The sequence below is a fragment of the Synechococcus sp. CS-205 genome, from assembly GCF_025128255.1.
GTDB lineage: Bacteria > Cyanobacteriota > Cyanobacteriia > PCC-6307 > Cyanobiaceae > Regnicoccus_A.
Map to the genome: position 1 here is coordinate 1 of NZ_JAHLZB010000031.1, position 50,050 is coordinate 50,050.

The 50,050-nt window shown below is 69.0% G+C and carries 57 protein-coding genes, 1 tRNA gene and 1 pseudogene; 42 read left to right on the forward strand and 17 right to left on the reverse strand.

Annotated elements, in window-relative coordinates; all coding sequences use genetic code 11:
• Positions 1-157 (forward strand): annotated as a pseudogene (locus KQ297_RS07815) (photosystem II D2 protein (photosystem q(a) protein)); the annotation flags it as partial.
• A 7-nt stretch (positions 158-164) separates the two neighbouring features.
• Positions 165-1,529 (forward strand): photosystem II reaction center protein CP43, encoded by a 1,365-nt coding sequence (gene psbC, locus KQ297_RS07820; protein ID WP_221629759.1) that lies wholly within the window; start codon positions 165-167, stop codon positions 1,527-1,529.
• Positions 1,530-1,636: 107 nt separating this feature from the next.
• Here the strand turns inward: psbC and KQ297_RS07825 are convergent, their stop codons facing one another.
• Positions 1,637-2,245, reverse strand: coding sequence for a nucleoside triphosphate pyrophosphatase (locus tag KQ297_RS07825; RefSeq protein WP_259738924.1), 609 nt, complete (start codon positions 2,243-2,245; stop codon positions 1,637-1,639).
• Between the two features lie 135 nt (positions 2,246-2,380).
• On the opposite strand from KQ297_RS07825, the gene KQ297_RS07830 reads away from it, so the two are divergent.
• From KQ297_RS07830 to KQ297_RS07840, 3 genes are read left to right on the forward strand one after another with little or no spacing between them, the layout of a single operon-like run.
• Positions 2,381-2,764: an Npun_F0494 family protein gene (locus tag KQ297_RS07830; RefSeq protein WP_259738925.1), complete on the forward strand. Its 384-nt coding sequence runs from the start codon at positions 2,381-2,383 to the stop codon at positions 2,762-2,764.
• 8 nt (positions 2,765-2,772) lie between these two features.
• The gene (locus KQ297_RS07835) at positions 2,773-4,257 is read left to right on the forward strand and encodes a cobyric acid synthase (protein WP_259738926.1); all 1,485 of its coding nucleotides are present in this window, start codon (positions 2,773-2,775) and stop codon (positions 4,255-4,257) included.
• Positions 4,254-4,505: a 2Fe-2S iron-sulfur cluster-binding protein gene (locus KQ297_RS07840; RefSeq protein ID WP_259738927.1), complete on the forward strand. Its 252-nt coding sequence runs from the start codon at positions 4,254-4,256 to the stop codon at positions 4,503-4,505. The genes KQ297_RS07835 and KQ297_RS07840 overlap by 4 nt, the downstream gene beginning before the upstream one ends.
• Here the strand turns inward: KQ297_RS07840 and mnmA are convergent.
• Positions 4,496-5,626 carry a tRNA 2-thiouridine(34) synthase MnmA gene (gene mnmA / locus KQ297_RS07845; RefSeq protein WP_259738970.1) on the reverse strand — a complete coding sequence of 377 codons (1,131 nt, stop codon included), beginning with the start codon at positions 5,624-5,626 and terminating at the stop codon, positions 4,496-4,498. The two genes, KQ297_RS07840 and mnmA, sit on opposite strands and share 10 nt — an antisense overlap.
• A gap of 240 nt (positions 5,627-5,866) precedes the next feature.
• Between mnmA and KQ297_RS07850 the strand changes: the two genes are divergently transcribed.
• A complete protein-coding gene (locus KQ297_RS07850; protein ID WP_259738928.1) occupies positions 5,867-7,411 on the forward strand; it encodes an NAD(P)H-hydrate dehydratase in 1,545 nt (514 codons plus the stop codon).
• A 98-nt stretch (positions 7,412-7,509) separates the two neighbouring features.
• Positions 7,510-8,436: a sigma-70 family RNA polymerase sigma factor gene (locus tag KQ297_RS07855; RefSeq protein WP_259738929.1), complete on the forward strand. Its 927-nt coding sequence runs from the start codon at positions 7,510-7,512 to the stop codon at positions 8,434-8,436.
• 18 nt (positions 8,437-8,454) lie between these two features.
• On the opposite strand, the gene pdhA is transcribed toward KQ297_RS07855, so the two are convergent.
• A complete protein-coding gene (gene pdhA / locus KQ297_RS07860) occupies positions 8,455-9,546 on the reverse strand; it encodes a pyruvate dehydrogenase (acetyl-transferring) E1 component subunit alpha (RefSeq protein ID WP_185464938.1) in 1,092 nt (363 codons plus the stop codon).
• Between the two features lie 124 nt (positions 9,547-9,670).
• Here pdhA and KQ297_RS07865 point away from each other — a divergent pair, with 124 nt between their 5' ends.
• The 5 genes from KQ297_RS07865 to KQ297_RS07885 all read left to right on the forward strand — a co-directional run bounded on the left by KQ297_RS07865 (position 9,671) and on the right by KQ297_RS07885 (position 15,434).
• Positions 9,671-11,620, forward strand: a complete 1,950-nt coding sequence (locus KQ297_RS07865) for an IMS domain-containing protein (protein ID WP_259738930.1) — start codon at positions 9,671-9,673, stop codon at positions 11,618-11,620.
• 90 nt (positions 11,621-11,710) lie between these two features.
• Positions 11,711-13,156 carry a signal recognition particle protein gene (ffh, locus tag KQ297_RS07870; protein ID WP_259738931.1) on the forward strand — a complete coding sequence of 482 codons (1,446 nt, stop codon included), beginning with the start codon at positions 11,711-11,713 and terminating at the stop codon, positions 13,154-13,156.
• Positions 13,157-13,252: 96 nt separating this feature from the next.
• Positions 13,253-13,624 carry a 30S ribosomal protein S16 gene (gene rpsP / locus KQ297_RS07875; protein WP_259738932.1) on the forward strand — a complete coding sequence of 124 codons (372 nt, stop codon included), beginning with the start codon at positions 13,253-13,255 and terminating at the stop codon, positions 13,622-13,624.
• An 11-nt stretch (positions 13,625-13,635) separates the two neighbouring features.
• Positions 13,636-14,634 (forward strand): PhoH family protein, encoded by a 999-nt coding sequence (locus KQ297_RS07880; protein WP_259738933.1) that lies wholly within the window; start codon positions 13,636-13,638, stop codon positions 14,632-14,634.
• Between the two features lie 65 nt (positions 14,635-14,699).
• Positions 14,700-15,434 carry a Bax inhibitor-1 family protein gene (locus KQ297_RS07885; protein WP_185464943.1) on the forward strand — a complete coding sequence of 245 codons (735 nt, stop codon included), beginning with the start codon at positions 14,700-14,702 and terminating at the stop codon, positions 15,432-15,434.
• 21 nt (positions 15,435-15,455) lie between these two features.
• Here KQ297_RS07885 and KQ297_RS07890 read toward each other — a convergent pair whose 3' ends face one another.
• Positions 15,456-15,983 carry a hypothetical protein gene (locus KQ297_RS07890; protein ID WP_259738934.1) on the reverse strand — a complete coding sequence of 176 codons (528 nt, stop codon included), beginning with the start codon at positions 15,981-15,983 and terminating at the stop codon, positions 15,456-15,458.
• A 31-nt stretch (positions 15,984-16,014) separates the two neighbouring features.
• Between KQ297_RS07890 and era the strand changes: the two genes are divergently transcribed.
• The 5 genes from era (at position 16,015) to larB (ending at position 19,961) form a co-directional block, all read left to right on the forward strand.
• On the forward strand, positions 16,015-17,034 hold the full coding sequence (gene era / locus KQ297_RS07895) for a GTPase Era (RefSeq protein WP_259738935.1): 1,020 nt from the start codon (positions 16,015-16,017) through the stop codon (positions 17,032-17,034).
• A gap of 78 nt (positions 17,035-17,112) precedes the next feature.
• Positions 17,113-17,601, forward strand: a complete 489-nt coding sequence (locus KQ297_RS07900; RefSeq protein ID WP_259738936.1) for a phycobiliprotein lyase — start codon at positions 17,113-17,115, stop codon at positions 17,599-17,601.
• Complete coding sequence (gene trmD / locus KQ297_RS07905; RefSeq protein WP_259738971.1) at positions 17,598-18,812, forward strand: tRNA (guanosine(37)-N1)-methyltransferase TrmD; 1,215 nt, start codon at positions 17,598-17,600, stop codon at positions 18,810-18,812. Before KQ297_RS07900 ends, trmD begins: the two co-directional genes overlap by 4 nt.
• Before the next feature lie 31 nt (positions 18,813-18,843).
• Positions 18,844-19,251 (forward strand): TIGR03792 family protein, encoded by a 408-nt coding sequence (locus KQ297_RS07910; protein WP_259738972.1) that lies wholly within the window; start codon positions 18,844-18,846, stop codon positions 19,249-19,251.
• Entirely contained in the window at positions 19,248-19,961 is a 714-nt protein-coding gene (larB, locus tag KQ297_RS07915) for a nickel pincer cofactor biosynthesis protein LarB (protein ID WP_259738937.1), read from the forward strand. The genes KQ297_RS07910 and larB overlap by 4 nt, the downstream gene beginning before the upstream one ends.
• Here larB and KQ297_RS07920 read toward each other — a convergent pair.
• The 4 genes from KQ297_RS07920 to KQ297_RS07935 form a co-directional block, all read right to left on the reverse strand.
• Complete coding sequence (locus tag KQ297_RS07920; RefSeq protein WP_259738973.1) at positions 19,930-20,856, reverse strand: DUF1517 domain-containing protein; 927 nt, start codon at positions 20,854-20,856, stop codon at positions 19,930-19,932. The two genes, larB and KQ297_RS07920, sit on opposite strands and share 32 nt — an antisense overlap.
• An 80-nt stretch (positions 20,857-20,936) precedes the next feature.
• Positions 20,937-21,170, reverse strand: a complete 234-nt coding sequence (gene thiS / locus KQ297_RS07925) for a sulfur carrier protein ThiS (protein ID WP_259738938.1) — start codon at positions 21,168-21,170, stop codon at positions 20,937-20,939.
• A complete protein-coding gene (locus KQ297_RS07930) occupies positions 21,167-22,219 on the reverse strand; it encodes a thiamine phosphate synthase (protein ID WP_259738939.1) in 1,053 nt (350 codons plus the stop codon). Before KQ297_RS07930 ends, thiS begins: the two co-directional genes overlap by 4 nt.
• A gap of 89 nt (positions 22,220-22,308) precedes the next feature.
• Positions 22,309-23,334 (reverse strand): bifunctional riboflavin kinase/FAD synthetase, encoded by a 1,026-nt coding sequence (locus KQ297_RS07935; protein ID WP_259738940.1) that lies wholly within the window; start codon positions 23,332-23,334, stop codon positions 22,309-22,311.
• Positions 23,335-23,456: 122 nt separating this feature from the next.
• On the opposite strand from KQ297_RS07935, the gene KQ297_RS07940 reads away from it, so the two are divergent.
• Positions 23,457-24,038, forward strand: a complete 582-nt coding sequence (locus KQ297_RS07940) for a DUF3611 family protein (RefSeq protein WP_259738941.1) — start codon at positions 23,457-23,459, stop codon at positions 24,036-24,038.
• On the opposite strand, the gene surE is transcribed toward KQ297_RS07940, so the two are convergent.
• Entirely contained in the window at positions 24,023-24,817 is a 795-nt protein-coding gene (gene surE / locus KQ297_RS07945) for a 5'/3'-nucleotidase SurE (protein ID WP_259738942.1), read from the reverse strand. The genes KQ297_RS07940 and surE overlap by 16 nt on opposite strands.
• A gap of 80 nt (positions 24,818-24,897) precedes the next feature.
• On the opposite strand from surE, the gene pheS reads away from it, so the two are divergent.
• The 4 genes from pheS to KQ297_RS07965 all read left to right on the forward strand — a co-directional run bounded on the left by pheS (position 24,898) and on the right by KQ297_RS07965 (position 28,091).
• Positions 24,898-25,905 carry a phenylalanine--tRNA ligase subunit alpha gene (gene pheS, locus KQ297_RS07950; RefSeq protein ID WP_259738943.1) on the forward strand — a complete coding sequence of 336 codons (1,008 nt, stop codon included), beginning with the start codon at positions 24,898-24,900 and terminating at the stop codon, positions 25,903-25,905.
• A gap of 61 nt (positions 25,906-25,966) precedes the next feature.
• Positions 25,967-26,917 carry an NAD(+) kinase gene (locus KQ297_RS07955; RefSeq protein WP_259738944.1) on the forward strand — a complete coding sequence of 317 codons (951 nt, stop codon included), beginning with the start codon at positions 25,967-25,969 and terminating at the stop codon, positions 26,915-26,917.
• Complete coding sequence (locus KQ297_RS07960) at positions 26,914-27,582, forward strand: winged-helix domain-containing protein (RefSeq protein ID WP_259738945.1); 669 nt, start codon at positions 26,914-26,916, stop codon at positions 27,580-27,582. Before KQ297_RS07955 ends, KQ297_RS07960 begins: the two co-directional genes overlap by 4 nt.
• Positions 27,579-28,091 (forward strand): DUF192 domain-containing protein, encoded by a 513-nt coding sequence (locus KQ297_RS07965; protein WP_259738946.1) that lies wholly within the window; start codon positions 27,579-27,581, stop codon positions 28,089-28,091. Before KQ297_RS07960 ends, KQ297_RS07965 begins: the two co-directional genes overlap by 4 nt.
• Here KQ297_RS07965 and cbiE read toward each other — a convergent pair.
• A complete protein-coding gene (gene cbiE / locus KQ297_RS07970) occupies positions 28,069-29,349 on the reverse strand; it encodes a precorrin-6y C5,15-methyltransferase (decarboxylating) subunit CbiE (RefSeq protein WP_259738947.1) in 1,281 nt (426 codons plus the stop codon). The two genes, KQ297_RS07965 and cbiE, sit on opposite strands and share 23 nt — an antisense overlap.
• Before the next feature lie 62 nt (positions 29,350-29,411).
• On the opposite strand from cbiE, the gene KQ297_RS07975 reads away from it, so the two are divergent.
• From KQ297_RS07975 to KQ297_RS08010, 8 genes are all read left to right on the forward strand, one after another.
• A complete protein-coding gene (locus KQ297_RS07975; protein WP_185464955.1) occupies positions 29,412-29,657 on the forward strand; it encodes a hypothetical protein in 246 nt (81 codons plus the stop codon).
• 27 nt (positions 29,658-29,684) lie between these two features.
• Positions 29,685-32,180 carry a GH116 family glycosyl hydrolase gene (locus tag KQ297_RS07980; RefSeq protein WP_259738974.1) on the forward strand — a complete coding sequence of 832 codons (2,496 nt, stop codon included), beginning with the start codon at positions 29,685-29,687 and terminating at the stop codon, positions 32,178-32,180.
• Positions 32,177-32,686 carry a DUF3122 domain-containing protein gene (locus KQ297_RS07985; protein ID WP_259738948.1) on the forward strand — a complete coding sequence of 170 codons (510 nt, stop codon included), beginning with the start codon at positions 32,177-32,179 and terminating at the stop codon, positions 32,684-32,686. The genes KQ297_RS07980 and KQ297_RS07985 overlap by 4 nt, the downstream gene beginning before the upstream one ends.
• A 26-nt stretch (positions 32,687-32,712) precedes the next feature.
• Positions 32,713-33,777: a bifunctional diaminohydroxyphosphoribosylaminopyrimidine deaminase/5-amino-6-(5-phosphoribosylamino)uracil reductase RibD gene (gene ribD, locus KQ297_RS07990; protein ID WP_259738975.1), complete on the forward strand. Its 1,065-nt coding sequence runs from the start codon at positions 32,713-32,715 to the stop codon at positions 33,775-33,777.
• Between the two features lie 124 nt (positions 33,778-33,901).
• Positions 33,902-35,422, forward strand: a complete 1,521-nt coding sequence (locus KQ297_RS07995) for a peptide ligase PGM1-related protein (RefSeq protein WP_259738949.1) — start codon at positions 33,902-33,904, stop codon at positions 35,420-35,422.
• 166 nt (positions 35,423-35,588) lie between these two features.
• Positions 35,589-35,870, forward strand: a complete 282-nt coding sequence (locus KQ297_RS08000) for a hypothetical protein (RefSeq protein WP_259738950.1) — start codon at positions 35,589-35,591, stop codon at positions 35,868-35,870.
• Positions 35,871-35,945: 75 nt separating this feature from the next.
• Complete coding sequence (locus tag KQ297_RS08005) at positions 35,946-36,224, forward strand: DUF427 domain-containing protein (protein ID WP_185464959.1); 279 nt, start codon at positions 35,946-35,948, stop codon at positions 36,222-36,224.
• A gap of 4 nt (positions 36,225-36,228) precedes the next feature.
• A complete protein-coding gene (locus tag KQ297_RS08010; RefSeq protein WP_259738951.1) occupies positions 36,229-36,717 on the forward strand; it encodes a hemagglutinin in 489 nt (162 codons plus the stop codon).
• Positions 36,718-36,738: 21 nt separating this feature from the next.
• Here KQ297_RS08010 and KQ297_RS08015 read toward each other — a convergent pair whose 3' ends face one another.
• Genes KQ297_RS08015 through KQ297_RS08025 form a run of 3 tightly spaced genes read right to left on the reverse strand, consistent with a single transcriptional unit; the run spans position 36,739 to position 38,448 of the window.
• Positions 36,739-37,362 carry a DUF3598 family protein gene (locus KQ297_RS08015; RefSeq protein ID WP_259738952.1) on the reverse strand — a complete coding sequence of 208 codons (624 nt, stop codon included), beginning with the start codon at positions 37,360-37,362 and terminating at the stop codon, positions 36,739-36,741.
• A gap of 46 nt (positions 37,363-37,408) precedes the next feature.
• Positions 37,409-38,068, reverse strand: a complete 660-nt coding sequence (locus KQ297_RS08020; RefSeq protein ID WP_259738953.1) for an AI-2E family transporter — start codon at positions 38,066-38,068, stop codon at positions 37,409-37,411.
• The gene (locus KQ297_RS08025; protein ID WP_259738954.1) at positions 38,023-38,448 is read right to left on the reverse strand and encodes an AI-2E family transporter; all 426 of its coding nucleotides are present in this window, start codon (positions 38,446-38,448) and stop codon (positions 38,023-38,025) included. The genes KQ297_RS08020 and KQ297_RS08025 overlap by 46 nt, the downstream gene beginning before the upstream one ends.
• A 214-nt stretch (positions 38,449-38,662) precedes the next feature.
• Here KQ297_RS08025 and KQ297_RS08030 point away from each other — a divergent pair, with 214 nt between their 5' ends.
• The gene (locus KQ297_RS08030; protein ID WP_259738955.1) at positions 38,663-39,700 is read left to right on the forward strand and encodes a fatty acid desaturase; all 1,038 of its coding nucleotides are present in this window, start codon (positions 38,663-38,665) and stop codon (positions 39,698-39,700) included.
• Positions 39,701-39,791: 91 nt separating this feature from the next.
• Positions 39,792-39,977 (forward strand): hypothetical protein, encoded by a 186-nt coding sequence (locus KQ297_RS08035; protein WP_259738956.1) that lies wholly within the window; start codon positions 39,792-39,794, stop codon positions 39,975-39,977.
• Between the two features lie 10 nt (positions 39,978-39,987).
• On the opposite strand, the gene KQ297_RS08040 is transcribed toward KQ297_RS08035, so the two are convergent.
• Positions 39,988-40,485, reverse strand: coding sequence for a DUF427 domain-containing protein (locus KQ297_RS08040; protein ID WP_259738957.1), 498 nt, complete (start codon positions 40,483-40,485; stop codon positions 39,988-39,990).
• A gap of 30 nt (positions 40,486-40,515) precedes the next feature.
• Here KQ297_RS08040 and KQ297_RS08045 point away from each other — a divergent pair, with 30 nt between their 5' ends.
• The gene (locus KQ297_RS08045; protein WP_259738958.1) at positions 40,516-41,121 is read left to right on the forward strand and encodes a rhomboid family intramembrane serine protease; all 606 of its coding nucleotides are present in this window, start codon (positions 40,516-40,518) and stop codon (positions 41,119-41,121) included.
• A 7-nt stretch (positions 41,122-41,128) separates the two neighbouring features.
• Positions 41,129-41,404, forward strand: coding sequence for a transcriptional regulator (locus tag KQ297_RS08050; protein ID WP_259738959.1), 276 nt, complete (start codon positions 41,129-41,131; stop codon positions 41,402-41,404).
• Positions 41,405-41,415: 11 nt separating this feature from the next.
• Here the strand turns inward: KQ297_RS08050 and KQ297_RS08055 are convergent, their stop codons facing one another.
• The 3 genes from KQ297_RS08055 to KQ297_RS08065 form a co-directional block, all read right to left on the reverse strand.
• Positions 41,416-41,661, reverse strand: a complete 246-nt coding sequence (locus KQ297_RS08055; RefSeq protein WP_259738960.1) for a Nif11-like leader peptide family RiPP precursor — start codon at positions 41,659-41,661, stop codon at positions 41,416-41,418.
• A gap of 55 nt (positions 41,662-41,716) precedes the next feature.
• On the reverse strand, positions 41,717-42,502 hold the full coding sequence (locus KQ297_RS08060; protein ID WP_259738961.1) for a potassium channel family protein: 786 nt from the start codon (positions 42,500-42,502) through the stop codon (positions 41,717-41,719).
• 86 nt (positions 42,503-42,588) lie between these two features.
• Positions 42,589-43,221, reverse strand: coding sequence for an SOS response-associated peptidase (locus tag KQ297_RS08065; RefSeq protein ID WP_259738962.1), 633 nt, complete (start codon positions 43,219-43,221; stop codon positions 42,589-42,591).
• A 123-nt stretch (positions 43,222-43,344) separates the two neighbouring features.
• Between KQ297_RS08065 and ftsH the strand changes: the two genes are divergently transcribed.
• The 8 genes from ftsH to KQ297_RS08105 all read left to right on the forward strand — a co-directional run.
• Entirely contained in the window at positions 43,345-45,225 is a 1,881-nt protein-coding gene (ftsH, locus tag KQ297_RS08070) for an ATP-dependent zinc metalloprotease FtsH (protein ID WP_259738963.1), read from the forward strand.
• A 58-nt stretch (positions 45,226-45,283) separates the two neighbouring features.
• The gene (gene argF / locus KQ297_RS08075) at positions 45,284-46,255 is read left to right on the forward strand and encodes an ornithine carbamoyltransferase (protein ID WP_259738964.1); all 972 of its coding nucleotides are present in this window, start codon (positions 45,284-45,286) and stop codon (positions 46,253-46,255) included.
• Positions 46,256-46,328: 73 nt separating this feature from the next.
• The gene (gene lexA / locus KQ297_RS08080; protein WP_259738965.1) at positions 46,329-46,967 is read left to right on the forward strand and encodes a transcriptional repressor LexA; all 639 of its coding nucleotides are present in this window, start codon (positions 46,329-46,331) and stop codon (positions 46,965-46,967) included.
• A 126-nt stretch (positions 46,968-47,093) separates the two neighbouring features.
• A tRNA-Ala gene (locus KQ297_RS08085) sits at positions 47,094-47,166 on the forward strand.
• Positions 47,167-47,358: 192 nt separating this feature from the next.
• Positions 47,359-47,847: a hypothetical protein gene (locus KQ297_RS08090; protein WP_259738966.1), complete on the forward strand. Its 489-nt coding sequence runs from the start codon at positions 47,359-47,361 to the stop codon at positions 47,845-47,847.
• 24 nt (positions 47,848-47,871) lie between these two features.
• Positions 47,872-48,582 (forward strand): hypothetical protein, encoded by a 711-nt coding sequence (locus KQ297_RS08095; protein ID WP_259738967.1) that lies wholly within the window; start codon positions 47,872-47,874, stop codon positions 48,580-48,582.
• A 144-nt stretch (positions 48,583-48,726) separates the two neighbouring features.
• The gene (locus KQ297_RS08100) at positions 48,727-49,080 is read left to right on the forward strand and encodes a hypothetical protein (RefSeq protein WP_259738968.1); all 354 of its coding nucleotides are present in this window, start codon (positions 48,727-48,729) and stop codon (positions 49,078-49,080) included.
• Positions 49,081-49,345: 265 nt separating this feature from the next.
• Positions 49,346-50,050 (forward strand): hypothetical protein (locus KQ297_RS08105; protein WP_259738969.1); only part of this gene is annotated, 705 nt, incomplete at its 3' end.

The following is a 50,050-nucleotide window of genomic DNA, read 5'->3' on the forward strand; positions in this document are numbered from 1 at the left end:
GGAGATCCGCGCCGCTGAGGACCCCGAATTCGAGACCTTCTACACGAAGAACATTCTTCTGAACGAAGGTCTGCGTGCCTGGATGGCACCGGCCGACCAGCCGCATGAAAACTTCGTCTTCCCTGAAGAGGTTCTGCCCCGTGGAAACGCCCTTTAATTCCTCCATGGTGGCCGTCGGGGGCAAAGACCTCGACTCCACCGGTTACGCCTGGTGGGCCGGTAACGCCCGCCTGATCAATCTCTCCGGTCGCCTGCTCGGCGCCCACGTGGCCCACGCGGGTCTGATGGTCTTCTGGGCCGGAGCGATGATGCTGTTCGAAGTGAGTCACTTCAGCTTCGACAAGCCGATGTACGAGCAGGGACTGATCCTGTTCCCCCACGTGGCCACCCTCGGCTACGGCGTCGGCCCCGGCGGTGAGGTCACCAGCCTCTACCCGTTCTTTGTGGTCGGTGTGCTGCACCTGATCAGCTCCGCTGTGCTCGGCCTCGGCGGTCTGTACCACGCCCTGCGGGGTCCTGAAATCCTGGAGAACTATTCCTCGTTCTTCTCCCAGGACTGGCGCGACAAGAACCAGATGACCAACATCATCGGCTATCACCTCATCCTTCTGGGTGTGGGTTGTCTGCTGCTGGTGTTCAAGGCGATGTTCTTCGGCGGTGTCTACGACACCTGGGCACCTGGCGGTGGCGACGTGCGCCTGATCACCAACCCCACCCTTGATCCGGGTGTGATCTTCGGTTATCTGTTCCGCGCCCCCTTCGGCGGCGAGGGTTGGATCATCGGTGTCAACTCGATGGAAGACATCATCGGTGGCCACATCTGGCTCGGCCTGATCTGCATCTTCGGTGGCATCTGGCACGTGATCACCAAGCCCTTCGGCTGGGTGCGCCGTGCCTTCATCTGGAATGGTGAGGCCTACCTGAGCTACAGCCTCGGTGCTCTGAGCTTCATGAGCTTCATCGCCTCGGCCTACATCTGGTTCAACAACACCGCTTACCCCTCGGAGTTCTACGGCCCCACCAACGCCGAAGCCTCCCAGGCCCAGAGCTTCACCTTCCTGGTGCGTGACCAGCGCCTCGGTGCCAACATCGGCTCTGCCATGGGCCCCACCGGCCTGGGCAAATACCTGATGCGCTCCCCCACCGGCGAGATCATCTTCGGTGGTGAGACCATGCGCTTCTGGGACTTCCGCGGTCCCTGGCTGGAGCCCCTGCGCGGCCCCAACGGCCTCAGCCTCGACAAGCTCCAGAACGACATTCAGCCCTGGCAGGTGCGTCGGGCGGCTGAATACATGACCCACGCTCCCAACGCCTCCCTCAATTCCGTGGGCGGCATCATCACCGAACCCAACTCGGTGAACTTCGTGAACGTGCGGCAGTGGCTCTCGGCCACCCAGTTCGTGCTCGCCTTCTTCTTCCTGGTGGGTCACCTCTGGCACGCGGGCCGCGCCCGCGCCGCCGCCGCCGGTTTCGAGAAGGGCATCGACCGTCAGGCCGAGCCCACCCTGGCCATGCCGGATCTCGACTGATCCTCTTCAGGCCCTTCGGCCCTGCAGCCATCGTCAACCCCCCGCCATGGCGGGGGGTTTTTTCATGGCCCGACTCCCCAGAACGCCCAGATCTTCCGCTGATCGGCTCAGGTGAGCGGCCACTCAGGGGAGTCGCTCTGGGCCAGCCAGCGGCGCAGCAGAGGCAGGCTCAGGCCGATCACGTTGCTGAAGCAGCCCTCGATGCGCTCCACCAGGGGAGCGCCCCGGCCTTCGAGGGCAAAGCCGCCGGCACAGCTCAGGGGCTCACCGGTGGCCACATAAGCGGCGATCGCCGCCTCACTGAGCTGCGCGAACTTCACGCGGGTGGTGACCGTGGCCAGCAGAGGCGTGGCTTCCGGCGCGGGTAGCAGGCAATGGCCCGTATGCAGCTCCCCCCAGGAGCCGGCCATGCGCCGCCAGCGGCTGGTGGCCTCCTCGGCATCGCGGGGCTTGCCATACACGGCCCCGGCGAGCACGAACAGGGAGTCGCAGCCCAGCACCCCGCCCACACGCTCCCCCGCAGCCAGCAGCAGCTCTCGCCCGACCGCCTCGGCCTTGGCCCGCGCCAGGGCCTGCACCAGCTGCAGGGGATCCGGATCCCGCCAGGCCTCCTCATCGACGCCGCTCACCTGCACCCGGTGGGGGATGCCCGCCTGCTCCAGCAGGCGTCGTCGAGCCGGTGAGGCGGAGGCCAGCACCAGTGGAGCTTGCGCCATCGACAGCGGCCTCCTGGCCCTTCCACGATGCTCAGGATTCTCCCCTGACGGGGCGATCGGCCGAGTGAATGCCTGCGCGAATCACCCCCTGCGAAGCAGCCACGAGCACGAGGGCTGATCCGGGAGAATCGGGCCATGGATGGCTCCCTCCCCGGCACCCTCAACGATCCCCGCTCCCTGAACCGAGCCGCCAGTGCCCTGCGCTGCCTTCCTTTCCGGCGGGCGTTCTACAGGCTGCTCAGCGGCGAGGCGATCAGCAGCGAGGAGCTCAGCCGGCGAGCCGACCAAACCGAGCTCACCGTCGCCCCCCTGAGCAGCGAGCGGGCCGAAGACCACTTCATCTGGTTGATCCGGGTGGGGGTGCTGCGCCGGGAGGTGGATGGCCAGGGGCTGACCGAGCGGGTGCGACTCACGCCGATGGGGCGGGACCTGCTGGAGGGCTGGAGTGAGGAGATCCCCCGGGCCGGCCTGCTGGAGCGCATTCGCCATGGGCTGCGCCGTCGCTGGCCGCGCCTGTGACGTCGCTGATGGTGCTGGGAACCAGCAGCGGCGCGGGCAAATCGCTGATGGCCGCTGCCCTCTGCCGGGTGCTGCTGCGCCGGGGCGAAACGCCACTGCCTTTCAAGGGCCAGAACATGAGCCTCAATGCCTGGGTGGATCCGGGGGGTGGCGAGATGGCCTACAGCCAGGCCCTGCAGGCCTGGGCGGCGGGTCTGGAGCCCACCGTGGCGATGAATCCCGTGCTGCTCAAGCCCCAGGGGGACAGCACCAGCGAAGTGATCCATCTGGGGCGCTCGGTGGGGGTGTGCCGCGCCGAGCACTACTACCGCGACTGGTTCCGCCCGGGCTGGGCGGCGATCCGCCAGGGCCTGAGCGATCTGCAGACCAGCCATCCAGGCGGTCGGCTGGTGCTGGAGGGGGCCGGCAGCCCCGTGGAGGTGAATCTGCAGGCCCGGGATCTCACCAACCTGCGCCTGGCCCAGTTCCTGCGGGCCCGCTGCCTGCTGGTGGCCGACATCGAGCGGGGGGGAGTCTTCGCGCAGATCGTGGGCACCCTGGCCCTGCTGCGACCGGTGGAGCGGCCCCTGATCAGGGGCATCCTGATCAACCGTTTCCGCGGCCGGCGGGAGCTCTTCGACGAGGGCCGCAGCTGGCTGGAGCGCCGCACCGGCCTGCCGGTGCTGGGGGTGATGCCCTGGCTCGATGAGCTCTTCCCTCCCGAGGATTCACTCGACCTGCTGGAGCGCAAGGCGGGCAAACCCGACGCGGAGCTGGAGATCGCCGTGCTCCGCCTGCCCTCGATCAGCAACTTCTCCGATCTCGATCCGCTCGAAGCGGAGCCCAGCGTGCGGCTGCGCTGGGTTCGCCCTGGAGAGGCGCTCGGCACCCCCGATGCGGTGGTGATCCCCGGCAGCAAGCAGACCCTGCGGGATCTGGAGGCCCTGCGCGCCAGCGGCCTTGGCGACGACCTGGGGCGGTATGTCTCCGGGGGCGGCCATCTCTTCGGCCTCTGCGGCGGCCTGCAGATGCTGGGCCGCAGCCTGCTGGATCCCCACGGCCTCGAAGGGGGTGGCGGCGGCGGCGAGCACGCCGGGCTGGGGCTGTTGCCCCTGATCACCCAGTACGGCAACAACAAGGCGACGCAGCAGGTCTGCGCCCCGGCCCTCTGGCCGCCGGGCAGCAGCCTGGCGCTGGAGGGATTCGAATTGCACCGGGGCCAGAGCGAGTGCCAGGAGCCTGACCAGTGCCGGCCCATCGCCGAGCGCGAAGGCCTCGGCTGGTGGAGGGCCGGAGAAAACGGTGGCGTGGTGGCTGGCACCTATCTGCATGGGGTGTTCGACTCTGGACCCTGGCGGCGGCGCTGGCTGAATCAGCTGCGCCTCCGCCGCGGGCTGAGCCTGCTGAGTGAGCGGCAGCCGCACCACGGCCAGCAGCGGGAGGCCCTGCTGGATCGACTCGCCGAGGCCTTCGAGACCCACGTGAACCTGGCCCCCCTTCTGGATCAAGCGTGAAGCCCGCCGCCACGCCGATCACCGTGCACTGGCCCGATGGCCGCAGCACCCAGGTGCTCCCCGGCACCGACTGGCTGCAGGCGGCCGCCGAAGCCGGCCAGACGATCCCCACCGGCTGCCTGGGGGGCAGTTGCGGGGCCTGTGAGATCGAGGTGAACGGCCGGGTGGTGCGGGCCTGCATCGCCACGGTGCCCGCGGCCCGCAGTGGCGAACTGCAGGTGGAGCTGGCCAGCGATCCCTACTGGTGAGCCCGATCCGGCGGTGGGCCCTGAATCAGCCCGCCGCCGAGCACCAGCTCCCCGGCATAGAAAACGGCCGCCTGGCCCGGGGTGATCGAGAACTGCTCCTCACTGAATTGCAGGCGCCCACGAGCCGGCCGTCCGGAGGCCCGGTCGGCGTCGGTGGGCGCCAGGGGGGTGAGCCGGGCGGCCACCGGTGCGCTGCGATAGCGCACCTGCACCTCCAGCTCCAGGGGGCCATCGGGCGGGGGGATGGAGACCCAGTTGATCGCGCCCACCACGCAGGCGCCGCAGGCCGCCTCGGCTCGGGGAGCCACCACCACCCGGTTCATCGCCCCATCGAGGCGCACCACATGCAGGGGCTCGCTCCAGGCCACCCCGAGGCCCTTGCGCTGGCCGATCGTGAAGTGCTCGATGCCATCGTGCTCGCCCACCACCGTGCCGTCGGCCAGCACGATCTGGCCCTGGCGAGGCGGCAGGTAGGCATCGAGAAAGGCCTTCATCGAGCCGTGGTGATCGGCCAGGCAGAGATCCTGACTCTCGGGCTTGGCGGCGGTGCGCAGGCCGAGGGCTTCGGCCTCCAGCCGGGTGTCGGGCTTGGTGAGTTCCCCGAGCGGGAACACCAGCCGGGCCAGCACCGCCTGGGGCAGGTCGTAGAGGAAATAGCTCTGGTCCTTGTGGGCATCGAGGCCGCGCAGCAGCTGGTGGCGGCCGCTGCCGGCACCGGTGTCGGCGAGGCGGACCCGGGCGTAGTGACCGGTGGCGATGCGGCTGATCCCGAGTTCGGCCTCCGCCCACTCCAGCATCGGGGTGAATTTCACCTCCCGGTTGCAACGGGAGCAGGGCAGCGGGGTGACCCCATCCCCATAGCCCTGAACGAGAAAGTCGACGATCTGCTGCTGGAAGCGCTCGCGGCTGTCGACCACGTGGTGGGGCACCCCCAGCTGCTCACAGAGGCCGGCGGCATCCACCAGCCCCTCGGCGCAGCAGGCCCCCTTGCCGCTCATCAGCCAGAGGGTGAGACCCTCCACCTGCCAGCCGGCCGCCACCAGCAGCGCGGCGGTCAGGGAGCTGTCGACCCCACCGGAGAGACCCACGGCCACCCGATGCTCCCCGGGCCAGGCGCGCAGACGCTCGAGCGCCGCCGCGCCAGCGGCGGTGACAGCGGCGGTGACAGCGGCGGTGACGGCGCCGCGAGGGGCAGGAGCATCGGCACGGCCGGGGGAGCCTTGGCCGGAGGCTGGGGCGGTGGTGGTCAAAACCGGAAGCCTCCGGAGCAGGGGAGGAACGAAACAGCAGGGCGGTGTTCCCATCATGGGACCGGGGCCCCGGCGACGGGTCCCCCGTCCATCGCCCTGCCCAGGACCCCCGTGACCAGCAGCGACCCGATCCACTGGCCCCTCAGGGACGCCGCCCACCTGCTGGTGCGCTCCGAGCAGATGGCGCAGCTGGAGCAACAGCTCTTCGACAGCGGGCTCCCGGTGGAAGCCCTGATGGAGAAGGCGGCCCTGACGATCAGCGCCCGGCTGCTGAGCGAGCCGGGGGCCCTGCGCGAGGGGGCGCTGGTGCTGGTGGGCCCCGGTCACAACGGCGGGGATGCCCTGGTGGTGGCCCGGGAACTGCACCTGGCCGGGGTGAAGGTGCGGCTCTGGAGCCCCTTCGAGCGTCAGAAACCGCTCACCGCATCCCATTGGCGCCATGCCCTCTGGCTCGGCATCGAGCGACTGAGCTCCACCCCTGATCCCGCCGGCGGCGCCCTCTGGATCGATGGGCTCTTCGGCATCGGCCAGCGGCGCCCTCCCGGGGAAGCGATCGAGACCCTGCTGGCCGAGCGGGCGCGGCTGAGGCCGGGCCGGCTGGTGGCCATCGACACCCCCACCGGTCTCTGTGCCGACAGCGGCAGGCTGCTGGGGAGCTGGGCCGCCCGGGCGCGCAGCACCTACTGCCTCGGCCTGATCAAGCAGGGACTGGTCCAGGATCGGGCTCTGGCCTGGGTGGGACAGCTGGAGCGCCTGGATCTGGGGCTGCCGGCGGCGCTGCTGGCGAAGCTGCCCGCGGATCAGCCCCTGGGCCTGGGCGGCCCGGACCAGGCCAGCGCCCCACCCCTGGAGCCGGCGCCCGAGGTCGCCAAGTACGGCCGGGGCCGCCTGCTGGTGGTGAGCGGCAGCGCCGCCTACCCCGGCGCGGCCCTGCTCAGCCTGCTGGGGGCGAGCGCCAGCGGCTGCGGCAGCCTGCGGGCGGCCGTGCCCGAGCGGGTGGCCCAGCAGCTCTGGAGCCTGCTGCCCCATGTGGTTCTGGGGCCAGCGCCGGGGGAGCCCGGCGCCCTGGAGCGGCTCGATGCGCTGCTGATCGGCCCGGGGCTTGGGCCGGCCGCCTCCTGGGAAGGGCCCGACAGCCCGCCGCTCTGGGGGGCCCTGCAGGGCTTCAGCGGGCTGGTGGTGATCGATGCCGATGGTCTCAACCAGCTGGCCGCCGGTGTGGCTGGCGAGGCGATGGCCTGGCTGCAGGCGCGGCGTGGGCCCACATGGTTGACACCCCATGGGGGTGAATTCGCCCGCCTGTTCCCTGATCTGGCCGGCGACGCGCCGCTGGAGGCCGCCGCTGCCGCTGCCGAGCGCAGTGGCGCATCACTGGTGCTCAAAGGGGCCCGCAGCGTGATTGCGGCGCCGGATGGGAGGCGCTGGCAGCTGCTGGAGGCGGCGCCGGAGGCCGCCCGGGCCGGCGCCGGTGATGTGCTGGCGGGATTCGCGGCGGGGCGAGGCGCCGTGGCGATCGCCGCTGGATCATCGCCAGGAGAAACCACCACCCTGGCTGCCGCCGCCCTGGCCCATGCCCAGGCGGGGCTGGCGGCCCGGCGACGGCTCGGTGCGGGTCAGGTGACTCCCCAGGCCCTGGCAGCGTCCCTGACCCACTGATTGTGTCGTTTTACTTGCACAACCTTGAAAGGTTGCTGAAGTCACATCGTTTTTGATGATCTTCATCAGACATTGAAGCGAACCTCCGGATTGGGCGCATGACAGCCTCCACCCTCAAGCCCCGCGAGCAGCGGCGGCGGGGGAGCGATCCGATCAGCTGGTATCTGGGCACGATCGGACGGGTGCCCCTGCTCACGCCTGCCGAGGAGATCGAACTGGGCAACCAGGTGCAGGCCATGATGCAGCTGCTGGAAGCCGGGGTGCCGGATCCACCTCTCGTGCGCCAGCGACGGTTGCTGCGCCTGGGTCGTCGCGCCAAGGAGCGCATGATGAAGGCCAATCTTCGCCTCGTGGTCAGCGTGGCCAAGAAGTACCAGGGTAAAGGTCTTGAACTTCTGGATCTGATTCAGGAAGGATCACTCGGACTGGAGCGGGCGGTCGAGAAGTTCGATCCCACCCGCGGCTACAAGTTCTCCACCTATGCCTTCTGGTGGATCCGCCAGAGCATGACCCGGGCGATCGCCTGCCAGTCGCGCACGATCCGCCTGCCGGTGCATCTGAGCGAGCGCCTCAGCGCCGTTCGCCGGGTGAGCCTGGAGCTGGCCCACAAGCTCGGGGCCATGCCCAGCCGCAGCGAGATCGCCGAGGCCATGGCGATTCCGATCGAGGAGCTCGATGGGCTGTTGCGCCAGTCGCTGACCACCTCCAGCCTGGATGCGCCGGTGAATGGCGAGGAAGGGCGCAGCTTCCTCGGTGATCTGATCGCCGATTCCAGCCACGAGGAGCCCCTTGATCAGGTGGAACGGGGCATGCACCACGAGCAGCTGGAGCGCTGGCTGAGCCACCTCAGCGACCAGGAACGCCAGGTGCTTGCCCTGCGCTTCGGGCTGGATGGCCGGGAGCGCCACACCCTGGCTGAAATCGGTCGGCAACTGAAGGTGTCCCGCGAGCTGGTTCGCCAGGTGGAGCTCAAGGCGCTGCGCAAGCTGCGCGGCCTCACCAGCCGCCTGCCCAGCCAGCTCTGACTCCCACCCCGGGCTGGGTCAGTCCTCAGCCCAGATGTAGCGGGTGAGTTCGCCAGGATCGGGCTCGGGGGCGCCGACGGCGAACTCCACGGCATCGGCCACTTCGGCGTCGATCTCCTTCTCGATCGCCTTCAGCTCCTCGGCGGTGGCCAGTCCGTGGGTGGTGAGATGGGCCGCCAGCGCCTTGAGCGGATCCCGCTTGGCCCAGAACTCCTTCTCCACTTCGCTGCGCAGCTCGTCGGGATCGGCCAGGGAATGGCCACGGAAGCGGTAGGTGAGGCATTCCAGCAGGGTGGGACCCTCACCGGCCCGGGCCCGCTCCACGGCGCGCTGGGCGGCGGCGCGCACCGCCAGCACATCCATGCCGTCGACCTCCTCACCCGCCATGCCGAAGGAGGCAGCCTTGCGCCAGATCTCCGGATCGCTGGTGGCCCGGTCGTGGGCCATGCCGATCGCCCATTTGTTGTTCTCGACGACGAACAGGATCGGCAACTTCCAGAGCGCCGCCATGTTCAGGCATTCGAAGAACTGTCCGTTGTTGCAGGTGCCGTCTCCGAAAAAGGCGGCGGTCACGGCGTCACTGTCGGCCTCGCCGAGGGCCTCACGCTTGTAGCGGCTGGTGAAGGCGGCACCGAGGGCCACCGGAATGCCCTCACCGATGAAGGCATAGCCCCCGAGCAGATGGTGCTCACGGGAGAAGAGGTGCATCGATCCGCCACGCCCTTTGCTGCAGCCCGTGGCCTTGCCGAACAGCTCACTCATCACCTCCCGGGCCGGCACCCCGGCGCTGAGGGCATGCACGTGGTCGCGGTAGGTGCTGCAGAACCAGTCGTGCTGGGCCCGCATGGCCTTGATCACCCCTGTGGAGACGGCTTCCTGCCCGTTGTAGAGGTGAACGAAGCCGAACATCTTGCCCCGGTAGTACATCTCGGCGCACTTGTCTTCGAAGCGGCGACCCAGGGTCATGTCGCGGTAGAGGGTGAGGCCCTCATCGCGGCTCACGGTGGCCGGCCCGGCCGGGTAAAGCGCCGCCAGGCGTTCGGCATGGCTGCCGGCGGCAGCAGCCCCGTCGGCTGCCGGTTGGAGAGTGGCGGCGATCTCCTGAGTCATGGCAAGGGAGTCGGGGCTTTTGTTCACGACTGTAGGGGGAGGGCCAGGCTGGAAAGGTCAAAACCGATGCCACTGCCTACACTCGCCCCAACACCCAGGATCAAGGGTCCGCGAGCTGCCGGGGTTGGAACTGCCGATCGACCACTTTCGTCTGCTCGGTGTGAGCCCGGCCAGTGATGCCCAGACCGTGCTGCGCACCCTGCAGCATCGGCTCGAGCGGGCACCGGATCAGGGCTTCACCCTGGAGACGATCCGAGCTCGCGCCGACCTGCTGGAGACCAGCGCCGACGTGCTCTCCGATTCGCAGCGCCGCCAGGCCTACGAGGCCCAGCTGATGGCGATCGAACAGGGGGGTGAGGGCGAAGGGGTGGCGGCTGGCCTCGATGTCGCCCCGTCGAAGGAGATCGGCGGGCTGCTGCTGCTGCTGGAAGCCGGGCTGCCATCGGAGGCCTTCAAGGCCGCCTTCAACTGCCTGCAACCGCCCCAGGCTCCGGCCCTGGGCAGCGGCCGAGAGGCTGATCTCTCGCTGCTGGCCGCTCTGGCCTGCCGCGCCGCCGCCTCCGAGCTGCGCGACCAGCGCCATTACGAGGCCGCGGCCCAGACCCTTCAGCAGGGCATCCAGCTGCTGCAGCGCATGGGTCAGGTCCCTGATGAGCGGGTGAAGCTGGCGGGCGACCTGCACGGGCTGCTCCCCTTCCGGGTGCTCGGCCTGGTCAGCCGACCGCTCACCGCCACTGCTGAACGAGCCGAAGGACTCGAGCTGCTCGAGAGTCTGGTGAAGCGCCGCGGAGGACTGGAGGGCCAGCAGGACCCCAGCCTGCCCCAGGAGGACTTTCAGGCCTTCATGAAGCAGATCCGGCTCTTTCTCACCGTCCAGGAGCAGGTGGATCTGTTCGGCCGCTGGGCCGAGAACGGATCGGAGGCCGCGGGGTTCCTGGCGAGCTGCGCCCTCACCGCCTCAGGTTTCGCCCAGCGCAAGCCCGAGCGCATCGCCGCCGCCCAGACCCGCCTGCAGGCCCTGGGCCAGCCTGGTGTCGAGCCCCTGCTGGCCTGCCTGCATCTCCTGCTCGGCCAGATCGAGCAGGCCCTGGACCGTTTCGGTTCCGCAGCGGCTCCGGAGCTGAAGGCCTGGGCCGCGGAGCAGTCAGACGACCCCCTGGCCCAGCTCTGCTCCTACTGCCGCGACTGGCTGAGCCGCGACGTGCTCCCCGGTTACCGCGACATCGAGGTGGATGCCGATCTCGATGCCTACTTCGCCGATCGGGATGTGCAGGCCTTCGTCGAGCAGCAGGATCGCCGCCAGGCCCGCGGCCAGGCCGGCGACTTGAAAGCCATCGATCCCCTCGCCGCGGGGGACGCCGCCTGGGCGCGACCCGAGCTCGACCTCGAAAGCAGCCTCCCGCCACCCCCCTGGATCAACCCCGGGGCCACCGAAACGGCTGAGCCTCACCGTCCTCCTGATCAGGAGCAGGCCAGCGGAGAGCAGGCCAGTCAGCCCCGGCCCCGGTCCACCAGGCCGAAGGCCGTGCTCTGGATCGTGCTGGCGGCCGGGGTCGCCCTGATCGCCGGCCTCTGGCTGCTGAGGCGTCCCCGGCCGGAGGCAGCCCCGCAGCCGCCACCACCCGTCAGCAGCCAGGCCCCCAGCCCAAGCCCACCGGCACCCCCGCAGACTGCCGCCCCGGTCCCCCTCACCAGCGCCGACCCCAGCCAGGACGATGTGCGCCGTCTGCTGGAGAGCTGGCTGGCGGCCAAGGCGGCGCTGCTGGATGGGCGTTCCACGGCCGCCGACCTCGATCAGCTGGCCCGCCCGGCCCTGGTGCGTGAGCTGCGCTCCCAGGCCCGCAGGCTGGAGGCCAGAGGCCAGCGCCAGAAGATGGAGGCCACGATCCGGCAGTTCTCGCTCACCGACCGGAGCCCGCGGCGGATCGAGGCCGATGTGCAGCTCGACTACAGCGAGGAGATCCGCTCAGGCGACAAGGTGATCGAGCCCAGGACCAGCGCCGACCTGCGCAACATCTACGTCTTCGCCCGCGACGGCGGTACCTGGAAACTGGCTGATTTCCGCCGCCGCTGAGGGCCTCCTGGCCTGATCGGCAGCCTCCCTGCCGTTGTGTCAGGGTCTGTGGGAACGATTGATCCTGCGGGTCACCCCTTCTGCGCCACCATGTTCGACGAGCTGTCCCAGCGTTTTGAGGATGCGGTCAAGAGCCTGAAGGGCCAGGACCGGATCACGGAGAGCAACGTGGAGGGGGCCCTCAAGCAGGTGCGCCGCGCCCTGCTCGAGGCCGATGTGAGCCTAGAGGTGGTCAAGGGGTTCATCGACGAGGTGCGCGCCAAGGCGGTGGGCGCCGAGGTGGTGCGCGGCGTCAGCCCCGACCAGCAGTTCATCCAGCTGGTGCATCAGGCCCTGGTGGAGGTGATGGGCGGCGAGAACGCGCCACTGAAGGCGGCGGATCAGGCGCCCACCGTGATCCTGATGGCGGGCCTGCAGGGCGCCGGCAAGACCACGGCCACCGCCAAGCTGGGCCTGCACCTCAAGGAACAGGGAAAACGGGCGCTGCTGGTGGCCGCCGATGTCTACCGCCCCGCCGCCATCGACCAGCTGCAGACGCTGGGGGCGCAGATCGGCGTGGAGGTGTTCAGCCTGGGGGCTGACGCCTCTCCGGAGGACATCGCCGCCGCCGGCATCGCCAGGGCGAAGGACGAGGGCTTCGACACCGTGCTGGTGGACACCGCCGGCCGGCTTCAGATCGACGCCGGCATGATGCAGGAGATGGTGCGGATCCGCCAGGCCGCGGCACCCGATGAGGTGCTGCTGGTGGTGGATTCGATGATCGGCCAGGAGGCGGCCGAACTCACCCGAGCCTTCCATGAGCAGGTGGGCCTCACCGGCGCTGTGCTCACCAAGCTCGACGGCGACTCCCGCGGTGGCGCCGCCCTCTCGATCCGCAAGGTGAGCGGTGCCCCGATCAAGTTCATCGGCACCGGCGAGAAGGTGGAGGCCCTGCAGCCCTTCCACCCCGAGCGGATGGCCAGCCGCATCCTGGGCATGGGCGATGTGCTCACCCTGGTGGAGAAAGCCAGCAAGGAGGTGGAGCTGGCCGACGTGGCGCGCATGCAGCAGAAGCTGCAGGAAGCCTCGTTCGACTTCTCCGATTTCCTGCAGCAGATGCGCCTGATCAAGCGCATGGGCTCCCTGGGCGGCCTGATGAAGCTGATCCCCGGCATGAACAAGATCGACGACGGCATGCTCAGGCAGGGGGAGGACCAGCTCAAGAAGATCGAGGCGATGATCGGCTCGATGACGGCAACCGAGCGGGAGCAGCCCCAGCTGCTGGCGGCCCAGCCCTCGCGCCGGCGGCGGATCGCCTCCGGCAGCGGCCACAGCCCGGCCGATGTGGACAAGGTGCTGGCCGACTTTCAGAAGATGCGCGGCTTCATGCAGCAGATGACCCGCGGCGGCATGCCCGGAATGCCAGGGATGCCCGGAATGCCAGGGATGCCCGGAATACCGGGAATGCCGGGAATGCCGGCGCCGGCGGGGCGGGGCGGCGGCTCCCGCAAGGCCAGCCGTCCCCCCAAGAAGCGCAAGGGATTCGGCCAGCTTTGATGGGCGGCAGGGTAAAGTGCTTGTTTGGCGTGTGATTCCACCGCCAGGCGGAGTTTCCGCCCAACCCAAACCCCAAGTCAGCAAGGCAAGGCCACGATGATCAAGCTCCGCCTGAAGCGGTTCGGCAAGAAGCGGGAAGCGAGCTTCCGCCTGGTGGCCACCAACAGCACCTCCCGCCGGGACGGTCTGCCGCTCGAGGAGCTTGGCTTCTACAACCCCCGCACCAAGGAAACCCGCCTCGACGCCGAGGCGATCCGCGTGCGCCTGGGCCAGGGAGCCCAACCCACCGACACCGTCCGCTCCCTGCTCGAGAAAGGCGGGCTGATCGAGAAGACCATCCGTCCGGGTGAGACCGTCGGCAAGGCCAAGCAGGCCGCCGGCCGCGAAGCCGCCGTCAAGGAAGCCGCCAAAGCCAAAGCCGCAGCCGCCGCAGCTCCTGAGAGCGAAGCCAGCAGCGCCGATGCCTGAGCGGACGCCCCATGGCCGGGGCTGAAACGCTTCCTCGCTTCTCGATCGATCTTCCCCACCAGGAGGGAGCCCTTGCACTGGCCGGCGAGGCAGAAACCAACCTGCATCGCCTCGAGGCCCTCACCGGCGCCTCCCTGGTGCTGCGGGGGTTGCAGCTGGTGATGCAGGGCAGGCCCCCCCAGCTGGAGCGGGCCTCGGCCCTGGTGGAGTTGCTCCGGCCCCTCTGGGCAGAGGGTCAGGCGATCAGCGCCGTCGATCTGCAGACAGCCCTCACCGCCCTCGACACCGGTCGCAGCAGCGAACATCGCGAGCTCTCCCAGCAGGTGCTGGCCCGCAGCCAGAGCGGCAGACTGCTGCGCCCACGCACGGTGCGCCAGAAGAGCTACGTGGAGGCCATGGAGCGCCACGACCTCACCCTGGCCCTGGGTCCGGCCGGAACCGGCAAGACCTTCCTGGCCACGATTCAGGCCGTGCGCATGCTCCAGGAGCGGCGGGTGGAGCGCCTGATCCTCACCCGCCCCGCGGTGGAAGCCGGCGAGCGGCTGGGGTTTCTGCCGGGGGATCTGCAGCAGAAGGTCGACCCCTACCTGCGGCCTCTCTACGACGCCCTGCACGGCCTGCTGGGGGCGGAGCGCACCGGCGCCCTGCTCGAGAAAGGGGTGATCGAGGTGGCGCCACTCGCCTACATGCGCGGCCGAACGCTGGCCGATGCCTTCGTGATCCTCGACGAGGCGCAGAACACCACCACCGCCCAGATGCGCATGGTGCTCACCCGGCTTGGGGAGAACTCACGCATGGTGGTCACCGGGGATCCCACCCAGTCGGATCTGCCCAGGGATCAGCTCAGTGGCCTGGTGGAGGCCGCCGGGGTGCTGGCGGGCGTGGAGGGCGTCGCGATCTGCCACCTCACCGCCGCCGACGTGGTGCGCCACCCCCTGGTGCAGCGGCTGGTGCAGGCCTACGCCCGCCGCGACGGCGGCGGGGCGCCGCGGACGTCCCAGCGGGGATAGGGAGATCCGCACACCCCCGCCCTGCCGGCACTGGCAGGATGGTGGGAACCGAAATCACTGGTCCGATGCCAGCCAGCAGCAATTTTCAGGAAGCGATCCGCGAGGCCCAGCAGGGCGCTCTGGTCGGTCCCAACGTCGTCAACAAGGCGCTGCCCTACGTGGGCGGTGGCATGGTGCTCACCGCGGCCGGCGTGATTGGCGGCCTCTCCCTGATGGCCAGCAGCCCCGGGCTGTTCATGCCCCTGTTCTGGGTGGCCCTGATCGGCAACTTCATCCTCTTCTTCGTGGCCCAGAACGCGGCCACCAAGGGCAACACCGGCACGGCCCTGCCGATCCTCACGGTCTACAGCCTGATCACCGGCTTCACCCTGAGCGGGATCGTGGCCTACGCCCTCAACGTGGCCGGAGTGGGTGCCATCGGCACCGCCACCCTGGCCACAGGCATCACCTTCCTGATCGCCTCGGTGGTGGGTCGTCGCATGAGCGACTCCATCGGTCAGGCCCTCTCCGGTGTGGTGGGCCTGGGCATCCTCGGCCTGATCATCGCCATGGTGGTGCAGCTCGTGGGAGGCCTGTTCATCCCGGGTTTCGGGGGCAGCGGTTTCGAGCTGCTGATCGCCGGTTTCGGCACCGTGCTGTTCGTGGGAGCCGCTTTCCTCGACTTCTACACGATGCCGCGCACCTACAGCGACGACCAGTACCTGGCCGGCGCTCTGGGCATGTACCTCACCTACATCAACCTGTTCATCTTCATCCTGCGCCTGATCATTGCCCTCAACGGCGGCGGTCGTCGCGACTGAACGGCTGAGCGACAGATCGCCTCAGGCGTCGGCCACCGCCAGCACAGCTGCGCGAATGGATCGGCGCTGGGCTGGGTCGTAGCCCCAGCGATCAAGGAAGGCCACGTCGTCGCCGGATCCGCCCGCACCGGCCATCAGCACCTCCAGCCGTTTCTTGACAGCCATCGGCTCGAGCAACCGCAGCAGCTCCGTGCAGCGGCGAGACACCCGCTCCGATCGGGCCTGCTGGGCCTGATCATCCGCGCGCTGGTGGTGCAGCGCCATCGCCGTGCTCATGGCCAGGTTGCGGGCGGTGAGATCCACCACCCCATCCCCGGCCTGGCGCAGGCTGAGCACCAGAGGCTCGGGCAGGCGGTCCATCAGGGGCGCGTCGTGGGTGAGGGCCACCACGAAAAAGCCTCGGGCTCCATCGAGGCTGGCCACCAGCTCCCCCACCCGATCCGCCAACACCTCATCGCTGAGTTCACCGTTCTCCCAGTGGCCCAGCCAGGCCGCCGCGATCTCCATCGCCTGGGGAAAGGTGGGGGTGGCAGGAGTGGACGCCGACATCACGAACCGCTGGGCTGGCACTGTTGAGGTTATGGACAAGCCGGGCCCCCGTGAGACCGACCTGGAGGAGCAGCCCAGCGAGGGCCTTCCCCTGCCGCTGCCCCAGCAGGCCCCTGACGGCTTCCGCTCCGGCTTCGTGGCCCTGATCGGGCGCCCCAACGTCGGCAAATCAACCCTGCTCAACCGCCTGGTGGGCGAAAAGGTGGCGATCACCTCCCCGCTGGCCCAGACCACCCGCAACCGTCTGCGCGGGATCCTCACCACCGCCGGCGCCCAGCTGGTGCTGCTTGACACCCCCGGCATCCACAAGCCACACCACCTGCTGGGGGAACGCCTGGTCAAAAGCGCCCGCGGGGCGATCGGGGAAGTGGACGTGGTGCTGCTGCTGGTGGACGGCAGCGAACCGGCCGGCCGGGGCGACGGGTTCATCGTGGAGCTGCTGCGTCACAGCCGGGCGCCGGTGCTGGTGGCGCTCAACAAAAGTGATCTCGTGGACCCCGCCAGGGCCGGCGAGCTGGAGGCCAGCTACCGGGAGCTGCTGGCCCTCTCCGACCAGCGGGCCGACCCGGCCGATCCCGGCCAGCGCCGCAGCGGCTGGCCCCTCCTGCCCTGCAGCGCCAGCACCGGTGCGGGCTGCCCGGAGCTGGTGGAGGCCCTGGCCGCGCGGCTGCCCCTCGGCCCCCACCTCTACCCGCCGGATGCGGTCAGCGATCAACCCGAGCGGTTGCTGCTGGCGGAGCTGATCCGCGAGCAGGTGCTGACCCACACCCGCGAGGAGGTGCCCCACTCCGTGGCGGTGCAGGTGGAGCGGATCGTGGAAGACGGCAAGCGCATCGCCGTGCTGGCCACGGTGCTGGTGGAGCGCTCCAGCCAGAAGGGGATCCTGATCGGCAAACGCGGCCAGATGCTCAAGGAGATCGGCAGCGGCGCCAGGGCCCAGATGCAGAAGGTGTTCAACGGGCCGGTGTACCTGGAGCTGTTCGTGAAGGTGGTGCCCAACTGGCGGCGCAACCCGGCGCGGCTGGCGGAACTCGGCTACCGAGGCGAATGAAGAGAGCGGCGACTGAAGAGAGCGGCGACTGAAGATCGCAGCGACTGAGAGGATGAACAGCCAGCCCGCTCCCCCGCCGTGACCGGCACCAGCCCTGCCTTCCCCCCCGAGGACCTGCCAGCCTTTCTCGACCTCTGCGCCGGCCAGTGGATGGTGCTGCGCAGCCAGATGGAGGCCAGTGCGGCCGCCACGGGCGACGACGACGCCTGGCACGACAGTCACCGCGGCGAGCTGGCGGTGGCCCTGCTGCCCGCTGCGCCAGGCCGTTCCCTGGGGGGGCTGGAGGTGACCGCCCCCGATGGCCTCTCCCGCCTGCTGGGCTTCGAGGCCGGCGGCAGCCTGCAGGACGCCGAGGGCAGCATCGGCCGCTGGCAGCTGTGGCCCGACGGCAGCCTGGAGCTGGTGATCGCCAGCGGCGATCAGGAGCAGCGGGAGCGGATCTGGTTCACCAAACCGAACCTGCGCCTGCGCAGCGTCATCGTCAACGGCGCCGATGGTCAGCCCGAGCAGGCCAGCTTCTGCTCGGAGATCAGGCGCGTCAGCCGCCCGGCCCCGGCGGAGTCCTGAGCGCGATGCGGCTGGATGTGTTGAGCCTGGCCCCCGAGTCGTTCGCGCCGCTGGCCAGCCTCGGGGTGATCGGGCGGGCCTTCAGCGCCGGCATCGCCGAACTGCACACCCACAACCCCCGCGATCACGCCAGCGATCGGTACCGCAAGGTCGACGATCAACCCTACGGCGGTGGGGCGGGCATGGTGCTCAAGCCGGAGCCGCTGTTTGCGGCCTTCGAGTCGATTCCCGTGCTGGAACGGCGCCGGGTGCTGCTGCTCAGTCCCCAGGGCCAGCCCCTACGCCAGGGCGACCTGCAGCGCTGGGCCCGCGAGCATGACCAGCTGGTGCTGCTCTGCGGCCACTACGAGGGCTTCGACGAGCGCATCCGCACCCTGGCCGATGAAGAGGTGTCGCTCGGAGATTTCGTGCTCACCGGCGGCGAGCTGGCGGCGATGGTGCTGATCAACGGGGTGGTGAGGCTGCTGCCGGGCACGGTGGGCAGCGCCGCGTCGCTGGTGGAGGAGAGCCACAGCGGCCTGCTGCTGGAGCATCCCCACTACACCCGCCCGGCCGAATTCCGGGGCCTGGCGGTGCCGGAGGTGTTGCGCAGCGGCGACCACGGCGCCATCGCCCGCTGGCGGGCCGAGCAGCAGCAGGAGCGCACCCGCCTGCGGCGGCCTGACCTCTACCAGCGCTGGCTGCAGGCAGCCAACCGCCAGGATGGATCCATGCAGATGCGGATCGGCAACGGCTACGACATCCACCGGCTGGTGCCCGGGCGCCCCCTGATCCTGGGGGGGCTGACCCTGGAGCATCCCGCCGGGCTCGGCCTCGATGGTCACAGCGATGCCGACGTGCTGGTCCATGCCCTGATGGATGCCCTGCTGGGGGCCCTCAGCCTGGGGGACATCGGCCAGCACTTCTCCCCCGACGATGAGCGCTGGCGGGGTGCCGACAGCCTGGTGCTGCTGGAGCAGGTGGTGGCCCTGGTGCAGGCGCGGGGCTGGCGGGTGGTGAATGTCGACACGGTGGTGATTGCCGAGCGCCCGAAGCTGCGGCCCCACATCGCCGCCATGCGCGCGGCGATCGCCCGGCGCATGGGCCTCGATCCGGAACAGGTAGGCATCAAGGCCACCACCAACGAGACCCTCGGTCCCACCGGGCGGGAGGAGGGGATCGCCTGTCACGCCGTGGCCCTGCTGGAGCCGTGCGGTGGCGGGAATGGGTAGGGTCTGCGCCCTGGCACTGCTGCTGTTGGTCATGCTCCTCGGTGTGACACCCACCACCGTCGCCGCTGCCGGGGAAACCCCGCTGGCACCGGCTCAGCCAACCCAGGGGGCCAGCAGCGAACAGGTGGTGGTGGAGGTGTTGCGCCTGAAGGTGCCGGCCGCCGATCGCGAGCCCTGGCTGGAGGCGGAGCGGCAGAGCTGGGAGCCGTGGTTGCGCCGGCAGAGCGGTTTTCTTGAGCGGCGGATCTACTGGGATGCCGCCGGCGAAGAGGGGCTTCTGCTGATCCACTGGGCCAGCCGCCGCCAGTGGCAGGGCATCGCCGACGCCGAGGTGCAACGGGTCCAGCAGCGCTTCGACGAACTGGCGCGGCAGGGGACCGGCCGCAGCGACCCCCATCCCTTTCCCCTGCTGTTCAGCGCTGAACTGATCCCCCAATGACCACGCCCGAGCCCCTGGCGCGGCTGGATCTGGGGCGGCGCCAGCGGCTGGGGATGGTGGAGGCGGTCTGGGGCGAAAGCAAAGACATCGATCAGATCGTGACGATCCTCGAGCGCCTGCACGAGGCCGGCGAACTGGCCCTGGTGACCCGGGTGGCTGAGGGGAAGGCGGCGGCCATTCAGGAGTGGCTGCAGCGCCAGAGGCCCCAGCTTGCCGGCGAGCTGCAGCACCACGGCCAGGCCCGCTGCCTCACCAGCGGCCCCATCCCCGCCGCGGATCCGGCCCTGGGCCTGGTGCAGGTGCTCTGCGGCGGCACCAGCGATCTGCCCGTGGCCCACGAGGCCCAGCTGGCCCTGCGCTGCCATGGGGTGACCACCGAGCTGGTGGTGGATGTGGGCGTGGCCGGTCTGCACAGGCTGCTGGATCAGCTGCCGCGACTGCGCAGCGCCCGGGTGCTGATCGCCTGCGCCGGCATGGAAGGCGCCCTGCCCACGGTGCTGGCCGGACTGCTGCCCCAGCCGGTGATCGGCGTTCCGGTGTCGGTGGGCTACGGCGTGAGTGCCGGTGGGGTGGCGGCCCTGAACGGGATGCTCGCCAGCTGCGCCCCTGGACTCAGTGTGGTGAACATCGACAATGGCTATGGGGCCGCCATGGCGGCCCTGCGCATCCTGCTGGCCCTCAGAGGTGCTGCAGCTGCGGATAGGCCGTGAGCAGCTCCTCGGTGCTGAGCACTTCCCCCTTGCCCTCGGGCTGCCAGATCACCTCAAGGGCGATCAGGTCGCTGACCGAGACCGCCCCGATCACGCCGAGGGCATCCCGCAGACCGTCGGCGCTGGTGAAGGGCTTGAGCGGGATGCGGCCCCGGCTGGCCACCAGCAGGGTGACCGCGATGAAGTCGCTGGCCGCATCGGTGGGTCCACTGGCGGCCGCTTCATCCTGGAAGCGCTGACCACGCACGTTGGAGGTGACCTCACTGCGCAGCTTGCTGCGCTCGGTCATCGAGAGGCGGTTGAAGGTGGATTCAGCCGTGGCGAAGGGGACCTGGCCCAGTTCGCTGTTGGCGTAGACCCAGAGCTCGGGCTGGCGCAGCAGGGAGAGGCTGGTCTCCTGGAGCAGCCGCTGCAGGCCGGCGCTGCCGGTGGTGTCTGCCGTGGCGGCCAGGCGGCGCAGATCGTCCTGGAGCTCCCGGGCGGAGGCCAGCAGGCCCACCTGCAGCTGGGCGATGGTGACCGGACCGTCGGCGCGGGGAGCCGCGGCCAGACGGCCACCCTCCCCGCCGGTCATGGAACCGCCAGCGCCGCGCAGGGCGTTGACGAGAAAACCGGCGATCGCCATCAGGATCAGGAAGCCGAACAGCCCCCCACCGCCGAATCCGAAGATGGGGATCAGGAAGGGGAAGCCGATCCCGCCGCCGTACCCACCGCGATAACCGCCACCGCCGTAGCCGCCCCGGTAGCCGCCGCCACCGCCGCTGTAGCTGCGGGGCATGGAGGGCGCTGAGCGGAAGCTGCCGCCGCCGATGCGCCCGCCGCGGGCCGCCCAGCTGGGCGACGGCGACGAGAGCAGCAGCAACCCACAGACCAGCAGGGGCATCAGAGCCACCATGGTCAGCCGGCGCAGCCTCAGGAAGGCGATCGGGAAGGGACGAGGGGACACAGGTGTCACCCGAAGCAAGTGCGCCGAATCTAGGAACCACCCCCCACGATGGTGACCACCTCGAGTACGGCGTCCTCGCCAACGGCCTGCTCAGCCCAGGCGGTGCGGGGCAGAATCACACCGTTGAACTCCACCACCACCAGCCGCGGTTCATAGCCGAAGTGCCGCAGCACCTCCAGCAGATGCAGGCCTGAGGGGCAGGGGCGCGCTTCCCCGTTGAGCTGGATCGTGACGCCGCCGCCGGCCCTGCTGGTGTCGCTCATGCCTCCTCCTGCAGGGCCTCGAGCAGCTCGCGGCTGGCCCTGTGCGGATCTTCAGCCTCAATGATCGCCCGCACCACCGCCACCCGCCGACCGCCGGCCGAGAGCACTGGCGGCAGGGTGGTGGACTCGAGTCCGCCGATGGCGAAGAACGGAATCGGGCTTTCAGCAGCCGCCTGGCTCACGTAGGCCAGACCCACGGGGTCGCGCCCCGGCTTGGTGGGGGTGGCGTTGATGGGGCCGACACCCACGTAGTCGCAGCCATCGGCCACCGCCTGGCGCAACTGCTCGATCCGCTGGGTGCTGCGGCCGATCAGGCGATCGGGGCCCAGCAGGCGCCGCGCCTCGGCGGGGGGCAGATCCCCCTGGCCCAGGTGCACCCCATCGGCCTGCACCGCCAGAGCCAGATCGACCCGGTCGTTGACGATGAACAACGCGCCATAGCGGGAGCAGAGCTGACGGAGGGCGCGGGCCTCCTGCCAGCGCTGCAGGTCGTCGGCCTCCTTGGCGCGGTACTGAACCAGGCGCACCCCCGCCTCCAGGGCCGCGGTCACGGTTGCAAGCAGGCGGGGCGACGGGCTGGTGATCAGGTACAGATGGCAGCGCAGCAGCTGGTCGCGGCGGCCGGCGGCGGCGCCGCAGGCCCGCATCAGATCCACCTCCAGGTCGTAGAGGGCGTAGCGGATCGCGGCGGCCTCAGTCGCCAGCTGAGGATCATGGCCGCGACCGAACTCCTCCAGCACCCGCAGGGCCTCCTGGGCCCGGCCGGCGTTGGCAGCCACCACCTGCACCGGTTGCTGCCGCTCGCTCTGGGCGGGATGGGCCAGGCCGGCGCCCCCGTCGCTGGCGGTGTGGCGGGCGGCCTTGTAAGCGGCGCGGTGGCAGCGACCCAGGCGCTGGCGCAGGTCCTTGAGGCGGGCCACCAGGTCCTGGCGATCGAGGCCGAAGCGGCACCAGTCTTCCAGCACCCGCAGACCTTCGCGGGCGCGATCGAGGTTGGCGTCGAGCAGGCGCAGCACGGCCGGCTCAGGCGTCGTCGGGGCGGCATTCACGGGATCGGAACCTGCGTAAGGTGGGGCCGACTCCAGGGCAGACGGCAATGGATTTCGGTGGCGGTGACAGCCCGATGCTGGTGCTGATCTCAGGAATTCTGCTGCTCGGAGGGATTGCCGCCTTCATCGGCTGGGGCCTGAGCAACGCCTACACCCCCTGAAGCTTCAGGTCCGAGCAGGCTGCGGGCCAGGGATGCGTCCACGCCGATCTGCCGGCTGAGCTCCTCGAGGCCGGCGAACCGTTGCTGGCGGCGCAGCAGCTGCACCGGCTCCACCTCCAGATCACGGCCCACCAGCTCAAGCTCCCGGTCGAGCAGGTGAACCTCCACCGCCGAGGGGGCCAGGGGATCCACTGTGGGCTGGGGGCCCAGGTTCATCACCGCCGCCATGGCTTCACCGCAGGGCAGCAGCGCCTCCCCCCCACCGGCCGGCGTGAGGCGGCGCACCCGGGCGGCATAGACCCCCTCCAGGGGCAGAAACTTGCGGCCATCCACCTGCAGATTCGCCGTGGGCCAGCTGAGCTGCCGGCCCAGCCCCCGCCCGCGCACCACCCGGCCACTGAAGCGGTAGGGACGCTCCAGCAGACGGTTGGCCTCATCGATGGCCCCCGCAGCCAGGGCCCGGCGGATCCTGCTGCTGCTGATCCGCTCGGCCCCGTCCCAGAGCATCGGGGAAACCAGCACCCGCAGGCCATGGCGGCGACCGATCTCCCGCAGGCTGGCGGTGTCACCGACCCGGTCGTGGCCAAAGCGGAAGTTCTCACCCACGGCTACCTCCCTGGCCTGGAGCTCCCCCACCAGCACCTGCTCCACGAACGCCTCAGGGCTGAGCAGGGAGAGGTCGCGGGTGAAGGGCACCAGCACCAGCTGGCGGATGCCGTAGGGCTCCAGCAGCGCCAGCTTCTCGCCGGGGAGATCGAGGCGCAGGCGGGGCTCGCCGTAGAGCAGCTCCCGGGGGTGGGGCCAGAAACTCACCACCGTGGGAATCAGTCCCGGTGCCGGGGCACTGGCGACGGCGGCGATCACCCGGCGGTGCCCCTGGTGCAGGCCATCGAAGCTGCCCAGGGCGACGGCCGTGGGCCGCATGGCGTCCTGGGGGGATCGCAGGGGAATCAAGGAATCGGACGCAGCCCGGCTTGGATTCCATCCTTCCATGTGGGTTCCGGCCATGCGGGTTCCGGCCCTGCGCGACGGGCCATGGCAAGTTTGGGACGCTCCACCAACGGTTCCGCGCTGCGATGGCTGACCGCCTTGATCTCCAGCTGGTCTCCGCGGCCCTGCGCCGGGTGGGCTGGATCCGCTTCTGGACCCAGATGTCGCTGGGGGTGGTGGTGGTGGGCGTGCTGCTGTTCAACAACATCGGCGGGCGCCTGGCCGCCAACACCGCCCGCTCCATGGGCCTGGGTCCCGGGCTGTCGCTCACCACTCTGTCGTTCTTCCTTCTGCTCTGGTGCATCTGGCAGAGCTGGCTGGTGGTGCGCTGCGGCCGGGCCCTGGCCAGCCCGGCCCGGCCCAGCCGTGGGGAAACCAGCCGCCTGATCAAGCGGGGTGTTCTGGCCGATCTGGCCGGGCTGACCCTGGCGGCCGTGGGCTATCAGGCCCTGGCCGGCAGCCTGTTCGTTCAGGCCTCGATGCAGGTGCCCGGTTTCTTCGGCGCCCAGCTGGCCGTGCCGCCCGGCACCCGGGGCGGCCTGGTGGGTCTGCCGATCACCTCGATCGAGATGCTCTCGGTGCTGAGCAACACCCAGGTGCTCTTCGCCCATCTGATCGGCCTGTGGTTCAGCCTCTGGCTGCTGCAGCGGGTTCACCGCCCCAACTGAACCGGCAGCGCCTCGAGGCCACCTCGCCAGAACAGTTCCGGCTGCAGAGGCGTCAGGGCCGCGCCGCCGGCTTGGATCTGGGCCACGTCCGTGGGCCAGTCGCGGGGGCCGGCGGTGGCGGAAGCGAGGTCATCGACCACTTCGCCGGCCAGCCAGTAGTAGGTGCGCCCGCGCGGGTCGGTGCGCTGATCGAACTGGTCGCGGTAGCGGCGCACCGCCGGGCGGCACCAGCGCAGCGATCCGATCCGCTCCAGGGGCAGGGCCGGCACGTTGAGGTTGAGCAACAGACCCTCCGGCCAGGCCCCGGCCAGGGCCGCTTCCGCCACGTCGAGGGCAAGCACGGCGGCCGGGCCGAACTGGCGCCAGTCGAAGCAGGCGCTGCTCACCGCCAGGGAAGGCAGCCCCTCGAGGGTGCCCTCCATCGCCGCCGAGACCGTGCCGGAATAGAAGACGTCACTGCCGAGGTTGGGGCCGTGGTTGATGCCCGAGAGCACCAGGTCGGGCGGCGTGCTCAGCAGCCGACCGAGGGCGAGCTTGACGCAGTCGGAGGGGGTGCCGCTGCAGGCCCAGGCGATCACGCCCTCCGCGAAGAGCCGATCGGCCCGCTCCGCCCGCAGAGGGGTCTGCATGGTGAGGCCATGGCCGGTGGCGGAGCGTTCCTGATCCGGGCAGACCACCGTGACCGCATGGCCTCGGCCCACCGCCTCGGCCGCCAGGGTCTGAATGCCCTCGGCGAACACCCCGTCGTCGTTGCTGATCAGGATCCGCAGGTTGGACATCGGGACCGGCAGGGGCAGGGACGCAGGCGGCAACTTAGGCAGGTTCCCTCCGTACAGTCGATCGCCACCGCCACCGTTCCGTGAGCGCCACGATCAGCCTGCAGCAGCTCACCGACCAGCTCGACGCCCTTGAAGCCGAAGCGGCGGCCTCGATCGCCGCGGCCGGTGACACCGCTGAGCTGGAGGGGCTGCGGGTGGGGCTGCTGGGCAAGAAGGGCCGCCTCTCAGCGGTGCTGGGTGCCATGGGCAAGCTCGACGCGAGCGAACGCCCGCTGGTGGGTCAGCGGGCCAACGGGCTCAAGGAGCAGGTGCAGGCGCTGATGAGCCGGCGGCTGGAGGGGCTGCGCTCCGCCGCCATGGCCGAGAAGCTGGCGGCGGAACGCCACGATGTGACTGCCCCGAGCCGCTATGTGCCGGTGGGGCATCGCCACCCACTGATCCGCACGATCGAGGAAATCGTCGACATCTTCGCCGGACTCGGCTACCGGGTGGAGGAGGGTCCGGAGGCGGAAACCGACCATTACAACTTCACCGCCCTGAACATCCCCCCGCACCATCCGGCCCGGGACATGCAGGACACCTTCTATCTGCCCGGCGAACGGCTGCTGCGCACCCACACCTCACCCGTGCAGATCCGCCACCTGGAGAGCAATCCGCCGCCGGTGCGGATCGTGGCGCCAGGTCGGGTGTACAGGCGGGATGCGGTGGATGCCACCCACTCGCCGGTGTTCCATCAGGTGGAGGTGCTGGCGATCGATGAAGGGCTGGATTTCAGCCACCTGCGCGGCACCGTGACCACCTTCCTGCAGCAGTTCTTCGGCGATCTGCCGGTGCGTTTCCGGGCCAGCTACTTCCCCTTCACCGAGCCTTCGGCCGAGGTGGACGTGCAATGGCGCGGGCGCTGGCTGGAGGTGATGGGCTGCGGCATGGTGGATCCGGCGGTGCTGGAGGGGCTGGGGCTCGATCCCGAGCGCTGGAGTGGTTTCGCCGCCGGGCTGGGGGTGGAGCGCTTCTGCATGGTGCGCCACGGCATCGACGACATCCGCCGGCTGTTCACCAGCGACCTGCGCTTCCTGGAACAGTTCTGATGGCAATCAGGCCGCGGCCGGAAGGCTCCCCATAAACTCGACGGGTTCCTGCTTCCGACCGGTGCCCTGCGTCGGACTGATCGTCAACGACGGCAAAGATCTGGCCGTCAAGACGGCCGATGTGATTCAGAGCCGCCTGGAGGCGGCCGGCAGCGGCGTGCTCAGGGTCAGCAGCTCCGGCGGGATGGTGGGGTTCGCCAATCCCGACCAGCACCTGCGCAGCCGTGGCTACAGCGCCTGCGTGCCAGACAGCTTTCACCCTGAGATGAGCCTGGCGGTGGTGCTGGGCGGCGACGGCACTGTGCTCTCCGCCGCCCGTCAGACCGCGCCGATCGGCGTGCCGATCCTGACGATCAACACCGGCCACCTGGGCTTCCTGGCCGAGGCCTACCTGAGCGAGCTCGATGGGGCCATGGATCAGCTGCTCAACGACCGCTGGAGCGTCGAAGAGCGCACCATGCTGGTGGTGAGCGTGATGCGAGGCGAGCAGCGGCGCTGGGAGGTGCTCTGCCTCAACGAGATGGCCCTGCACCGGGAACCGCTCACCAGCATGTGCCATTTCGAGATCGCCATCGGTCGCCACGTGCCCGTGGACATCTCGGCCGATGGGGTGATCCTCTCGACCCCCACCGGATCCACCGCCTATGCCCTCAGCGCCGGCGGACCGGTGATCACTCCCGACTGCCCTGTGCTGCAACTCACCCCGATCGCGCCCCACTCCCTCGCCTCCCGCGCCCTGGTCTTCAGCGACCAGGAACCGGTGACGGTGTTTCCGGCCACCCCCGAGCGGCTGATGATGGTGGTCGATGGCAGCGCCGGCTGTTACGTGTGGCCGGAAGACCGGGTGCTGATCCGCCGCAGCCCTCACCCGGCCCGCTTCGTGCGACTGCAGGACCACGAGTTCTTCCAGGTGCTGCGCAACAAGCTGGGCTGGGGTCTGCCCCATGTGGCCAAACCCGACAACGGTGAGTTCGGCAGCCGTGATGACCCCGGAGTGGGAGCAGGCCCGTGAGCGGCCCCCTGATCCTGCTGGTGGGGGAGGAAGCGGAAGCCATGGCACCCCGCCTGGAGGCCTCCGGGTACCGCACAGCCCCGGTGGGGGCCCTGCCCGATCCACCCGCCGCGGTGCTGGTGTCGGGTGCCGACGGTGTGGCCACCATTCCGGCCCTGCGCATGATTCTGGAAGACGTGCCGATCCTGCTCGATCTGGTCAGCGACAGCGTCGAGGCGCGCTCCCGCTGCTTCAGCTCCGGCGCCGATGACTTCTGGCTCTCCAGCGCCGGCGGCAGCGATCTGCTGATGCGCCTGCGCCTGCTCCTGCAGATCCGCGGCGAGAGGCACGGCGAGGTGCCGCCGCTGCAGCTGGCTGACCTGCGCCTGGATCCAACCAGTCGGGAAGTGCGTCGTGGGCGGCGCCTGCTGGCGCTCACCGCACGGGAGTACCACCTGCTGCTGAGCCTGATGCGTCAGCCCGGCATGGTGCTCAGCCGGGAGCAGATCCTCGCCGAGGTGTGGCAGGACCAGCGGGGGGCCGCCAGCAATGTGGTGGAGGTGTACATCCGCTACCTGCGCCAGAAACTGGAGGAGCATGGGGAGAAGCGCCTGATCCACACGGTCCGCGGCCAGGGCTACTGCCTGTGCGAGCGTGCCCCCCGCCCGGAGCGTCCCGCCCCATGACCTTCTCCAGGCTGCTTCCACCCCTGGGCGCGCTGCTGGGGGCCGTGGCTGTGGCTGTGGCCGCCCCCCGGCCGCTCGCTCGTGCCGTGCCAACCCAGTCGCCCCCCCAGGTGCTGCCCCTGGAGGCGGAGTGGTGCCTGGAGGGAAGCGGCGGTTGCATCCAGCTGGAGGTGCCCAGAACCGAGCGTCAGTTCAGCCTCGGCCTGATGCAGCGCCCGCCGCTGGGTCCCCTGCGGGGCATGTGGTTCCGCTTCGATCCCCCCCAGCCGGCACGCTTCTGGATGCATCGCACCATCAGCCCGCTCGACATGATCTTCCTGCGCGAGGGCCGGGTGATCGCCATCGAAGCCGCAGCCCAGCCCTGCCCGCGTCTGCCCTGCCGCAGCTACGGCCCCAGGGAACCCTCCGATGGGGTGGTGGAGCTGGATGCCGGCGAGGCGGCGCGGCTGGGCATCGCCGTGGGCTCACCGGCGCCGATCGTCTGGCTCAGGCCACGCGACACCCCTTGAGCACCAGCACCGGATTGAGCGGCGCCAGGCGGGTGCCCTCGGCCAGGGGAACCCCGCGCCAGGACTGATGCTGACTCACCGCCACGGCCAGGCCGGAGCGCTCCAGCAGAGGCCGCAGCTCCGCCAGGGCCTCCAGGGTGGCCAGTGGAATCACGACAACCCCACGGGGCCGCAACCGCTCCAGCACCGCCGCCAGCACGGCAACCCGCCCACGGCCGCCGCCGCCGATCACCACCCGATCGGGGTCGGGAAAGACGCTGAGCGCCTCCGGGGCCCGGCCCTCGTGGATCGCCGCCGGCCGCACACCCAGGCGCCCGGCATTGGCGGCAATCAGGCCCGCCGAGCCGCCCCGCTGCTCCAGGAACCAGCCCTGGAGGTCTGGCCTCAACCTCAGGGCCTCCAGGCCGATGGAGCCCACGCCGGCACCGATGTCCCAGAGCACACCGGCGGCGGGCAGCTCCAGGTCAGCGAGCAACTGGATGCGCACCTCCCGCTTGGTCATCAGGCCGGGGCGATCCGCGTGCTGCAGGAACAGGCCATCCTCCAGACCGAACCGCGGCAGGGCAGCTGGATCGGACGGGGGTGCCGGCGGCTCGGCGATCAGAAGGACGAGATGGAGCGGATCCAGATCTGCCGGCAGCTCAGCGCCAGGCGCCAGCCTGAGCACCCGCTCCTGGGGATGCCCCAGCCGCTCGCACAGCCAGAGGGCATAGGCCTGCTCGAGGCCCGAGGCCCGCAGGATGCGCCGCACCTCCTCGGCGCCGCCGCGGCCCGGGTCGGTGAGCACGGCCAGGGCGGAAGGACGCTTCTGCAGGGTGGCGGCCAGGGGGTCGGGGTCGCGGCCGTGCAGGCTGATCCAACTGGCGTCCTGCCAGGGACGGCCAAGGCGGGCGAAGGCCAGCTGCAGGCTTGAGGGGGAGGGATGAAAGCGCAGGCACCCCGGGGGGAAGCGATCGAGCAGCAGCCGGCCGATGCCGAACCAGAGCGGATCACCGCTGGCGAGCAGCACCACCGCCTGCTGCGCGGCCAGGGCGCTCTCCAGCAGGGGAAAGAGCTGGTCAGGGCGATCACTGGCGATCAGCTGCGGCGCCTCCGTCTCAGCCGCCAGGGCCTGGCGCAGACCCGGCAGCAGCCGGGCTGGTGCGGCCACCAGATCCGCCTGACGCACCAGAGCCGAGGCCGCCGGCGGGAGCGAGGCCAGTCCGGCGGCGTCGGTGCCGATCACCTCGAGGAGGTGCTGCTGGAGAGGGTCGTGCACGGGGCGATTCCGCTGCGGCAGCTGGCCTGGCCTCGCCATGATGCCCGCGAGTCGAGGCCCCCATGGCAGCACCCGAGCCCCCCTCCCGCCGCCAGCGCGTGCATGAGCTGGCCCTGGCCCTGCTGGCGGGCCAGCCTGAGATCGAACTTCTCAGCCCTGAAGCCACAGGGGGTGGCGGTGAGGAGGCCGGCCTCTGGCTGGAGCGGAACCGGCGGGTGGTGCAGCGTTACCAGGCCGTGGTGCGCTCGGCGATCACCCTCGATGCCCTGATCGAGCAGGAAGTGGGCGCTGGCACCGGCCAGCTCTGACAAGCTGGCCCCAACTCGATGAGCACCATGGCTGCGTTCGGCCTGTCCGCCCTCTCCTCGCTGCTGCGCAGGCCCGGAGCAGGTCGGCCCGCCCAGGCCCCACCAGCCAGCTGGCAGCGGCCGATCGGCCAGGGTTGGGAGGATCCCTACACGGTGCGATACGCCAGCAACCTCGACGACGGCCCCAACCACGGGGCCCCGCTCGGGGGATTCGGTGCCGGCTGCATCGGCCGCGGACCCGACGGCAGCTTCAACCTCTGGAACCTCGATGGGGGCGAGCACTGGTTCGGGGTCCTGCCCGACTGCCAGTTCGCCCTGTTCGAGCACGACGGAGAGGCGAGCCGGGCCAGGGCGCTGGCCCGGGCCCCGGAGCGCGACGACTCCAGGCCTGACGCCGGCGAGCCCCCCCTGGGCCACTGGCAGTGGCTGGGCGGGGAGAGCAGCGGCAGCTACGCCGCCCGCTATCCCCTCCACTGGTTCGACTACCGGGCCGACTTCCGCGCCGAGGTCAGCTGCGAGGCCTTCAGCCCCATCCTCCCCGGCGACTACCAGCGCACCAGCTACCCGGTGGCCGTGTTCCGCTGGCGGCTGGCCAATCCCACCAGAGCGCCCCTGGATCTCTCGCTGCTGCTGAGCTGGCGCAACACCATCGGCTGGTTCACCAACACCGATCCCAGCGCAGCCGTCACCTTCCGCGACGACGGCAGCCCCGAGCACAACTACCTGCCGGCGATCGGCCGGGGAGCAGGCCAGCGCAACCGCTGGATCGATGCAGCCGGCCTCAAGGGCGTGCTGCTGGAGGGTGCCCCCGGCCAGCCCATCCGCGAAGGGGAGGGCCAGTGGTGCCTGGCGGTGCCCGATCAGCTCGAGGGGGTGGAGGTGATGCGCTGCAGCCGCTGGGATCCCAGTGGCAACGGCGCCGAGATCTGGGAGTCGTTCTGCCGCGACGGCTCGATTCCCGACAGCAACAACGACCGGCGCAGCACCGGCAGCGAACAGGCCAGCGCCGCGATCGCCCTGCGGCTGAGGCTCGAGCCTGGCGCCGAGATCGAGCTGCCGGTGGTGATCAGCTGGGACCTGCCGGTGACGGCCTTCGCCACGGGCAGCTCGGCACTGCGCCGCTACACGGATTTCTTCGGGGCCACGGGCACCAACGCCGCGGCCATCGCCGCGGAGGCCCTGGGCGAGTGGCGCCAGTGGCGGAAGGCGATCGAAACCTGGCAGCGACCGGTGCTGGAGCGCAGCGATCTGCCCGAGGCCATTCGCATGGCGCTGTTCAATGAGCTCTACGACCTCTGCAGCGGTGGCAGCCTCTGGACGGCCGCCGGCCCCACCGATCCGGTGGGGCGCTTCGGGGTGCTGGAGTGCTTCGACTACGCCTGGTACGAAAGCCTCGACGTGCGGCTGTATGGCGCGTTCGCCCTGCTGCAGCTCTGGCCGGAACTCGAGAAGGCAGTGCTGCGCAGCTTCGCCCGTGCCATTCCCGCCGCTGATGCCACCCCTCGGCCGATCGGCTGGTATTTCACCCAGGGGCGGGGCCGGGTGGAAGCCGCCCGCAAGGTCGGCGGCGCCACCCCCCACGACCTGGGCGCCCCGAATGAGCGGCCGTTCGAGGCCACCAACTACACCGCCTATCAGGACTGCAACCTCTGGAAGGACCTGGCCTCCGACTTCGTGCTGCAGGTCTGGCGGTTGTTCCGTCGGTCTCCCTCGGGAGAAGACCTGCGCTTCCTGGCCGACTGCTGGCCGGCGGTGGTGGAGGCCCTGCGCTACCTCAAGCAGTTCGACGTCAACGATGACGGGCTGCCCGACAACGGCGGCGCCCCCGACCAGACCTTCGACGACTGGCCGCTGCAGGGGGTGAGCGCCTACTGCGGCGCCCTCTGGATCGCGGCCCTGGAGGCGGCCCTGGCCATGGCCCAGCGGCTGCAGCTGGACCTCGGCCTCGACACCGGCGCCGAGCAGCGGGAATTCGGCAGCTGGCTGGAGCCCTCACGGGCGAATTTCGATCGGCTGCTCTGGAACGGTGAGTACTACCGGATCGATGCCGGCAGCGGCACGCCGGTGGTGATGGCCGACCAGCTCTGCGGCGACTTCTACGCCCGGCTGCTGGGACTGCCTCCTGTGGTGAGCGACGAGCGGGCCCTTTCGTCGCTGGCGGCCATCCGTGAGGCCTGCTTCGAGCGCTTCGAGGGGGGGCGGCTGGGGGTGGCCAACGGCCTGCGCCGCGACGGCACGCCGCTCGACCCCAACGGCACCCATCCGCTGGAGGTATGGACCGGCATCAATTTCGGCCTGGCGGCCTACTACCGGCTGATGGGCCAGACGGAAACCGCCCTGGCGATCACCGGCGCGGTGGTGGGCCAGGTGTATGCGGGGGGGCTGCAGTTCCGCACACCCGAGGCGATCACGGCGGTGGGCACCTTCAGGGCCTGCCATTACCTGCGGGCGATGGCGATCTGGGCCCTCTGGGCCACCCACACCGATTGGCGGCCGATCCCTGGCGCCGAACGTGAACCATGAGCTCGCTGATCCGCCGCACGGGCCGGCTGCTGCTGGCCCTCACCCTGGTGCTGGGGAGCCTTCTGACCTGGCCCACCGGGCCAGCCCTGGCTCAGCTGCACGCGCACCCCAGCGAAACCGGCAGCCCGGTGCTGCGCAGCCTGGTGAGCCTGCGCGATCTGGATGACCAGGCCTGGCAGCTGGTGGCCTTCCGCGACGGACCGCCCGGGGCTCCGCTGCTGCTGCGGGTGGTGGGCTACCCCGGCAAGGTGCGGCTCGATCACCCCACCGCACTGGAGGTGAGCTCCGGTCCCTTCCAGTGGCAGCTGGAGGATCTGACCCTGGAAAGCCCAGCCCTGGGCAACGACGGCCGCGCTGCCGCCGCCGAATTCGATCTGGCCCCCTTGCTGGCGGAACTGAACCAGAATCGTCCGTTGCGGCTTCGGCTGCCGGGGGTGTTCACCGAGCTGCCGGTGCCACCGTTCGTGGTGGCCGAGTGGCGCAGCCTGGAGACAACCCCGACGTGAGCGGGGAGCACCCCTGGGGCGGCTGGATGGAGCGGGCCCTGGCCCTGGCCGCCCTGGGCCAGGGGCGCACCAGCCCCAACCCCCTGGTGGGCGCCCTGGTGCTCGATGCCTCCGGAGTGCTGGTGGGGGAGGGCTTCCACGCCGCCGCCGGACAGCCCCACGCGGAAGTGGGGGCCCTGGCCCAGGCGGCGGACCGGGCCCGGGGGGGCACGTTGGTGGTGACCCTGGAGCCCTGCTGCCACCACGGCCGCACGCCCCCCTGCAGCGAAGCCGTGATCGCCGCCGGGATCCGGCGGGTGATCGTGGCGATGGAGGACCCCGATCCACGGGTGGCGGGGCAGGGCCTCGAGGCCTTGCGCCGGACGGGTGTGGAGGTGCTGGCGGGGGTGCGCCAGCGCGAAGCCCTGAGCCTGAACGCCGCCTTCTGCCACCGGCAGCGCACGGGGCGACCGCTGGGGATCCTGAAGTGGGCGATGAGCGTGGACGGACGCACGGCCCTGCCCAACGGAGCCAGCCAGTGGATCAGCGGCCCAGGCTCCCGGGAGTGGGTGCACCGGCAGCGGGCCGGCTGCGATGCGGTGATCGTGGGGGGCGGCACCCTGCGCGCCGATGATCCCCTGCTCACCAGCCGTGGCCAGCGGGCGATCGAGCCGCTGCGGGTGGTGATCAGCCGGGAGCTGAAGCTGCCGGAGCGGGCCCGCTTGTGGAATCAGGCCACGGCCTGCACCCTGGTGGCCCATGGGCCGGAAGCGCCGGAGCACGGGCGCCGCCTGCTGGATCGGCTGGGTGTGGAGCGCCTGGAGCTGGCGCGCTGTGAACCGCTGGAGCTGATGGAGGCCCTGGCCCTCAGAGGCTGCAACCAGGTGCTGTGGGAATGCGGACCGACCCTGGCCGCCGCCTCCCTGCGCCAGGGCTGCGTGCAGCGGGTGGCCGCCGTGATCGCCCCGAAGCTGCTGGGGGGTGATGCCGCGCGCACGCCGCTGGGGGATCTGCAGCTGAGTTCGATGGCCATGGTCGCCCCCTGGGGGGAGCGGGGGCTCAGCCGCTCGGGCGCCGATCTGATCTGGGAGCTGAACGGGCCCCACGATTGAGGGGGCTGGACGACCGTCCCTAGATTCCGGCCATGCTCAACCCTCTCCAGCTGCGCCTGCTCTGCCACGGGGCCCGTGGCGATCTCCAAGCCTCCAGGGGGCGGCAGCAGAAGCTGACCCAGCCATGAGCCTGAGTTTCGCGGAACTTCAGCGCCAGTTGCGGCCGGAATGGGGCGAGTTCCACCCCGGCAGCGACCAGACCCATGGCCGCGAGGGCAACAGCGAGGGCTGGGATCTGCTGGTGGTGCCTTCGCTCAGCCTCGATCATCACCAGATCGCCCTGGTGACCGGCGCCCACCACTACGAGGAACGGCAGCTCTTCTCGCTGATCCGCCTGCGTGATCCGGGCGTTAGGGCGGTGTACCTCACCAGCAAGCTGCTGCCGGAGCTGGTGGTGGATGCGGTGCTGGAGCTGCTGCCGGGAGTGCCGGCCTCCCACGCCCGCCGGCGCCTGCATCTGTTCGACACCGACGACGCCTCCGCCCGCTCACTCACGGAAAAACTGCTGGAGCGGCCGGCGTTGCTGGGGCGCATCCGCGAGCGGCTGCGGCCCGGGCGCAGCTTCATGACCTGCTTCAACGTGACCGAGCAGGAGAAGCGGCTGTCGGAGCGGTTGCAGGTGCCGCTGCTGGGCACCGATCCCGCCCTGATGCACTGGGGCGGCAAAGCCGGCAGCCGTGAACTGTTCCGCCGCTGCGATGTGCCCCATCCGCCCGGCAGCCCCCTGGTGCATGACCTCGAGGCCCTGGCCGATGCCACAGCCGAGCTGTGGGAAGCCCACCCCGAGCTGAGCCGGGTGGTGGTGAAGCTGGATCAGGGCTTCAGCGGCGAAGGCAACGCCCCCCTGGAGCTGGAACCCCTGCAGCTGGAGCAGCTCAGCGGCCGCGAGCGCCGAACGAGTCTGCGGGAAGCGCTCGAGACCCTGGCGATGCCTCCGCCCCAGTGGCGCCAGTTGCTGCAGGAGCAGGGGGCGCTGGTGGAGGCCTGGCTGCAGGGGGGCGAGGAGCTGGCATCACCGAGCGTGCAGGGGATGATCCACCCGGGCGGGGCGGTGGAAGTGCTCTCCACCCACGAGCAGGTGCTGGGCGGCGTGAGTGGCCAGACCTACCTGGGCTGCCGCTTTCCCGCTGAGCAGACCTACCGCGCCGAGCTGATGCGCCATGGGCTGGCGGTGGGTCAGGCGCTGGCGGCAGAGGGTGCTCTGGAGCGCTATGCGGTGGATTTCGTGGCGCGCCGCTTCGGGGACCGCTGGGATCTGCAGGCGATCGAGGTGAACCTGCGCAAGGGCGGCACCACCCATCCCTACATGGCCCTGCGTTACGCCACCAACGGCCGCATCGATGCGGCCAGCGGCCTGTTCCGCTCCCCCACCGGCCAGCCCCTCTATTACGCCGCCACCGACAACCTCTGCGACCCGAGGTTGCGGGGCCTGCTGCCGGTGGATCTGATCGACCTTGTGGCCGCCGCCGGCCTGCACTTCGATCCGGCCGAACTGCACGGCAGCGTGTTCCACCTGCTGGGCTGCCTCTCGGAATTCGGCAAGCTGGGCATGACCTGCATCGGCCGAAGTCCCGAGGAAGCCGGGCGCATCTACGCGGCCACGGCGGAACGTCTGATTGCGGGGGCCGAGGGGCTGCGGGGGTGAGGGCGCCGGGGGCCACTCGAGCAGCCGTTCAGCCCGTGAAAGAGGATGACACCCATGCTGATCCAAGCAGGATCTCAAAGCCAGCTGAAATCCCCCTGATTCGAAACGCCTGTGTCATTCTCCTTTCAGCTCACCAAATACCAGAAGCAATCCAGGACCTTCAACCATGCCAACAGCACTGATCTTTCACGACGTTGAAGATGGCACCCAATGGGCCGAGGCCTGGAAGAGCGGACCGGGCAGTCGGCATGAGATGTTCGAAAAGATCGGGATCAAGTGCCGAACCTTCCGCAACCCCAACAACCCGAAGGCAACAGGAATCATGGCCGAGATCCCCGATATGGCCAAGTTCCATGAATTGCTCCAATCCGCAGAGGGCCAGCGAGCGATGAAGGACGACGGGCTGAAGGTTGAAACGATGCGGATGCTGATCGAATTCACCCCATGACCCATCGCTGAACACACGGCCCGCAACGCCTCCCCCCATGCAGGTCAGAATGGGACTCCACTTCTGCCCACTGCCATGGAAGCCCGTTGGAACGACGCGGTGATCGCCACCAGTGACGACATTGTCAAGCTGGAAGGCAACGCCTACTTCCCCCCCGAAGCGCTGGTGGGGGAGCACCTCCGGCCTTCCTCACACCGGAGCGTGTGTGGCTGGAAGGGCGAAGCCCACTACTACGACGTGGTGGTGGGGGATCAGGTCAACGCCAATGCCGCCTGGTTCTACCCCGAGCCCAAGCAGGCCGCCAGTGAGATCAAGGGTCGTGTGGCCTTCTGGAAGGGTGTGCGGGTGAGCTGAGGCGATGACACTCACCTTCACTCCGATTCACATCTTCCGGGAAACACCGGCGGTCACCTTCTACGACACCAGCGTGGCCGGCAGCACCGCCAGTGATGTGGTGCTGCACCATGGCCCCGCTTTCTCACCTCCCGACGACGGGGAGTTCCAGCAGTTCTACGTGCACCACCACCAGGTCGATCACAACCTGGTGGTGCTGGGCAGCCGCACCTTCACCGTGCTCAACCCGAGCTGGGATCAGCCCCACCATGTGGTGCACCTGGAGCGGGCGATGGGGGCCCTGGAGCTGCCGATCGGCACCTACCACCGCTCGGTGTCAGGGGTGGAGGGCAGCCTGGTGTTCAACCAGCCGGAGCGCCACAAGACATTCGACGTGGCCAGCGAATTCAAGCCGGTGAGCCTGCGCGAGCGCGACGACCTGCGCCAGCTGCTGACAGTCCCCCCCTGGGTGTGGTGCTGGCGTGATGGGCGCATCTGCCACGAGGAACCCTGAGCTCCGGAGTCTGGCGCCGACTCACACCGGCGCCGACTCCTGAAGGGGCAGACCGTTGGCGCCGTAGGCACGCTCCAGCACCAGCTCCCGGCCCGGCTGGGGCCGCCAGCAGAGCCTCACCGCCAAGGGATCGCCGAAGCGTCGCTCCAGGGCCGTGCTGAGGGTGAGGTCGGGGGTGAGCTGCCAGCAGCCGAGGCCCGAGCCTTCGGCGGCTGGAAGGATCGCAGCCCGCAGGGGCGGCGCAGGCGCAGGATCCACCACCCCCGGTCGCGCCTCCACCACCACCACAACGCTCTCGAGCCGCTCGGCACCGTGGCGCACCACCACCCGCCGCCGGCGCTCGCCGTCCACCAGGCACAGCTCCATCACCGCCGGCCAGGGGCCGGTCCTGTCGGGTCCGAGGCTCCAGTGCCCCTCGGGGGTGATCGCCATCAGGGCCGGCGGTTCGGCGAAGCGCATCGTGGCCACATGGCCGGTGTGCAGGTAGGTGAGGGCCGCTTCGATCTGGCCATCGGCCTCGTGCACGTGCAGGTGAGTGCCGAAGCGTTCGCTCTCGTGCCCCTGGCCATCAAGGCGGATGAAGCTGCCCTCCCAGTGGCCGGAATTGCGCCCCAGCAGGGTGGTTCGGCGGACATCGCTGGACACGGGCTGGAGGCAGGCTCTCGGATGCCGATGCTGGCAGCTGGATGGGCTAGGGCGTGGCTGACGGCTCGGATGTCAGCTCGGATGGCAACTGGGTGGGCCCCTCCTCCTTGCCCCAGCCCAGGATCATGCCGGTGATCGGAATCGCCAGGAACACCCCCAGCAGACCCGCCAGCCGCTCGCCGATGAACAGGGCGAAGAACAGCACCACCGGCCGGATCTCCAGGGCACGGCCCATCACCCGGGGATGCACCAGGTTGTCCTGGATCTGCTGCAGAACCACCGAGGCGATCACCACCTGCAGGGCCAGCCACTGACCCTGGGTCAGGAACACCAGGGAGCTGGCCAGGATCACCCCGAGGGTGGCGCCGATGCCGGGGATGGCATCAAGCACCCCCACCAAGATCGCCAGCACCAGGGAGAACTTCACCCCCAACAGGGCGAACACCAGCAAGCTGGCCACGCTGAGGAAGATCATCAGGGTGATCTGGCCGCGCAGAAACCCCAGGACGTTCTTCTGGACGCTGCGATCGAAGCGTTCACGCACATTTTCCGGCAGCAGACGCAGGGCCTGGGACCAGGTGGTGCCGTTGTCGATCAGCATGTACGCCACGATCACCAGCAGAAACACCCCGCCGAAGACGTTGGTGAAGGCGCCACCGATCACCCCCAGGCCGGTGCCGAGGCTGGAGCGCAGCAGCTCCAGCACTGCGGGATCTCGATCGTCTTCAGGTAGTTGTGAAAGGGGAGATCGGGGCGTTGCAACCCCAGCACAAGGTCATTGAGCAGGCTGCTGCCCTGGTTGATCAACTGGAACCCGAGCACCGCCACAAACACGCTGGCCACAGCCAGGCCGCCCAGCAGGGTGAGCAGGATCGCCAGGGCCCTGCTGCAACCCAGACGCACCAGCCGCCGCACGGGATAGTCGAGCAGCACCGCCAGCACCGCCGCCGCAATGAACAGGGTGAGCACCGCCCGGAAATAGTCGATCAGCTGCACCACCGCCCAGCCGCAGGCCAGCAGCAGCAGGAAGCGCAGCAGCGCGGAGTGGTTGAGCCGCTGCCAGGCCTGGCCGGTGGGGTCGTTCATGGAGCTGGGGGGCGACGGGGGGGAATCCGGCTGCAAAAGAGCGGATTCGCTTAAGACTGAAGCAGCGTGGAGCCGAAGCCTCTGCCTAGGGTAGGGGTCCGTGTAAACAGAGTCCCTGAACGCCACTGCCCTGCTCGAGACGCCTGCGCCTGAGCCGAACTCCAGCCCAGCCGTCCCCGGCATCCGCTACGCGGACTTCGTGCTCAAGCCCTACATGCGCAGCGATGACCGCCTGGCGTCCTGGCAGATCCTGAGCACGGTGGGGTCCTATCTGCTGCTCTGGGTGATCACGGTGGTCGCAGCCCGTCAGTCGCTCTGGCTCACCCCTCCCCTGCTGGTGGTGCTGGTGCTGCTCTCGGGCCGTTGCTTCTCCCTGATGCACGACTGCGGGCACTATTCCCTGTTCAGCTCGAAACGCGTGAACCGCGCCGTGGGCTTTCTGCTGGGCGTGATCAATGCCATCCCCCAGTACCCCTGGTCGCAGGGGCATGCCTTTCATCACAAACACAACGGCAACTGGGATCTTTACCGCGGTCCCTCCGCCCTGATCAGCCTGGAGCACTACGAGCAGCTCAGCCCGCGGGGCCAGTGGGTGTACCGGCTGCTGCGCCACCCGCTGATGCTGTTCCCGGGCGGCTTCTTCTACCTGGTGATCAAACCCAGGCTGGCCCTGCTGCTGGGATCAGCCCAGTTCCTGGGCCATGCCGCCTCAAGCCTTCGCGCCGACTGGCGCACCCCGGTGCCCCAGCTGGTGATGTCGTTTCAATCACGCCATTGGTACAGCGGGGCTGAATTCATCGATCTGCTGCTCAACAACATCTGCGTGATCGCCAGCTGGGTGCTGCTCTGTCACTGGATCGGCGCCGGGCTGTTCTGGAGCCTCTACGCGCTGGTGATGGCCGCCTCGGCGGCCCTGTTCATCTGCATCTTCTTCGTGCAGCACAACTTCGTAGGCTCCTACGCCCACCGCAGCGAGGGCTGGGACCCGCTCGAAGGGGCGATCGCCGGCACCAGCCTGCTGGTGCTGCCGGGGATCCTGAACTGGTTCACCGCCGACATCGGCTGCCACAACATCCACCACCTCTGCGAGCGGATCCCCAACTACCACCTGCGGGCCTGCCAGGAGCGCAATGCCGCCCTGCTGAGCGGGGCCAGGCGCCTGACCATCGCGGACATCCCCCATTGCTTCCAGTACGTGCTCTGGAACCGCGAAGGGGAAAGCCTGCAGGCCATCCCCACCGCCATGGCCTGAGGGGCCCTTAAAAAAGCTGTGGCATCCCTGGGCCGAAGCCGACACCAGCGATAAGTTCAGCCGATCCCCCCGCACAGGACCCGTCATGGGCATGGGTGAACTGTTCCTCGAGAGCCTCTCCACCGGTGTGATCACCGAAGAGGAGATCAGCTGGGTGGCGGCTCAGCAGAGTGCCTTCAACCGCCAGGAGGAAGCGGCAGCCCTGAAACTGGGCCGCCTGCTCGACGCCGGCCGGATCCAGATCGGCTGCCGCGTACCCCCCGCCTCGGCAGCCTGATCGGCCAGCATTAGATCAGCTCAGGATGGGCCGGATCCCCCTTGAACGGGCCCTGCACACGGGATGTAATCCAGCCCCCGTAGAAGCCTCCCGGCTGGGGAATCACCGCTTCCCCATCCAGCCAGCAGCCATCCATCAGCGCCGGGTAGACCGCAAACCAGCCGGCGAGGGCCGCAAAGGCCGGCGTGGGCTGCGGGTAGGACCACACCGCCCGCGCAAGGCGGCGCTCCCCCACCACCACGTCGTAGTAGTGGGCCAGGCCCTTCCACTCACAGAAGCTGCGCCCGGAGGCCGGCTGCAGCAGCTCCAGCCGCACATCCTCCGGTGGCAGGTAATGGGTGGGGGGATGGAAGGTCTCGAGCACCCGCAGCGAGCGGCGGGATTCCGCCAGCCGTTCCCCCAGGGCCCGCACCTCAACCAGGGCCCCGCTGGCCACGAGCGCCGGGGGACGTGGATAGTCACAGGCCCGCTCCCGCTCCAGACCGTTCCACGGTTCTGTGCTCCCCATTCGCTGGCCCCGACCACGACAATGGTCAGCATGGCCAACCCCTCCCCCGTTCGGCAGCGTCGAGGTCTGGATCGCCTCCTGACCCGCCTCGGCGGCACCGCAGTGATTCCCCTGCTGATCCTCTCGGTGGCCTGGAGCCAGGAACTGATCGATCAGGTCGTCTTTGGGGGGCGATGGAACCTTCCCATGCTCCCGGGGGGGTCGTTCCTGGGGGTCCTCACCGCACCGTTCAGCCATGGGGATCTGGGCCATCTGCTGGGGAACAGCCTCTGGTTCCTGCCGCTGTCCTGGCTGGTGCTGCTCAAGAGCTGGCACGATTACCTGGCTGTCTGGGTGGGGGTGTACCTGATGGCGATCCCGGTGTGGCTGTTCTCCAGCAATGGAAGCCATGGGCTCTCAGGAGTGGTCTTCGCCCTGGTGGGCTACCTGGTGGTGATCGGGTTCCTGGAGCGGCGGCCCCTGCCCCTGCTGCTCTCACTGTTCAGCCTGGTGAGCTATGGCGGTTTCCTGCCGGGCCTGCTGCCCTTCTTCACCCCGGCCGGGGTGAGCTGGGTGGGCCACCTGAGCGGCTTCGCCGGTGGGGTGCTCGCGGCCCTGGCCGTTTACCGGGAACCGGCGCAGGCGGCCCGGAGATGAGGCGCTGATGTCCTGCCCCCGCTGCGGAAGCTGGGAAGTTCGGCGCGACCGCAGCCTGGCCGGTCGCATGGTCTGTGGCCGCTGCAGCCTGCCGCTTGGGCCGGGCGCCAGCCCGGGTACCGGTGGATCGCGCCGCCTCAACCTGCTGCAGGGTGGCCGGGGCCAGCGACGGCACTGGCTGCTGCCCATGGCCTTGCTGCTGGGCCTCGGCGCCCTTCTGGCCTGGCTGAGCGAGCAGCCGCAGCCGAGTCGAGCTCCCTACGGCCAGGAGCGAGTGCGCTGAGGGCAGGGCCGTCAGCCGGGAATGAACGTGCGCAGGCGGCGGGCTTCGAGGCCGGCACGCTGCTGCAGCTCCACGTCGCTCAGCTGGGCCTCCTCCCGCTGCTGGGCGGCGAGCACATCACGCTCCTCGAGGGGGAACCCCTCGTGGCGCGCCAGCTGCAGGAAGGCCTCCAGGTCGAGCGGCTGCTGCAGGCGCTCCTGCAGGGGAGCTGAGCAGCGGGCGTGGAGCAGGAAGGCATCCAGATGCTCAAGGCTCACGGGAAGGGATCCAGGTGACCTCCGTACTAGCCCAACCTGGGGCCCATCGGCGAATTCAGGCGCCAGGCGGGCCATCGGAGTCCTTCCCGGCGGCGTTGCCTGCGGCATAGCGCCCGATCAGCAATCCCATCACCACGGCGATGTAGATCGGGCCGATCACGCTGAAAGCCACGGCACTCATCTGGGAGAGCGGCGTGGTGGCCAGCACGTCACCGAAGCCCACCGTGCTCAGGCAGACGAAGGCGAAGTAGTTGAGGAGGGTGAAATCCAGCCGCTTCACCAGGGCGCTGGACTGGCTGATCGGGCCGGTGTGGAACAGCGGCGATTCGGGATGGTGCAGGCTGATGAAACTATCTGGCTGGATCGTCTCCAGCCCCGTGAACAGCAGACCGGCGGTGAGGCCCAGCAGCAGATAGCCCGAGATGGCCCCCATCAGCACCTGTCCGTTCACCTGCTGTTCCTCGGCGAGAAATCCCACCAGACGCAGCACGCTCCAGCCTGCGAACAGGGTGGTGAGCACGAACATGGGCCAGCCGCTTTCACGGTGCCCCAAGGGGGTCAGGAACCAGAACCACTGGGCCAGCAGAGCAGCCAGGCCGAGCAGCCGAAAAGGACGATCCAGGGGATTGCGCTTGCCGCCATGACGGATCGAACCCTCCAGTTCCACCATCAGCAACAGGGTGGCCAGGCTATAGCCGATCTCGACCGGGGTATGGAGGGTCCTGGGCAGGGCCAGGCAGACCATCACGAACACGGTCACCAGCAGCAGGTGCCGGTAGAAGCGATGACGGCGCCGCAGGCGTGACTCGCTGGAATGGCTGGCGCGGAAAGGAAAGCGCAAGGGAATCAGCGGAGCTGGCGAAGAGAGGTGATCAGGCAGGGATCCAGTGCTGCATTGTGACGAAGGCCAGGAGCTGAGCCAGCCCCTCAGCCGAAGAAGGAGAGCTGCTCCCTGGAGCGTGGCGGCGGGACCGCCTCCCAGCCACTGGGATCCCAGCCACTGAGCAGGGGTTGGAGAGCCCGCAGACCGGCCCCATCGGCCGGCGCCAGCCAGGCCTGCTCAAGGCCATCGGGAAGCAGCACCGGCATGCGCTGGTGCAGGGGCTGAACCAGGGCGTTGGGGCTGGTGGTGAGCACGCAGCAGCTCTCCAGTTCGCTGCCATCGGGTCCAATCCAACGGTCCCAGAGTCCCGCCAGCCAGAAGGGTTGCCGGTCGAGCCGGCGGATCAGCCAGCCCTTCTCCAGAAAGCCATCGGCGGGGAGCAGGCAGCGGCGGTGGCGCCAGGCCCCGCGGAAGGAGGCCTTCTCGGCCACGGTTTCGCTGCGGGCGTTGAAGGGCCGGGGCGCGTTGAGCGGATCCCTGGCCCACTCCGGCAGCAGACCCCAGAGCATCAGGGCACTGGCGAGCAGGCCATGCTCCTGACGCAGGGCCAGCACCGGCTCACCGGGCTGAATCAGGGTCCGGGGCGCGTAGTGACGCTCCAGCTGCGCAGGCAGCCGCCCCCCCAGCCTCGGCAGCAGCTGATCAAGGGCGGTGGTGAGGCAGAACCGACCACACATGGCGCCCAGGGAACGCTGACTTGCAGCTTAGATCTGCCGTGACGTTCGGTTCTCACTCCCGCCAGAGGGGGCGATCCCACAACACCTGCGCCTAGTTTGGCTCCATTGCTGCGCCCGCCCCCCATGGCCATCCGCCAGGACGACAACCGACCGAACCGGCGGTTCGGAATCATCAACCTGGTGCTGATCGGCTTCGGAGTGCTGTTGCTGGTCAGCAACTTCCTGCCGAACCAGGCCGCCCAGGTGCCGCGGGTGCCGTATTCCCTGTTCATCGATCAGGTCAATGATGGCCATGTGAAGCGGGCGTACATCACCCAGGACCAGATTCGCTACGAGATCACCGACGCCGAAGAGGGTGCTCCTTCGGTGCTCGCCACCACACCGATCTTCGACATGGATCTGCCCCAGCGCCTGGAGCAGAAGGGGGTGGAATTCGCCGCTGCCCCGCCGAAACGCCCCAACTTCTTCACCACCTTGCTGAGCTGGGTGGTTCCTCCGTTGATCTTCATCCTGGTGCTGCAGTTCTTCGCACGCCGTCAGATGGGCGGCGGCGCCCAGGGTGCCCTGAGCTTCACCAAATCCAAGGCCAAGGTCTACGTGCCGGATGAAGAGTCCCGCGTCACCTTCGCCGATGTGGCTGGCGTGGATGAGGCGAAAACGGAGCTCAACGAGATCGTCGACTTCCTCAAGAACCCCGAGCGTTACGCCGCCATCGGTGCCCGTATCCCCAAGGGTGTGCTGCTTGTAGGCCCTCCCGGCACCGGCAAGACTCTGCTCTCCAAGGCTGTGGCCGGTGAGGCCAGCGTTCCCTTCTTCATCATCTCCGGTTCGGAGTTTGTGGAGCTGTTCGTGGGGGCCGGCGCCGCCAGGGTGCGCGACCTGTTCGAAGAAGCCAAGAAGAAAGCACCCTGCATTATTTTCATCGACGAACTCGATGCCATCGGCAAGAGCCGCTCGGGTTCGATGGGCGTGGTGGGCGGCAATGACGAGCGGGAGCAGACCCTCAACCAGCTGCTCACCGAGATGGATGGTTTCAACGCCCAGGACAAGCCGGTGATCGTGCTGGCGGCCACCAACCAACCCGAAACCCTCGATGCCGCCCTGTTGCGCCCGGGCCGCTTCGACCGCCAGGTGCTGGTGGACCGACCCGACCTCTCGGGGCGCAAGAAGATCCTCGACATCTACGCCAACAAGGTGAAGTTGGCCGACGGCGTCGACCTCGACAAGATCGCCCAGGCCACCAGCGGCTTCGCCGGAGCCGACCTGGCCAACCTGGTCAACGAGGCCGCCCTGCTGGCCGCTCGCGCCTACCGCACCACCGTGGAGCAGGGCGATCTCAACGAAGCGATCGAGCGGGTGGTGGCGGGCCTCGAGAAGAAGAGCCGCGTGCTGCAGCCCGATGAGAAGAAGGTGGTGGCTTACCACGAGGTGGGCCACGCGATCGTGGGTCACCTGATGCCCGGCGGCAGCAAGGTGGCCAAGATCTCGATCGTGCCCCGCGGCATGGCGGCCCTCGGGTACACCCTGCAACTCCCCACCGAGGAGCGCTTCCTCAACTCCAAGGAAGATCTCGAAGGCCAGATCGCCACACTGCTGGGGGGCCGCTCTGCCGAGGAGATCGTCTTCGGTGAGGTGACCACCGGCGCCGCCAACGACCTCCAACGGGCCACCGACATCGCTGAACAGATGGTGGGCACGTACGGCATGAGCGACACCCTCGGCCCCCTCGCCTACGACAAGCAGGGCGGCAGCCGCTTCCTCGGCGGTCCGAGCAATCCCCGCCGGGAGGTCAGCGATGCCACGGCCCAGGCGATCGATCACGAGGTGCGCGGCCTGGTGGACCGGGCCCACGAGCGGGCGTTGTCGATCCTGCACGGCAACCGCGATCTGCTGGAGAACATTGCCGGAAAGATCCTCGACAAGGAGGTGATCGAGGGCGATGAGCTCAAAGAGCTGCTCGCCTCCAGCACCCTTCCCAGCGAAGCGGTGCTCACCCCCGCCTGATCCACCCCTTGACGCGGGGGCACCCGCTCCCCGATAAGAGTTCTTTGGACATGGGGTCATGGGACCGCCGTTCAGCCAGCGCTTTCCCGCTCTCGCCCCCCTGCGAGGCGGGGATCTGCTGTCTTCAGCGGACCTGAGCGCCGAAGAGACCCTGGCGCTGCTCGATCTCGCCGCTGAATTCAAGCGAGGTTCTCTCCATCTTGATCTCAGCGGCAAGGCGCTCGGCCTGATCTTCACCAAGGCCTCCACCCGAACCCGGGTCAGCTTCTCCGTGGCCATGGGCCGCCTGGGGGGCCAGGTGCTGGACCTCAACCCCTCCGTCACCCAGGTGGGGCGCGGCGAGCCGGTGGCCGACACCGCCCGCGTGCTCAGCCGCTACGTGGACGCTCTGGCGATCCGCACGTTCGAGCAACGCGAACTGGCCGACTACGCCCACTGGGCCTCGGTCCCGGTGATCAACGCCCTGACCGATCTCGAGCACCCCTGCCAGGCCCTGGCCGATCTGCTCACCATCCGCGAGAACTTCGGTGACCTGCGGGGGCTCACCCTCACCTACGTGGGTGACGGCAACAACATGGCCCACTCCCTGATGCTCAGCGGCGCCCTGTTGGGGATGCATGTGCGGGTGGCCTGCCCCGAGGGCTTCTGTCCCGATCCGGCCGTGCTCGACCAGGCCCGGAAGCTGGCGGGCCGCGCCGCCACGATCTCGGTGCTGCACGAGCCGGTGCCGGCGGTGCGGGATGCCGAGGTGCTCTACACCGATGTATGGGCCTCGATGGGCCAGGAGCAGGAGCAGCAACAGCGTCTTCAGGCCTTTGCGGGCTTCTGCGTGGATGAGGCCCTGTTGGCGGAAGCCGATCCGCGCGCCATCGTGCTGCATTGCCTGCCGGCCCACCGCGGCGAGGAAATCAGCGCCGGCGTGATCGAGGGCAGCGCCAGCCGGGTGTTCGATCAGGCCGAGAACCGCCTGCATGTGCAGCAGGCGCTGCTGGCGGCCCTGCTGGCTGATCCCAACACGCCCTGCTCCTGATCGGGGTCCCCCGGGGGGTGGACAACGGGCGCGCCTGGGGGAACACTGGTGACATGGTTCATGCGTACTGTCGGTGATCGTCTCCTCCAGGCCAGCCGCTCCGAGCGGGCACGACCTCACCAGTGCCCAGCAGGAGCTCTACGACTGGCTGGTGGATTACATCCAGCAGCACCGCCACAGCCCGTCAATCCGTCAGATGATGGAGGCGATGGGGCTTCGCTCCCCGGCACCAATTCAGAGCCGGCTGCGGCACCTGCAGCAGAAGGGCTGGATCACCTGGCAGGAAGGCCAGGCCCGCACCCTTCAACTGCTGGGCCCTACCCAGGCGGGGGGGATTCCCCTGCTCGGCTCGGTGGCGGCCGGCGGCCTGATCGAAAGCTTCGACGATGTGCAGGAGCGCCTTGATCTGGCTTCGCTGCTGGACACCCGCGGCCTGTTCGCCCTCACCGTCAACGGCGACAGCATGGTGGAGGCCCACATCGACGATGGCGACATCGTGCTGATGGAGCCCGTCAACGATCCATCCCGGCTCCGGCCGGGCACGATCGTGGCGGCCCACGTGCCCGGCAGTGGCACCACCTTGAAGCACTTCAGCCGCCAGGGAGGGAAGGTGCGCCTGGAAGCGGCCAACCCGGCCTACGCCCCGATCGAACTGGAGGCCGACCAGGTCACCGTCCAGGGGCGGATGGTGGCCGTCTGGCGCCAAGTCTGAGCGCAGCCCCGGAGCCCACCCTCGGCCGTGGGGGTGAACCGCTGCGTTGTAAACTCTTCAAGCGCCAAAGCGAGGGTCCAAGGGCCCAGCCGATCAACCAGCGCTCGGTTCGCCAGGCCAACATATGGGGCCATAGCTCAGCTGGTAGAGCACCTGCATGGCATGCAGGGGGTCAGCGGTTCGAATCCGCTTGGCTCCATTGAGAAATCTCAGTCGTAACAACGGGTTTCGGGTTCGCGCTCGAAGCCCGCTTTTGCTTGCGGAGGCACGCTGCAGCAATTCTGCGCACCTTTCTGCGCACCATTTCGCCAGACTTGGGACACACCAGACCCCCTGCAACGGCAGGGCTGGACCCATGACGGCACCACCGATTGACCAAGGTGCGCAAAAGGTGCGCAGAAATCCGACGGCGCCCCGCTGGATCACCACCCTTCGCCATGCCCTCAAGGGAGAGCACGGCCGCGGCTGGAGCGTCCGCGAGCGACACGGCCGCGTTCAGATCACGCGGCGGTTCGAGGATGGAGCGCGGTCCTCGATCGACACCACCATCCTGTGGGACGCCCAAGCAGTTCGCCCCACGCTGGAGCTGGTCACTGCCGTGCGGGACCGGATGGAAGGCCAGCGGCTCGGGCTGCGCGAGGCCTATGAACTGGTAGCGGATACACCGCAGACGCGACCGGGAATGGTGGATTGGTGCGCCGTGGTTGAGCAGTACCGAGATCACCGGATCGGCAGCGGCCAGATCAAGACCACTACATGGGAGCGCGACTCCCGCTACCGGATGGAGCGTGCCCTCGGCTGTCTGACAACTAACCCGACACCACGTGACGGCCGCGCCTTGCTGACTCGCTACAGGGACCGATGGTGTGGAGCAGCCTGAAGCACCGGCCGAAAGCGCCAGCTGTTGGAGGTCTCGGCCTTGCTGCGGTTCGCGGTGCGCAGCTGCGGTGCAGCCGATCGCTGGCTGCCACCTGATGACCTTGAAGACCTAATCGGGCTCCGTGAGAACGAGGTGATCGACACGGTACCGATCAAGCCAGAGCAGCTCGAACGGTTGCTACTGGGTATCAGCTCGCCGTCGCTGCGGCTCGCGGTTGGTCTGGTGGGATTGTTCGGACTGAGGCCATCTGAGTTGATGGTGGCCCGCGCCGAAGCCGGCAAGCTGCGCGTGCCGCCGGTCAAGCGGAACCGCCGCACCGCCAAAAATCCAAAGCCGCCCCGGATGGTGCTCCCTCTCGATTTACCCGGCATGCCCGGCGAAGGCGCCAGGGTGCTGGCTCAGCTGGAGAGCGGCCTGGTGCCGCTGCCCGTGGCCATCCTCAACGCCCGCGACCTCAAGGCCTGCGGGATGGCCTTCCGCCAGTACCTGGACCGATGCCCGGCATGGCAGCAGCTGCGCCTGGAGACGCCCGGCCTCAGCCCCTACGGCCTTCGGCATGGCTACGCCTTGCGTGCCCACACCACCTACCGACTTTCCGTGAGGGTTGCTGCGGCGCTGATGGGCCATGACCCGATCACCCATCAACGGCATTACGGCGCCTGGACCGATGAAGCCACAATCGAGGCCGAGCTGTCACGGGCGATTGCCGCCGCTACCGCTGGTGGCTTGCGGTAGCGGCCAACTGCAGGTAGTGTTATGGGACTCACGCGGCAGGCGGCCTGGACTTGATCCGGAAGGCGCTGCCGGGGCCGAAAGGCTGCAGGCATCAGGGGCTTGCCACACCCGTCTGGTTGCGATGCTGGGGGCTCTTTCAGAGCAGTGGTTCTGTTCAACCCCAAGGGGCTGATGGCACGACACAGGAACCACTACCACTACATCCGCGGCCGAAAGGTCACAGCGTCTAAAGACTCCTACTGGGCGCCAGCGGACATTGTGGCGTTCGTCCAGACCCTCAAGGCTCAGGATCCGGCCATGGTGGTGAATCTGTATCCGACCGACTTCCGCGATGCACTCCGCGCTGCTCTTGAGGCAGCCGGGATGCGTTGGCACTTCATCGACGCCGACGAAAATGAGCGCTTCCTTGCTCAAAGTCGCGCCGAAAGTCGTGCCTTTATGAAGCGCATCGAAGCTGAGAACCGCGCCGAATGGCGGCGTTCCTGTTCCGTGACCTGACTCCCCTGGGGATCAATCACTGATCCTCGATGACCCCCTCCACCATCACTGCCTCCCGCTGGCTGCCAACGGGAGCCGCTGCATTGGCCCTCGGTGTTTCGACTGACTCGCTCAAGCGTTACGCCACCCGACACGAAATCCTGATCGAAGGGAAGCACTACCGCCGTGGTGCTTTCGCCAACTCTCCAATCGTTTGGGACGTTGTGGCCTGCCTGGAGGCCCTCACGCATCGCGGGATGAATCGCTCTATGCGACAAGGGGCTACATGAAAAAGGCCCCGGTCACGCGGGGCCTGGATGAAAACCTGTGCTCCGATTTTACCGCCGACCCGATCCATGGCGCCGGCCCCTATTCGCCAGGAAGGTGGCCGCTCGAACGCCTGCCGATGCTGGCCGGGCTGCGCCCGCTGCTACCCGGTGGCCCAGATAAGCGCCCCCTGGTGGGCGATGCCTGGCCCGATCATCCCGGCCTGACGATGCCCGAGCTGCAGCGACTGAGCCCCGCTTGCATCTGCTGGCACATCGGCGCGTCGCCGGACCACATCGCCGTCGACCTGGATGGACCACGGCCCATTGCGTTCTGTCAGCAGCACGGCTGCGATCCTCGAACGGTCGATACATGGCGGATCGAGCGAGTAAACAACCGCGACCGCCTGAAAGTTGTCTTTCTTGTCACCCCAGAGCAGAAGGCGATCCTCTCCGCTGGCTCGAAGACAGTGCGGGTTGGCGCGGGGGAACTCGGTCCGGACGATCCCGGAGAGGAGCTGGCCATCTTCGGGAAGCATGGGTCGCAGATTGTGGTCCTGGGCGACCATTACGACAAGGAAACTGGGTACCCATTCAGGGGGCGAGATGCTGAGTCACAGCATTGTGGCTGCCATGGTCATCAAGCGAGGCAGCAGATCTGCTCTGCTGATACCTCCGGTGCCGGGAGCGCTGCTCAGTCGCTGGGCAGCAGTGAGGGCATCTCA

Bases quoted from the DNA above. Each gene is read 5' to 3' on its own strand.
- KQ297_RS07920 (WP_259738973.1), bottom strand. From the start codon at position 20,856: ATGGTGGCTCTGATGCCCCTGCTGGTCTGTGGGTTGCTGCTGCTCTCG.
- rpsP (WP_259738932.1), top strand. From the start codon at position 13,253: ATGATCAAGCTCCGCCTGAAGCGGTTCGGCAAGAAGCGGGAAGCGAGC.
- surE (WP_259738942.1), bottom strand. From the start codon at position 24,817: ATGTCCAACCTGCGGATCCTGATCAGCAACGACGACGGGGTGTTCGCC.
- pdhA (WP_185464938.1), bottom strand. From the start codon at position 9,546: ATGACTCAGGAGATCGCCGCCACTCTCCAACCGGCAGCCGACGGGGCT.
- KQ297_RS07995 (WP_259738949.1), top strand. From the start codon at position 33,902: ATGAGCCTGAGTTTCGCGGAACTTCAGCGCCAGTTGCGGCCGGAATGG.
- KQ297_RS07855 (WP_259738929.1), top strand. From the start codon at position 7,510: ATGACAGCCTCCACCCTCAAGCCCCGCGAGCAGCGGCGGCGGGGGAGC.
- ftsH (WP_259738963.1), top strand. From the start codon at position 43,345: ATGGCCATCCGCCAGGACGACAACCGACCGAACCGGCGGTTCGGAATC.
- KQ297_RS08045 (WP_259738958.1), top strand. From the start codon at position 40,516: ATGGCCAACCCCTCCCCCGTTCGGCAGCGTCGAGGTCTGGATCGCCTC.
- KQ297_RS07940 (WP_259738941.1), top strand. From the start codon at position 23,457: ATGGCTGACCGCCTTGATCTCCAGCTGGTCTCCGCGGCCCTGCGCCGG.
- larB (WP_259738937.1), top strand. From the start codon at position 19,248: ATGACCACGCCCGAGCCCCTGGCGCGGCTGGATCTGGGGCGGCGCCAG.
- KQ297_RS07835 (WP_259738926.1), top strand. From the start codon at position 2,773: ATGGTGCTGGGAACCAGCAGCGGCGCGGGCAAATCGCTGATGGCCGCT.
- KQ297_RS07980 (WP_259738974.1), top strand. From the start codon at position 29,685: ATGGCTGCGTTCGGCCTGTCCGCCCTCTCCTCGCTGCTGCGCAGGCCC.
- argF (WP_259738964.1), top strand. From the start codon at position 45,284: ATGGGACCGCCGTTCAGCCAGCGCTTTCCCGCTCTCGCCCCCCTGCGA.
- KQ297_RS08050 (WP_259738959.1), top strand. From the start codon at position 41,129: ATGTCCTGCCCCCGCTGCGGAAGCTGGGAAGTTCGGCGCGACCGCAGC.
- KQ297_RS08010 (WP_259738951.1), top strand. From the start codon at position 36,229: ATGACACTCACCTTCACTCCGATTCACATCTTCCGGGAAACACCGGCG.
- ribD (WP_259738975.1), top strand. From the start codon at position 32,713: ATGGAGCGGGCCCTGGCCCTGGCCGCCCTGGGCCAGGGGCGCACCAGC.
- ffh (WP_259738931.1), top strand. From the start codon at position 11,711: ATGTTCGACGAGCTGTCCCAGCGTTTTGAGGATGCGGTCAAGAGCCTG.
- KQ297_RS08000 (WP_259738950.1), top strand. From the start codon at position 35,589: ATGCCAACAGCACTGATCTTTCACGACGTTGAAGATGGCACCCAATGG.
- KQ297_RS08025 (WP_259738954.1), bottom strand. From the start codon at position 38,448: ATGAACGACCCCACCGGCCAGGCCTGGCAGCGGCTCAACCACTCCGCG.
- KQ297_RS07885 (WP_185464943.1), top strand. From the start codon at position 14,700: ATGCCAGCCAGCAGCAATTTTCAGGAAGCGATCCGCGAGGCCCAGCAG.
- KQ297_RS08035 (WP_259738956.1), top strand. From the start codon at position 39,792: ATGGGTGAACTGTTCCTCGAGAGCCTCTCCACCGGTGTGATCACCGAA.
- KQ297_RS07830 (WP_259738925.1), top strand. From the start codon at position 2,381: ATGGATGGCTCCCTCCCCGGCACCCTCAACGATCCCCGCTCCCTGAAC.
- KQ297_RS07890 (WP_259738934.1), bottom strand. From the start codon at position 15,983: ATGTCGGCGTCCACTCCTGCCACCCCCACCTTTCCCCAGGCGATGGAG.
- KQ297_RS08040 (WP_259738957.1), bottom strand. From the start codon at position 40,485: ATGGGGAGCACAGAACCGTGGAACGGTCTGGAGCGGGAGCGGGCCTGT.
- KQ297_RS07910 (WP_259738972.1), top strand. From the start codon at position 18,844: ATGCTCCTCGGTGTGACACCCACCACCGTCGCCGCTGCCGGGGAAACC.
- psbC (WP_221629759.1), top strand. From the start codon at position 165: ATGGTGGCCGTCGGGGGCAAAGACCTCGACTCCACCGGTTACGCCTGG.
- era (WP_259738935.1), top strand. From the start codon at position 16,015: ATGGACAAGCCGGGCCCCCGTGAGACCGACCTGGAGGAGCAGCCCAGC.
- KQ297_RS08005 (WP_185464959.1), top strand. From the start codon at position 35,946: ATGGAAGCCCGTTGGAACGACGCGGTGATCGCCACCAGTGACGACATT.
- KQ297_RS07985 (WP_259738948.1), top strand. From the start codon at position 32,177: ATGAGCTCGCTGATCCGCCGCACGGGCCGGCTGCTGCTGGCCCTCACC.
- thiS (WP_259738938.1), bottom strand. From the start codon at position 21,170: ATGAGCGACACCAGCAGGGCCGGCGGCGGCGTCACGATCCAGCTCAAC.
- KQ297_RS08030 (WP_259738955.1), top strand. From the start codon at position 38,663: ATGCGCAGCGATGACCGCCTGGCGTCCTGGCAGATCCTGAGCACGGTG.
- KQ297_RS07825 (WP_259738924.1), bottom strand. From the start codon at position 2,245: ATGGCGCAAGCTCCACTGGTGCTGGCCTCCGCCTCACCGGCTCGACGA.
- KQ297_RS07880 (WP_259738933.1), top strand. From the start codon at position 13,636: ATGGCCGGGGCTGAAACGCTTCCTCGCTTCTCGATCGATCTTCCCCAC.
- KQ297_RS08065 (WP_259738962.1), bottom strand. From the start codon at position 43,221: ATGTGTGGTCGGTTCTGCCTCACCACCGCCCTTGATCAGCTGCTGCCG.
- KQ297_RS07975 (WP_185464955.1), top strand. From the start codon at position 29,412: ATGGCAGCACCCGAGCCCCCCTCCCGCCGCCAGCGCGTGCATGAGCTG.
- KQ297_RS07965 (WP_259738946.1), top strand. From the start codon at position 27,579: ATGACCTTCTCCAGGCTGCTTCCACCCCTGGGCGCGCTGCTGGGGGCC.